48 protein-coding genes and 1 pseudogene (1 of these 49 only partly in view) are annotated in these 57671 nt (G+C 61.9%); 20 read left to right on the plus strand and 29 right to left on the minus strand.

From position 1 onward, the window contains the following. A protein-coding gene (locus NKH91_RS01450) for a PQQ-dependent sugar dehydrogenase (protein ID WP_023720304.1) crosses the window boundary here: on the minus strand, positions 1–401 show its 5' portion. 931 nt of this gene lie to the left of the window's left edge; 401 of the gene's 1332 nt are visible here — the first part of the coding sequence; its start codon is at positions 399–401; its stop codon lies off the left edge, out of view. 404 nt (positions 402–805) lie between these two features. On the opposite strand from NKH91_RS01450, the gene NKH91_RS01455 reads away from it, so the two are divergent. Continuing rightward, complete coding sequence (locus tag NKH91_RS01455) at positions 806–1765, plus strand: DMT family transporter (RefSeq protein ID WP_352515704.1); 960 nt, start codon at positions 806–808, stop codon at positions 1763–1765. Positions 1766–1882: 117 nt separating this feature from the next. On the opposite strand, the gene NKH91_RS01460 is transcribed toward NKH91_RS01455, so the two are convergent. The 8 genes from NKH91_RS01460 to NKH91_RS01495 form a co-directional block, all read right to left on the minus strand. Next, positions 1883–2608 carry an ABC transporter ATP-binding protein gene (locus NKH91_RS01460; RefSeq protein WP_352642742.1) on the minus strand — a complete coding sequence of 242 codons (726 nt, stop codon included), beginning with the start codon at positions 2606–2608 and terminating at the stop codon, positions 1883–1885. Continuing rightward, positions 2608–3756, minus strand: a complete 1149-nt coding sequence (locus NKH91_RS01465) for an ABC transporter permease (RefSeq protein ID WP_352845638.1) — start codon at positions 3754–3756, stop codon at positions 2608–2610. Before NKH91_RS01465 ends, NKH91_RS01460 begins: the two co-directional genes overlap by 1 nt. Further along, entirely contained in the window at positions 3753–4889 is a 1137-nt protein-coding gene (locus NKH91_RS01470) for an efflux RND transporter periplasmic adaptor subunit (RefSeq protein WP_352845637.1), read from the minus strand. Before NKH91_RS01470 ends, NKH91_RS01465 begins: the two co-directional genes overlap by 4 nt. 56 nt (positions 4890–4945) lie before the next feature. Further along, entirely contained in the window at positions 4946–14164 is a 9219-nt protein-coding gene (locus NKH91_RS01475; protein ID WP_352950944.1) for an SDR family NAD(P)-dependent oxidoreductase, read from the minus strand. 221 nt (positions 14165–14385) lie between these two features. Further along, a complete protein-coding gene (locus NKH91_RS01480) occupies positions 14386–15123 on the minus strand; it encodes a 4'-phosphopantetheinyl transferase family protein (protein WP_352642734.1) in 738 nt (245 codons plus the stop codon). A 257-nt stretch (positions 15124–15380) separates the two neighbouring features. Then, positions 15381–15614: a hypothetical protein gene (locus NKH91_RS01485; RefSeq protein WP_352845635.1), complete on the minus strand. Its 234-nt coding sequence runs from the start codon at positions 15612–15614 to the stop codon at positions 15381–15383. Then, complete coding sequence (locus NKH91_RS01490) at positions 15517–15888, minus strand: ROK family protein (protein WP_352845734.1); 372 nt, start codon at positions 15886–15888, stop codon at positions 15517–15519. Before NKH91_RS01490 ends, NKH91_RS01485 begins: the two co-directional genes overlap by 98 nt. Positions 15889–16072: 184 nt before the next feature. After that, positions 16073–16426, minus strand: coding sequence for a winged helix-turn-helix transcriptional regulator (locus tag NKH91_RS01495; protein WP_023720297.1), 354 nt, complete (start codon positions 16424–16426; stop codon positions 16073–16075). Positions 16427–16546: 120 nt separating this feature from the next. Here NKH91_RS01495 and NKH91_RS01500 point away from each other — a divergent pair, with 120 nt between their 5' ends. Beyond that, complete coding sequence (locus NKH91_RS01500) at positions 16547–17983, plus strand: MFS transporter (RefSeq protein WP_352845634.1); 1437 nt, start codon at positions 16547–16549, stop codon at positions 17981–17983. Between the two features lie 352 nt (positions 17984–18335). Then, a complete protein-coding gene (locus NKH91_RS01505) occupies positions 18336–18668 on the plus strand; it encodes an antibiotic biosynthesis monooxygenase family protein (RefSeq protein ID WP_352515694.1) in 333 nt (110 codons plus the stop codon). A gap of 214 nt (positions 18669–18882) precedes the next feature. On the opposite strand, the gene NKH91_RS01510 is transcribed toward NKH91_RS01505, so the two are convergent. Further along, positions 18883–19761 (minus strand): NAD(P)-dependent oxidoreductase, encoded by an 879-nt coding sequence (locus tag NKH91_RS01510; protein ID WP_352494762.1) that lies wholly within the window; start codon positions 19759–19761, stop codon positions 18883–18885. Positions 19762–19900: 139 nt separating this feature from the next. On the opposite strand from NKH91_RS01510, the gene NKH91_RS01515 reads away from it, so the two are divergent. Then, positions 19901–20821: a LysR substrate-binding domain-containing protein gene (locus NKH91_RS01515; protein WP_352884575.1), complete on the plus strand. Its 921-nt coding sequence runs from the start codon at positions 19901–19903 to the stop codon at positions 20819–20821. Between the two features lie 294 nt (positions 20822–21115). On the opposite strand, the gene NKH91_RS01520 is transcribed toward NKH91_RS01515, so the two are convergent. After that, the gene (locus NKH91_RS01520; RefSeq protein WP_352762983.1) at positions 21116–22354 is read right to left on the minus strand and encodes an ROK family transcriptional regulator; all 1239 of its coding nucleotides are present in this window, start codon (positions 22352–22354) and stop codon (positions 21116–21118) included. Positions 22355–22455: 101 nt separating this feature from the next. Here NKH91_RS01520 and NKH91_RS01525 point away from each other — a divergent pair, with 101 nt between their 5' ends. The 11 genes and pseudogenes from NKH91_RS01525 to NKH91_RS01565 all read left to right on the plus strand — a co-directional run. Continuing rightward, on the plus strand, positions 22456–23721 hold the full coding sequence (locus NKH91_RS01525; protein ID WP_352845632.1) for an ABC transporter substrate-binding protein: 1266 nt from the start codon (positions 22456–22458) through the stop codon (positions 23719–23721). Positions 23722–23778: 57 nt separating this feature from the next. After that, positions 23779–24717 (plus strand): carbohydrate ABC transporter permease, encoded by a 939-nt coding sequence (locus NKH91_RS01530; RefSeq protein WP_352515695.1) that lies wholly within the window; start codon positions 23779–23781, stop codon positions 24715–24717. Continuing rightward, on the plus strand, positions 24710–25642 hold the full coding sequence (locus tag NKH91_RS01535; protein ID WP_352515696.1) for a carbohydrate ABC transporter permease: 933 nt from the start codon (positions 24710–24712) through the stop codon (positions 25640–25642). Before NKH91_RS01530 ends, NKH91_RS01535 begins: the two co-directional genes overlap by 8 nt. A 10-nt stretch (positions 25643–25652) precedes the next feature. Further along, entirely contained in the window at positions 25653–26750 is a 1098-nt protein-coding gene (locus NKH91_RS01540) for an ABC transporter ATP-binding protein (protein ID WP_023720288.1), read from the plus strand. A gap of 4 nt (positions 26751–26754) precedes the next feature. Next, positions 26755–27528 carry an SDR family NAD(P)-dependent oxidoreductase gene (locus NKH91_RS01545; RefSeq protein ID WP_352494758.1) on the plus strand — a complete coding sequence of 258 codons (774 nt, stop codon included), beginning with the start codon at positions 26755–26757 and terminating at the stop codon, positions 27526–27528. Positions 27529–27565: 37 nt separating this feature from the next. Beyond that, entirely contained in the window at positions 27566–28567 is a 1002-nt protein-coding gene (locus NKH91_RS01550; RefSeq protein ID WP_352845631.1) for a sugar phosphate isomerase/epimerase family protein, read from the plus strand. Further along, positions 28564–29376 (plus strand): SDR family NAD(P)-dependent oxidoreductase, encoded by an 813-nt coding sequence (locus NKH91_RS01555; RefSeq protein WP_023720285.1) that lies wholly within the window; start codon positions 28564–28566, stop codon positions 29374–29376. The genes NKH91_RS01550 and NKH91_RS01555 overlap by 4 nt, the downstream gene beginning before the upstream one ends. Positions 29377–29599: 223 nt before the next feature. Then, a complete protein-coding gene (locus NKH91_RS32320) occupies positions 29600–29851 on the plus strand; it encodes an FAD-dependent oxidoreductase (protein ID WP_502898962.1) in 252 nt (83 codons plus the stop codon). Continuing rightward, entirely contained in the window at positions 29805–29942 is a 138-nt protein-coding gene (locus NKH91_RS32325) for a hypothetical protein (protein ID WP_502898963.1), read from the plus strand. Before NKH91_RS32320 ends, NKH91_RS32325 begins: the two co-directional genes overlap by 47 nt. Beyond that, the gene (locus NKH91_RS01560; protein ID WP_502898964.1) at positions 29926–30831 is read left to right on the plus strand and encodes a SidA/IucD/PvdA family monooxygenase; all 906 of its coding nucleotides are present in this window, start codon (positions 29926–29928) and stop codon (positions 30829–30831) included. The genes NKH91_RS32325 and NKH91_RS01560 overlap by 17 nt, the downstream gene beginning before the upstream one ends. 40 nt (positions 30832–30871) lie before the next feature. Continuing rightward, a pseudogene (locus tag NKH91_RS01565) lies at positions 30872–31228 on the plus strand (substrate-binding domain-containing protein); the annotation flags it as partial. A gap of 78 nt (positions 31229–31306) precedes the next feature. On the opposite strand, the gene NKH91_RS01570 reads toward NKH91_RS01565, so the two are convergent. Further along, complete coding sequence (locus NKH91_RS01570; protein WP_023720283.1) at positions 31307–31747, minus strand: DUF2267 domain-containing protein; 441 nt, start codon at positions 31745–31747, stop codon at positions 31307–31309. Positions 31748–32206: 459 nt separating this feature from the next. Here NKH91_RS01570 and NKH91_RS01575 point away from each other — a divergent pair, with 459 nt between their 5' ends. After that, positions 32207–32632 carry a VOC family protein gene (locus NKH91_RS01575; RefSeq protein WP_352845630.1) on the plus strand — a complete coding sequence of 142 codons (426 nt, stop codon included), beginning with the start codon at positions 32207–32209 and terminating at the stop codon, positions 32630–32632. A gap of 75 nt (positions 32633–32707) precedes the next feature. On the opposite strand, the gene NKH91_RS01580 is transcribed toward NKH91_RS01575, so the two are convergent. The 5 genes from NKH91_RS01580 to NKH91_RS01600 all read right to left on the minus strand — a co-directional run bounded on the left by NKH91_RS01580 (position 32708) and on the right by NKH91_RS01600 (position 38129). Then, positions 32708–33904 (minus strand): glycoside hydrolase family 172 protein, encoded by a 1197-nt coding sequence (locus NKH91_RS01580; protein ID WP_352482013.1) that lies wholly within the window; start codon positions 33902–33904, stop codon positions 32708–32710. 24 nt (positions 33905–33928) lie between these two features. Next, positions 33929–34771, minus strand: coding sequence for a carbohydrate ABC transporter permease (locus tag NKH91_RS01585; protein WP_352845629.1), 843 nt, complete (start codon positions 34769–34771; stop codon positions 33929–33931). Continuing rightward, positions 34764–35690: a carbohydrate ABC transporter permease gene (locus NKH91_RS01590; RefSeq protein WP_352845628.1), complete on the minus strand. Its 927-nt coding sequence runs from the start codon at positions 35688–35690 to the stop codon at positions 34764–34766. The genes NKH91_RS01585 and NKH91_RS01590 overlap by 8 nt, the downstream gene beginning before the upstream one ends. A gap of 28 nt (positions 35691–35718) precedes the next feature. Beyond that, positions 35719–37053 carry an ABC transporter substrate-binding protein gene (locus tag NKH91_RS01595; protein WP_352494754.1) on the minus strand — a complete coding sequence of 445 codons (1335 nt, stop codon included), beginning with the start codon at positions 37051–37053 and terminating at the stop codon, positions 35719–35721. A 71-nt stretch (positions 37054–37124) separates the two neighbouring features. After that, the gene (locus NKH91_RS01600) at positions 37125–38129 is read right to left on the minus strand and encodes a LacI family DNA-binding transcriptional regulator (RefSeq protein ID WP_352845627.1); all 1005 of its coding nucleotides are present in this window, start codon (positions 38127–38129) and stop codon (positions 37125–37127) included. Between the two features lie 908 nt (positions 38130–39037). On the opposite strand from NKH91_RS01600, the gene NKH91_RS01605 reads away from it, so the two are divergent. After that, positions 39038–39490 carry a hypothetical protein gene (locus NKH91_RS01605; RefSeq protein WP_051409701.1) on the plus strand — a complete coding sequence of 151 codons (453 nt, stop codon included), beginning with the start codon at positions 39038–39040 and terminating at the stop codon, positions 39488–39490. A 39-nt stretch (positions 39491–39529) separates the two neighbouring features. On the opposite strand, the gene NKH91_RS01610 is transcribed toward NKH91_RS01605, so the two are convergent. From NKH91_RS01610 to NKH91_RS01620, 3 genes are all read right to left on the minus strand, one after another. After that, the gene (locus tag NKH91_RS01610) at positions 39530–40204 is read right to left on the minus strand and encodes a LuxR C-terminal-related transcriptional regulator (RefSeq protein ID WP_352845626.1); all 675 of its coding nucleotides are present in this window, start codon (positions 40202–40204) and stop codon (positions 39530–39532) included. Beyond that, complete coding sequence (locus NKH91_RS01615) at positions 40201–41643, minus strand: sensor histidine kinase (protein WP_352640248.1); 1443 nt, start codon at positions 41641–41643, stop codon at positions 40201–40203. Before NKH91_RS01615 ends, NKH91_RS01610 begins: the two co-directional genes overlap by 4 nt. 147 nt (positions 41644–41790) lie before the next feature. Further along, positions 41791–43308 (minus strand): S10 family peptidase, encoded by a 1518-nt coding sequence (locus tag NKH91_RS01620; protein ID WP_352845624.1) that lies wholly within the window; start codon positions 43306–43308, stop codon positions 41791–41793. Positions 43309–43571: 263 nt separating this feature from the next. Between NKH91_RS01620 and NKH91_RS01625 the strand changes: the two genes are divergently transcribed. Next, positions 43572–44075 carry a hypothetical protein gene (locus NKH91_RS01625; RefSeq protein WP_023720270.1) on the plus strand — a complete coding sequence of 168 codons (504 nt, stop codon included), beginning with the start codon at positions 43572–43574 and terminating at the stop codon, positions 44073–44075. Between the two features lie 92 nt (positions 44076–44167). Here the strand turns inward: NKH91_RS01625 and NKH91_RS01630 are convergent, their stop codons facing one another. Then, entirely contained in the window at positions 44168–45502 is a 1335-nt protein-coding gene (locus tag NKH91_RS01630; RefSeq protein WP_352845622.1) for a four-carbon acid sugar kinase family protein, read from the minus strand. Between the two features lie 4 nt (positions 45503–45506). Beyond that, the gene (gene oiaX, locus NKH91_RS01635; protein ID WP_352845620.1) at positions 45507–46769 is read right to left on the minus strand and encodes a 3-oxo-isoapionate-4-phosphate decarboxylase OiaX; all 1263 of its coding nucleotides are present in this window, start codon (positions 46767–46769) and stop codon (positions 45507–45509) included. Between the two features lie 182 nt (positions 46770–46951). Here oiaX and NKH91_RS01640 point away from each other — a divergent pair, with 182 nt between their 5' ends. Together NKH91_RS01640 and NKH91_RS01645 are read left to right on the plus strand one after the other, a co-directional pair. Continuing rightward, positions 46952–47665, plus strand: coding sequence for a transcriptional regulator NanR (locus NKH91_RS01640; RefSeq protein WP_352845618.1), 714 nt, complete (start codon positions 46952–46954; stop codon positions 47663–47665). Positions 47666–47977: 312 nt separating this feature from the next. Then, positions 47978–48946 (plus strand): GlxA family transcriptional regulator, encoded by a 969-nt coding sequence (locus NKH91_RS01645; RefSeq protein WP_352494749.1) that lies wholly within the window; start codon positions 47978–47980, stop codon positions 48944–48946. A 78-nt stretch (positions 48947–49024) separates the two neighbouring features. On the opposite strand, the gene apnL is transcribed toward NKH91_RS01645, so the two are convergent. From apnL to NKH91_RS01680, 7 genes are all read right to left on the minus strand, one after another. Continuing rightward, positions 49025–50932 (minus strand): D-apionate lactonase, encoded by a 1908-nt coding sequence (apnL, locus tag NKH91_RS01650; RefSeq protein ID WP_352845617.1) that lies wholly within the window; start codon positions 50930–50932, stop codon positions 49025–49027. Then, positions 50929–51963: a Gfo/Idh/MocA family protein gene (locus NKH91_RS01655; protein WP_352481997.1), complete on the minus strand. Its 1035-nt coding sequence runs from the start codon at positions 51961–51963 to the stop codon at positions 50929–50931. The genes apnL and NKH91_RS01655 overlap by 4 nt, the downstream gene beginning before the upstream one ends. Before the next feature lies 1 nt (position 51964). Further along, entirely contained in the window at positions 51965–53029 is a 1065-nt protein-coding gene (locus tag NKH91_RS01660; RefSeq protein WP_023720264.1) for an ABC transporter permease, read from the minus strand. After that, positions 53026–54570, minus strand: coding sequence for a sugar ABC transporter ATP-binding protein (locus tag NKH91_RS01665; RefSeq protein WP_352481995.1), 1545 nt, complete (start codon positions 54568–54570; stop codon positions 53026–53028). Before NKH91_RS01665 ends, NKH91_RS01660 begins: the two co-directional genes overlap by 4 nt. Beyond that, a complete protein-coding gene (locus NKH91_RS01670; RefSeq protein WP_352845616.1) occupies positions 54567–55220 on the minus strand; it encodes a DUF2291 family protein in 654 nt (217 codons plus the stop codon). Before NKH91_RS01670 ends, NKH91_RS01665 begins: the two co-directional genes overlap by 4 nt. 113 nt (positions 55221–55333) lie before the next feature. Next, a complete protein-coding gene (locus NKH91_RS01675; protein ID WP_023675475.1) occupies positions 55334–56275 on the minus strand; it encodes a D-ribose ABC transporter substrate-binding protein in 942 nt (313 codons plus the stop codon). 266 nt (positions 56276–56541) lie between these two features. Next, the gene (locus NKH91_RS01680) at positions 56542–57369 is read right to left on the minus strand and encodes a phosphogluconate dehydrogenase C-terminal domain-containing protein (RefSeq protein ID WP_352845615.1); all 828 of its coding nucleotides are present in this window, start codon (positions 57367–57369) and stop codon (positions 56542–56544) included. Between the last annotated feature and the right edge of the window lie 302 nt (positions 57370–57671).

Consider the following 57671-nt stretch of genomic DNA (forward strand, 5'->3'; position numbering starts at 1 on the left):
ATGCGATTGGCGCTTTTGGTCGCGGCGCCAGCCCGCTTCATAGCCAGGTCCATGAAGACCTTTCTAAGACTGAAGCCTTCGTCATGCTTGGCAGGGGCATTGGTTTCAGCAACCAGAACGTCGCCGTTCGGAAGCACATGCAGCCAGCGCGGATGGTCGAGGCCGGTGGCGAAGGCGTTCACTGTCAGCCCCTTCGCCGGGGTCGGCATACCTCCTTTCTGCCAGCCTTTCGCCTCGGCGATGTTAACAGTCGGGATCAGCGTCGGTCTTGGTTTCGGTAAAGTGGGGTTGGGGCCATAGCCGGTTATTGCCCCGGTTTTTTGCGCCGGGATGCCGGCGCAGCTTGCCATGACGGCGCCCAACACCGCTACGAGTACGCTCCCTCGGAAGCCGGCATGCATCGGACGTCCTCCGCATGGATATGTGTCGCGCTCTTTGTGCAAACGGAAGTCAGTGGCTTATTCTTCCAATTGCTTCGAAAAAAACAGCGGCGCTCGTGATCCGAGGGCCAGGAATTCGCGACAGATCTGCTCTCGGCAGAAATATGGCGCGAGAAGATTGTGGCAACCGCGCGAATATCTGTCGCGCAATATATGAATCTCAGATTCGTATCGCGCGAAATCGATACGGCTTGCGCTTTTCGGTATCGAGTTGCTCATGGGCCAACATGCGTTCGAATGGAACGAGACCGTGAACGGCGGGACCCACAATGACCCACCGATTGCACCAGCCGGTGAACCAGCTGTTGTTGCTGCTTAGCAAGACGCTGCAAATCTGCTAAAGTCTGCGATGGGAGGAGACGGATATCCAATCACTGCCGATAGCACAGCCAAATGTAGCTAAGGCGACACCCGGCGCATCACTTCCGCTCGCCTATTCCCTCGCGACGCTCTGCTGGCTCCTGTCCGCCGGCGTCTATATTGCCGCCAAGTGGGTTGCCCCCGAGATGCCGCCTTGGGCGCTCTGCTTCTGGCGGCTGACGCTCGCCTGCGCGATCCTGCTGCCTATCGTCCATCGTCATCACGGGGCGATGCTCGTGCTGATCCAATCCCGGGTGATCGAGGTGCTGGCCATCGGCGCCATCGGGCTGACCTTGTGTCAGGGCATGATCTACACGGGCCTCAACTACACCAACGCGACAACCGCCGGCATCATCATGGCGCTGTCGCCGATCATGACCATGGTGCTTGCCCGCTTCGTGCTTGGCGAGCCCCTCGGTGTCTGGAAAGCGCTTGGAGCGCTGGTCGCTCTGGCCGGGATGGTGGTGATCGTGGCGCGCGGCGACCTTGCCGCGCTGATGCAGCTACGGTTCAATCCCGGCGAGTTGTGGATCGTCGGCAGCGCGCTTTGCTGGGGCCTCTACACCGTGCTGCTGCGTCGCGCGAAATTCGGCATTGAGCTTCTGCCGATGGTGGTCCTGCTGCTGGGAGCCGGCGCGCTGGCCGCACTGCCTCTCTATCTCTGGGAACTGTTTTCCGGGGATCGTTCGGCGCTGCATGCGAACGGCCTTCTGGCCCTCGCCTATGTTGCCGGCCCGGGCGGCGCTCTGATGTACTATCTCTACAACCGCAGCGTCGAGACGCTTGGCGCCGGGCGCGCCAGCATGCTGCTCTATCTGCAGACCGCCTTCGTCGCCGTGCTCGCTTATCTGTTCCTTGGCGAAAGCTTGCACGACTACGATCTCGCCGGCGCCGCCTTCATCGTCGCCGGCCTGCTGCTCGCCACCGCGATCAAGCCGAGGCAGCGCACGGTGCGTGTCGCTTAGGCAAACATCAGTTCCGCCGCTTCGGCGAGCAGTTCGTAGAATCAAAGCACCACCCGAAGCGAAGCCGGATCATTGAAGCCGGCTCTGTACCGCGCCTTGGCCCACGCCGCCCGTTGATTAATGCCGTTCAGCCATCAAGCCAAAGGGAGACGGCGCTCGTTCCCGCCCATCCTCGAGCTCGAGCATCGAATCGAAATAAGTTTTCCAGCGCGTATCGTGAGTCACAACGCAGATCGCGACATTGCGGCTGTCCGCCAGATGCCTGAAAACCTTCATCACCATCTCCGCCCGTGTACCATCCAGTGCGGCGGTAGGTTCGTCGGCCAGAATAACGGTGGGATCGTTTGCCAAGGCCCTGGCGATTGAAACGCGCTGCTGCTCGCCGCCGGAAAGTTGGGAAGGATAATTGGAGCCGCGATGTTCAATGCCCAATGCGGCGAGAAGCCGGCTGGCTCGCGCCTGCGCCTGCTGGCGACCGACATCGTTGACCTGCATGGCGATGGCAATGTTTTCGGCGGCCGTGAGAAAGGGGATCAAGTTCGCTTTCTGGAACACAAACCCAAGATGGCTCCGCCTGAAGGCTCGTAGCTCGTTGAGCTTCGCACCGGGACGGGAAATCACCTTGCCGTCGAACAGGACCTCTCCCGTGGTCGGTGTCTCCAGCAGACCGGCGATCATCAGCAGCGTCGTCTTGCCGGAGCCGCTGGGCCCGACGATGCCGGTAACGCTGCCGGGGCTCAAGGTCAGCGAACCTGCCGCCAGCGCGGTGACCGGCGAGCCCCCGCTCTGGTAGACCTTGCTGGCGTTCCGAACCTCCAGCGTGGCGAGGCGGCGCTTCGACATCAGGCCAACACTTCCTGGGCACGGACCGCGAGCGCGCGACGAATCGCAAACCAGCTGGCCGCAAGGCTGAGTGCCATCAGCACGAACGACAACACGCCAAGATCGGATTCGGTGATCAGCACAGTTCTTGGAAACCTCGGATAGATCGTAAACGAGATGGCTATGGCCAGAACGAGGCTGCAAAAGCCGATCAACCCCGCCTGCTGCGCAATCATGCCGATGATCACCCGGTCACGCGCGCCGATCAGCTTCAGAAGTGCTATCTGCGCGACCTTCTCGATCGTCATCGTATAGATGGTCAGTGCTATGACGGCGCAGCAGATCAGCAGCGTCATCGTCGTGAAAGCCAGGATCTGGACGCGGAGCTTGCCGAGGCGGCCGTCCAGTAGAAGCGTTTCCTGGTCCTGCTGCGTGAGGACCTCGACGTCGCCCCAGCGTTTGATCGAGTCACGCACGACCTCCTTGTCCGCGCCCGGGAGAGTTTCGATGATGACGGCAGCGACACTTCCGGTCTCGTCGCCGAGACCCATGCGCGTCTTGCCCTTGGCCGCACGGTTGAGGAGGATCGCCTCGCTGGGCAGCAGTTGGTTGATGACCTGCGCGTCCGGGATGGTGACGAACAACAATCCGTCGCCACCCATGTCGACCTGCCCGGTCGACACGCCGACAATCGTATAGCTATCTCGTCCAAGCCGGATCTCGTCACCCACAACCAGGCCGAGAGTCTTGTCGGCGATGGCCTCATAGCGATTTGATTGGAAGTACCGGCCGGCGATCAACGGTATCCAGCTGCCACTGTCGCTTGGATAGTCCACACCAGTGACCGACATGCGCAGCGGAAGCCCGTCAATTTCGAACTGCTGGTTGTATTGGATGAACCGCCGCGTTGCCGCCACACCGGCCACACCGGCCACGCGGCGATCGAGATTGGCCGGAACGGCGGAAGATTCGGCGAACGGTCCGGACTTTCCCCCTTCGACGACCCAGAGGTCGGCACCAATGCCGTCGATCACGATCAAGGCTTCGTAGACGATGCCGCGATACATGCCCAGCATGCCGATCGTCGCCGCCATCAGCAGGCCGACGCCGAAAACGGTCAGGATGAACCTCAGCAGGTTATGCCTGATATCTTTGACCGCGAGATTCACCTGCCCAATGCCTGGAGGTTAACCGCCTGGTACTGGAAGCGGCCTGTCGGACCGAGCACGACATCACCTACCTTTAGGCCGCGCGTGATCTCGATATCGGTGCCGCTGGAGTAGCCCAGTGAAACAGGAGCCCAATAGGCCCGCCCGTCATGTGCAATCCATAGACCCACCCGTCCCTGGTTTCTCGCCAGGAACCGCTGTGGCACCGCAATGCCTGGTGACGGCGATTCCGCTTGGATGGTGACGCTTGCACGCTGACCCACAGCCCAGTTCGCCGGCACCTCACGCAATTTAAGATCGACCGTAAACTCGCGGGTCTCTTGATCGACCTGCCGGCCGATCCGCGCAATGGAAGCAGCGTAGGGTCGTTGCGGATCCGATGAGAAGGTGACTTTGGCTACTTGCCCCGGCCGAAGCGATCCCATTGCGGATTCGTCGAAGCGTGCCATGACCAGCAATGACGTCGGGTCGACAATCTGCATCAGTTCGACGCCCGGAGAAAGCAGGTCCCCCACCGTGCGGCTGCGGGAAACCACCACCCCGTTGACAGGCGAGCGTATGGAGGTTTCGCCGAAACGGCTTCGTATCTGCTCGACCTCGGCGGAGGCGGCCGCGACCTGGGCCTTTGCGCGCTCGATGCTAGCGGTCGCTCGCGCCAATGCGGCCTCGGCTTGCTTCTGGGTACCTTCGAAGAGGTCGAACTCGGCCTGAGAAATCGATTTGCTGGCGAGCAGGCTCTTCCTGCGATCCAGATCTGCCTTTGCAGTACGGGCGGCGATAGCCAGCCGGTCACGCTCCAATTCGGCCTCGCGCACGCTCTCCGCCGCAGCCCGGTCGTTGGCGACCGCGGCGGCAAGCTGATACTCGATTTCAGTCGCGTTTAGCGTGGCGAGGATATCGCCGGTCTTCACCTCGTCATTCCGGTCGACGCGAACGTCGGCCAGGAATGCCTGGATCCGTGCCGTCACGATGACCTGGTTGGTTGCACCAAGGAGGCCGGGTCCGGCGATTTCACGCGCGATCAGCCTTCGCTGGGCGACATAGGACTCCACCTGAGCAGGCCAGATATACCAACCAGAAAAGAGCCCGACTGCCGCCAGAACGGCAAACAAAATTAAGATGAAGCGAATCACGTATCTTTACCTGCACCGGCTTCCACCGGCCCCGCTGATCCTGGATCGACGCATCGCTATATCGCCGCCTGCTCGGCGGCGTCGACCGCCGGTTGCCCGGCCAACAGCCGTTCGATGACTTCCCTTAGGATATCTTCTGCTTCCGCATGGTCATAGCCTAATTGGTCGAATATCAAGGTCAGACCGAGACCGTTCGCGGTCGGAAAGGTACGCAGATCCATCTCGCTGGTACGTGGTTTTTCTCGTCGCATGTCAGGCAGGGGCGTCACTTTGAACATGCCGAGATCAAGCTCGCCACTGGCATGGGCCCTTTGAAGCGGGGCCGACTGCGTGGCGCGTGTCCATCTGTCGACTGTTTGGGTGCCGGCGACGAAGAGGGAGGTATAGGACCCCTTGGCCACGACATCGTCATGCACGTCTCCGAAGTAGTTCGAATCCATGAAGGGCGCGAAATGGATAGCCTCTTCGATCCCTTCTCCGAGCGAACCGGCTAACGCTTCGATCGTCTCGAACCGCGACAGCCGCACGCGCACGGGCACGTCCGAGGCGACGAAATTGACATAGTTCTCCAGCCGCCGGTCGTGGCGCAAGGCTGCTGGAACCTGCATCACCATGTCGTCCACGCCGCCGCGCGCCCCGATGGTCTGCGCAAAGGCCGCGATGATCATGGCCGTTTCCGTCGTGCCGGCTGCCCTGGCACGCTTGCGCAGCGCATCCTGCTGGTCGCTGGCTATCGAGAGCGTCACGTCCTCGCTGAGGCTGCAATCGATCAGATTGACATTCGTCCGCCAGCCTTTCGCCTTGCGCCCGAGATTGGGAACCTGCGGCAAGGGCTCGACGAATACCTTGCGCAGGAATGCGTCGCGCCGCTCGAACGAACCGGGTTTTCCGACATGGTCGAAATCCCGGATGAACCGGTCGATACTCATTTCCACCGGATCAAGAGGCAGCCCGAGATAAGCCTTGACTGTCTCCTCGACGATGAGGCCGAGGGAATAGCCGTCAACGACGAGATGATGTGCCTTGGCGACGATCAGGTCGCTCTCGGAGCCGAACCGGATAATCGTGACACGGAACATCGGCGCCTCGATATCTATGCCTTCCTGCGCGAGTTCGGTTGCGCGCTCCATCGCTTCGGCCTCGTCGGCGACTTGCTCGACCCTGAAGAAATCGGTCGGCGTCCTTTCCAGATACGCGCCGTATCTAGCCCCCTTGCGGAAGAACCGGGTACGCATCACCTCGTGGCGCGCCATGACCGTTTCGATCGCTCGTCTGAGACGATCGGCGTCCATCTGCGGCCGGATCTTGAACTCCTTGCTTACAATGAATGCGGCACGCGCATGCGAAGTCGCGTCTGGATGTTCCTGGAAACGCAGTAACCCCAGTTGTGTGCTGGTCACAGCAATCTCTCTTTCGACGTTGGGCACGCCGTCGAGCGGCGAGCGCTCGACGTCCTGGCTTCCACTCGGCTGACCAGACCACTCGCGCAGCCTCCAGCCCGTTGCGGTGGGCAGCAGGCGGCCTGACGTTTCGAACTCGGAGGAAAGCTCGTCCAGAAACTGATCGAGTAGCAACCGCGCTGTTGCTTCTTCGACGACGTCGAGATCCACGCTCAGCCGGCAGACAACACCGGCGTCGCTTGCCGCTGCGGACAATTGAATCTCGTGCGCGGATGCGGGGATCGCATCGAGAGGATGGTCCAAGGCGGCGAGCGCCGTAACTTGGCTGCCGTCGAGAAAAGCGAAGCCGAATTGGCGCAGCGAAACATGGCGGATGCGCAGATCCTCTTCGAGCGCCAGTTCCAGGGACGACGTATCCATTGACCGATGCGCGTGGCCGTTTGCGTCGGCACGCTCGACCTTCCTCAGCAGATCGTAACCGAGTTCATTCATGGCTCGCAGGACAATCGGATAGGACCCATCCAAGGGGCCTATCAATCCGCTTGGTGCTCCCTCCCCGCGCTCGCTATACCAGCGGTCGACGACGATTGATTGGAGCGAGAGGCGGTTTGCCAAGGCCTTGGCATAGGCGGTCAGAAAGCGCGCGGACGGCAACTCCGATCTCGACGCGAATGCTGCTGCGGGAAGCGTAATTTCCAGCAACCCGACACGGCCCCTGTTCGTTCCCATACCGGCGGGAGACGAGGCACGACTGCGGCCGGGGATCGGTGTGATCGCAGGCGCGTGGTGAAGGATCTCCTTCCAGTAGGCGAAATCGCGACGATACTCGCTCGATCCGGGCACTGGATGAACTGCGCGCGCATAGTCGGCAAAACTAGGCGCTGCTTCGACCGCTTCCGCTTCGTCTTGCACAAGCTGCGCGAGCAAAAGGTGAACCGACAACATGTCGGCAGCCGCGCGATGAGCCCGGATTTGCAGGTCGTGACCGCCATCCTGCCGCTGCCACGCGCCGATCCGCCATAGCGGACCAGGCAGTGCCACATCGCCCAAACGACCGCCCGGCGAAAGCACTTCAACAACAGGTTGAGCCTCGAAGCCGATCTCTACGGCGCCGGACGCCGATATCGCACCCGTCATCCGGAGCGCATCGTGTCTCTCGACCAGTCGCGCCAATCTTGTCGCAAGCGCAGCCAGCGACACGCCGGGCTCAATACTCGTCTCGACCAGGATCTGATTGTCGGCCTTTGCGACGGCCGACGACATAGGCCGTCCATCCAGCATCATCGCATCGACCTGGCGGCCCAGAGGCCGGAAGGCTTCCTGCGCTGTAACGCCATCGGAACTCGATTGTGCGGCCAGGACCTGCAAGGCGGACGCCTTCAGCTTCGCCTCGAAAGCGGAAGCGACGAGGCGCGACAGTCCCGCGATCGTCGGCGCTTGCAGGAACTTGGCGACAGGGATGTCGACTTCGACCTGAGCCTCGACGCGGTTTTTCAGCTCGAATGATGAGAGGGAGTCGAGACCTAGCTCACTGAGCTTGCGGTCATCCGCCAAGGCGCTTGCCTCGACCTTGAGGACTTTCGCCACTTCGCGCCGGATCATGTCGGCGAGCAGGTCGTCCCACGCCTCGCGTGGCGCGGCTGCAAGCTCGGCCTGAATGCGAGAGCGCCCTCCGGTTCTGTCTCCAAGCAGCGGCGAAATCCTCGGATTCGTCGCTGCGCCGGGGTTCGTGCGCGCGATCGCAGCCCAGTCGATATTGGCAAAGCCGAGATTCTCCGATCTGGCGCGCACGAGATAGGACAGGGCCGCCGCCGCTTCAGAATCCTGAACCGGCTTGATGCCGACACTATCGAGATAGTTGGTCATTGCTTCCGACCTGGCAACGAATCCACTGCCGGCGATCATGCCCCAAGCGGTCGACGAGCCGGCCAGGTTGCGACCCCTGCGGTACGTAGCGATTGCGTTCAAAACAGAGTTGGCCGCTGTGTAGTTGGCCTGCCCAGACGAACCGATAACCTGCGCGATCGAAGAGAAATTCACGAAGAAATCCAGTGGGATATCGTGTTCGACGACGGCGACATGCAAGTTCCACCCGCCGGCTATCTTCGGCCTCAGCACGCGGTCGATCTTGCCTGCATCGAGCTGCGAGACGAAAGCGTCCTCGATCACCGCGGCGCCATGCACGATGCCGCGCAGAGGAGCGTCACCCCCAGCATATTCGCCGATCAGCCTGGCAACGGCGGTAGCATCGGTCACGTCCAGCGCCGCGCGAACGATGCGCGTGCCGCGTTGCTCCATGATCTCGATAGCCACAGCCGCTTCGGCATCTGGAACACCGCTTCGATTGGCAAGGATGATAGTCCCCGCGCCTTTCTGACTGAGCCAATCGGCGATCGCAACGCCAAAGCCTTTGAGCCCACCCGTGACGAGGTAGGAGGCCCGAGCGGAGACGGCGAACTGTGCGCCGAGGTCAAGTTCGATGTCCACGGAAGGTTCGTCGAAAGTGACGATCACCTTGCCGATGTGCAGCGCTCGCGAAAGCATGCGCATGGCTTCCGCCGTGCGCGATGCCGGGAAGCGAGTCGCCTCCAGCGGCTTGTAGACGCCGGCGGCAACCTTTGCCTCGACCTCCGCCAGCAATTGCCTGAAGAGGCTCTCCCTCTCCACGGGGAGCGTCGAGAGGTCGATGACCGAATAGGCGTTGTTGCGATAAAGCGAGCGAAGCCCGATCGGCTTGTCGTCGGCGAGATCGCGCTTGCCGATTTCGACCATCCGGCCGAAGGGCGCCAGGCACTCCAGGCTCTTGTCGATGCCGTTGCCAGACAGCGCGTTCAGCACCACGTCCACGCCGCGGCCACGCGTCAGGGACCGCACCTCGTCGGCGAAATCGAGAGCGCGCGAATTCATGACCTCGTCCACGCCCCATTTCTTCAGGAAGGCGCGTTTTGTGTCGCTACCTGCAGTGCCGAAGACTCGAGCCCCCACATCATGCGCGACCTGGATGGCGGCGAGGCCGACACCACCCGAAGCCAGATGGATCAGCGCGATTTCGTCCTGTGCCAATCGGCCGATATGTTTGAGTGCGTAGTGAGCGGTAAGGAACGCTGTCGGGAGGGTCGCGGCCTCGATCAGATCGATGCCGTCGGGTACGCGCATGGCGAGATCCGCCCGGAGCTTGGCGAAGCGCCTGAGGTAGCCCTTGCCCATACCCATGATGCGATCGCCGGGCTTGAGGTTGGTCACCCGTTCGCCGACCCTGCGGACGGTGCCGGCGAACTCCAGCCCGAGATTGCGCCAATATGCCTCGTCACTCTCCAACTCGTCCGGCAAGATGCTGGTGGCCGCCATAATGTCGCGGAAGTTCAGTCCGACCGCGGCGACCTCGACCATGACCTCGTCCGAAGCCAATTCGGGATCAGCGATTTCGCGCAGTACGATGTTGTCGATGGTACCAGGCCCCGTCATGGTGGCGGCGAAGTTGGAAGAATCCCGCGCCGTCTCCAGCGTCCGCCGCAACGGCGCCACTTCGTGCAAAGCCAGCTGCTCCAACCGCGGGACGTAGCGTTCGGCGCCGCGCAGGACGAATTCCGTCTCTGCGGTTTCCTCCAGCACGGCACCTGAAATGCTCACCCCCGAGTGCAGCGATGTGGGATCCGCATCGATAAGACGGATGCCCAAACCTTTGAACTCGTTTGCCATTGTGCGAGCAATGCCGATTAAGGCGCTCTCACTCAGGCCTGAAAGGCTCATCGGCTGGTCACCTTGCACAAGCCGGCTGCCGGACGTGACGACAACCAGTTCGGGCCGCGGTTCGGACGAACTGTGCAGCCGGTCGATGACTTTTCCAAGCGTGATTAATTGGTGGACGATAGGCGTGATCCTGGCGAGAAGCTCGTCCCCGCCTGCTTTGTCGTCGAGTTTTTCGGGGGCGGCGGCGCTGAACAGGATGCCGCCTTTCCCACCCGATTTGGTCATGAATGCCCGGATCGTGGCGAGCGCTTCATCCGCATCGAGGTTCAGGAACGGCGCCGGGTTGGCGACCTCGACCGTCGCTCCACGGCTAACCAACTCAGCCAATGTCGTTTCGAGGCGCTGCGTTCCATCACCCACCACCAACCAGTGGGCGCAACGCAATGAGGGCGCTGCGGGTTTGGCTTCCTGCTTCTCGAAATGCTCCTCAAAAACACTGGAGCCCGAGCCGGCACCCTGCTTGGCCCTGCTGCCCCTGACCTTGCCCAGCGCCTTTGTCTGAAGGTTGTCGAGAACGATGAGCGGCTGCCCTTCCGGCGAGAATACGCTGAACCGCATTGAGTACGGGTCGAGACCCGGCTGGATGTCGACGATCACCTCGGGCGTCATCGGAGCGCCCAGCAGGATCTTGCGCGCGCCGGTTGGCAGGCGCAACTGATACTGGGCCTTGTCTTCATTAGCCGGCGGCAGCGATTCACCTGGAACCCACACGCCGTCTCGATGCGAAGCCAGGCCGATGCCGGCCTGGAGCACCGCGTCGAGCAATCCGGGGAAGGCGAAATACTGCTTCGACAAGTTGGGGTCCTTGCTCGACAGCCTGGCAACTAGGCGGTCGCCGACAATGTCGAGTGCGTTCACCGACTGGAAATAGGGACCGTATTCAAGCCCGTGCCGTTCGGCGAGACGGTAGAATTCCGTCTTTTCGACAAGGTTCGGGCGATCCAGCAGGAGATCGGCGGGAGCTGGTGCAAGTTCATATTTGTGGCTGAAGCCATAAGCTTCGGCACGAGTCCTCCAGCCGTCGTCCGAACCCCGATGGAGCGTGGAGATGCGCAGCCTGCTACCGACCGGATCGAACGTCGTCGTAAACAATATGACGTCGTCCTCTGCGATGGAAAGCGCTTCGTACAGTTTGAAATCACGCAGCTCCACGGAGTCAGATCCGAAATGGTCGCGCAGCGCGGCCCCCATGATTTCGATGTAACCGACGGCCGGGAACAGGCAATCGCCGCTGACGCGATGGTCAGCCAGGAATTTGAAGCCTCTAAGCGTGATTTCGTTCGTCCAGGACGGCCCCGCGGTGAAGTCGCGCCATCCAAGCAGTGCGTGCCGGGGTGCCTCGAACAGGAAGCTCTTGGTTTCCTCGGATGTATTCAGCAGGCGCTGGTTGTTCCAGGGTAACTTGGGAACGGCCACGTGGCCACTCGACGATTTCGGCCGGTCGAATTCGACGCCGGCAACATGCAGGCTGCCCTCGGCCCGCGCCAGCGTCCAGAAATCGTCAGTTTTGCGATCGAGCGAGTTCACCGCGGCGGCGTCTGCGCCGCGCTCCTGCGAGATGCCTCGGATGAGCGGCGTTAGCGTGCGGTGCGGACCGATTTCCAGGAAAGTATTGATGCCGAAATCGAGGGTGAAATCCAATGCCTTGGTAAAGCTGACGGGTTGGCGCAAATTGGCCCACCAGTAGTCGGCGTCGAATTTCGTCTCGAATATGCCGGTGACGGTCGAGATGATCGGCAGACGGCCTTCTTTCCAGCCGACCGGACCCAGTTCGCCGAGGAACCATTCCTTGCAGTCTTCCAGATGCGCGCTGTGCCATCCGAAATCCATGGTCATCCGGCGGGCCGTCGCATCGGGATAGGCTTCCGCGACCTTGGCCAGTACGCCAAGCACCGCGTCCTCCATGCCGGAAATCGTTTGCGCGATCGGGCCGTTGTAGGCGGCAATGACGACGCTTTCGTCACCGGGGAGCAAAGGTTCGAGTTGCTGAACCGTCAGCCCTATCGTGGCCATTGCACCGCGCCGCTCGCTCTTCAGCGGTATGAGGCCGCGTTTGGCGATGATGCGAGCCGCCGTCTCGATATCGATGATACCTGAAACGTAAGTGGCCGCGACCTCGCCGAAGCTGTGGCCGATCAGAAGCTCAGGCCGTACGCCGGCCTTTATCCAGCGTTCGTAGAGGGATATCTGCGTAGTGAAGATGGATGCCTGGGTGACGTCGGCATCGTTGATGCGGGTCTTTTTCTCGTCCCGCAGCATCTCCTCGACGGTCGACCAGCCGACCATCGGACGCAGCACTTCGTCGAACATCTCGGCGGTTCGGCGAAACGCACGGTCTTCCTTCAACAGGCGGCGCGCCATGGCCCACCACTGGCCGCCCTGGCCCGAGAAGGCGATGGCGAGCCGACGGTTGGATGCCCTGCCGGTGATGATGGTTGGCCCTTCCGCGCTTTGCTCGATGGCTCCCTTAGCCAATGCGCGCAGTTGGGTCTGGAGCGCGGCGCGCTCCGGCTCGACGATGAGCGCAGCCCGTTGGGCGAAGTTATCGCGCGCGCTGCTCAAATGGGCGGTGATGTCTTCGACCGGCGTCTCCGCAAGGGAGCCTCCCTGCTCCAGCGCATCGGCTAGACGGCCGGCCCACAGTTCCAGTCCCGCCGTGCTGCCGGCCGAGATCGGGACGGCTATCGGATGGCCGGCTATCACCGGCCTTGGCGCACGGTTGGCGTTGGCGGACAACCCCCGCCATCCTTCCACGGCGATGGAGGCATTGGTACCGCCAAAGCCGAAGGAGTTGACGACGGCCAGGATCGGCCGGCCGTGGTGGTCGATCGGCGTCGGCTTCGTTGCCACAGCGATGTTGAGCGCGTCGAACGGAATGCTCGGATTCGGGCGCTCGAAATTCCGGTTCGGCAGCACGATGCCCTTTCCCGCCGTCAGCACCGTCTTGATGAAACCCGCAATGCCGGACGCCGATTCGAGGTGGCCGAGATTGGGCTTGAACGATCCGACATAGGCCGGTTTTGGGCGTGAATTCACACCGAATACGCGGCCGATAGCAGCCGCCTCGATTGGATCGCCGACCGGCGTGCCGGTTCCATGGGCCTCGACATAGTCGACATCGGCCGGATCGATGGAGGCGCCTTCCACCAGCGCCTCCAGCATCGCTTGCTGTGCTTCCCCGCTCGGAGACGTCAGGGTCGGCGTATACCCGTCCTGATTGACCATCGAATGACGGATCACGCCATAGATCCGGTCGCCGTCGGCAATTGCCCGGTCGAGAAGCTTCAGCAACACGAACCCGCAGCCTTCGCCGCGCACGAACCCGTCCGCCCTTTCGTCGAAGGTGTAGATACCGCCGGTCGGCGAGAGCATGTTGGCGCTGGAGAATGCGATGAACGGCCCTGGATCGAGCATGCAGTTGACGCCGCCGGCGAGCGCCGTTTCACAGGTGCCGGTGCTCAGGTGGCGCACTGCCTGGTCGATGGCAACGAGCGCCGACGAGCACGCCGTGTCGACGGCGATACTCGGCCCCTTCAGATCGAAACGGTGGGATATTCGGTTGGCCGCGATCGAGAACGCCGAACCTGTGCCGGCAAAGATGTCGCCGCCGCCAACACGTCCGCGGCGCAGGTTCTGCGCGAAATCGTTGGTCGAGATGCCGATGAACACGCCGGTGCGTCCACGGCGCAGATCGGCCAATGTGAGATCGGAATCCTGCACGGCCTCGAAGGCCACTTGCAACGCCAGGCGCTGCTGCGGGTCCATCGTTGTCACCTCGCGGGGCGACATGTCGAAGAAACTCGGGTCGAAGCCGAAAACGTCGCTGGCAAGAAAACCACCCCAGCGCGTCCGCATCTTTCCCCGGGCATCGGGCTCCGGATCATAGAAAGCATCGACATTCCAGCGATCTGCCGGGATATCGACGATGCCGCAGTTCTTCTCCAGGAGAAAGTTCCAATACGAGTCCGCGTCCTGGATCCCTCCGGGGAACCGACAGCCAATCCCGATAACTGCGATTGGCTGTGTTGACTCAATGACCTGCTGAGGGGCATCGCCCCCACGATGAATGTTCATGCCCAGACCCCCGCCTAGTATACACCGTGGATTGCCCAACCCCCGGCGCATTTAAGTCACGGCGTATTTAAGTGCATGTCCCAACGGAAGGTCCAAGAGCAAAATTTACCAGCCTAGCATTTTTGTCGCAAAATGTGTCATTTAAGCCGATCTGACTACTTTTTAGGCTAATTTGACTAGTTATTAAGCCGATCTGATTGCTTTTGAAGAGGACCCGTCCGCTCGATCCTCGTCGCCAACAACAGGGGTCACCGAGATCCGGTTCCGGAGCGTCAAGGCAATCCCAAGTCGAAATCGAAGCGGCGTGCGACGGCCTGAGGACCGCGTGCACTCCAGGCGACAGCGGCCACGTGGTGCCCGCTTGGGCGGAACTCAATGAGCCTGAGGGGTTCAACCAATTCCAGCGGCGGCGAGAGGATATAGGCTTCGCCGCTCCCGTCCATCCCTATCTCGAGTCCCTCTCCGGAGAGGCCGACGCCGACAGCCTTGAGCGCGGCTTCGCGACAAGTCCAAAGCCGGCAGAACATGAGGCGGCGGGCCTCTGGCGCCAGCGACTCAAGTTGTGCGATCTCGCCAGGCGCGAACAGAGAACGGGCAATGGACATCTCCCCGCTCCTCGAGGCGACGCGTTCGACATCCACGCCGACTTGCCCGGCGGCAGCCACGGCCACAAGGGCAAGCTCCCCCGAATGCGAAAGATTGAAGGAGAGGCGCCCGTCAGCAAGGAACGGCTTTCCCTGCGGGGTCTGCCGCAGATCGAGCTCTCCCGGCGCCCGACCGGTGTAAATGGACAGCACCCCGCGTAAGCCGGCATGAGCTGCCAGATGGCGCCGCTGATCCTGCTCAAAAACAAACCGGCCGCCCCTGGTCAATTCAGCTGGATTGAGCACGGCCAGGTCCGACTGCGAAAGGGGAGCATCGAGGGCGACCCGCCACACATGGACGTCGATCCCGAGAGCCGGCACCACCCGCCCACCACCGTGCGGCAAGACAACTCCGCTCTGCTTCATCTTGCAGTTTTCTCGGCCGGGCGAGGGGTGGGGCTTGGCCTGCTGCAGCAATATGGCATTGACAACCGCTCCCAAGCTTGCCCGTTAACACCATAAACGCACGCGACCCTTATAACACCTCTCGGCACGCTCATCATCAGCCACGCTCTAACGCGCCAGAGTGAACCAGTCCAACGGCCGGAGGGACTTGGCCGTGTTGCGGGTGCGCACCGATGTGAAACAACGAGTCTCAAAGCACCGATCGATGCGAAGCCGGATCATCGCAGTCGGCTGTTGTGGCGCAGCACGAGGCCGACCGCGCCGAGCAATGCATCGTTCTCCGTGCGCTTGCCAACGATTATCCGCGTGCGCAGCGCGGGCGCCACATCGCGGGACTTGATGAGCGTGTGGCGTTCATATGACGCGATCAGTGGCGCCAGGAGAATGTCGCCCGCCAAGGCCATGCGGCCGCCGATGATAATGAGCGGCGGATTGAGCACCGAACCGATCAAGCCGAGCCCACGGCCGGCGAACTCGGCGGTGTCCCTCGATCATCCGCAGCGCCCTTACGTCGCCCTGCTCGGCCATCATGATCACGTCGTCCATCGTGACCGGCCGCCGCACGATGCGCGAAATCTGCTCGAGCGGCCGGGCAAAGCTGGCATAGAGCTCCAGGCATCCGCGATTGCCGCACCGGCAAAGGTCACCGCCGGGATCGATGCTGATGTGCCCGAATTCGCCGGCGCCGCCGGCGATGCCGCTCACCAGCCGGCCGTGCTGGACAATGGCCCGCCGACGCCCAGATCGACCTTGAGGAGCACGAAGTCGTCTTGGCCGACGGCCGCACCCACATCAACTCCGCAATGGCCGAGCAGTTGCTCTCATTTTCGGCGAAGATCGGCTGTTCGAGGGTCGGCCCAAACAAGGTCGGAACGATACTCGCGCACAGCACACCGCCGCACCTAAGGCGCTACGCCTTGACCAGCGACATTGGTCGATCCCGTGTCAGTCGATCCGAATGCTTGAGACCCCAGTGCGCAAGCGGAGCAAGAGCGTCGTCCAGCTCCAGACCCAGGTCAGTCAACGAGTATGCGACGCGAGGCGGAACCTCCCCAAAATCGTGTCGGTCAAGGAGTCCGTCCGCCACCATCTCTCGCAAATGCTGGATGAGCATCTTCTCGCTCATGTCGGGAATAAGGCGACGCAACTCGCCAAACCGCCGCGGCTGCTTCCGGCAAAGCCAGAGGATAGTGCCTTTCCACTTGCCGCTGATCACAAGGAATGCCGGCCCCAGGCCGCAGGCTTCAGGTAAGTTCGTTGCCATCACATCGCTCCGATAGGGTACCTACAAAATAGTAGGTACTTGCCAAACCGGCGGTAAGTCAATCACCTTGCGCCTCCCTCGTGGCGTTATCGCGCCGCAGGCAAGCAAAAGGACTTTCCCATGGATATCCCATCCAAGAATTTTTCCGCCGCACCCGATCCACGACGCTGGATTGCATTGGCGGTATTTTGCGTAGCCTTCTTTATGGTTTGCCTTGACGGACAGATCGTCCTCCTCGCCTTACCCTCGATCGAGGCACAACTCGGTTTCACCCCATCCGCGGTGCAGTGGGTGATGAGCGCCTACATGCTGGCTCTGGGCGGGCTTCTTCTTCTCGGGGGTCGAGTATCGGATCTGTTGGGTCGGCGGCGCCTGTTCATGGCGAGCACAGCTGCTTTCCTTGTCGCCTCGCTGGCGTGCGGGCTTTCCGGCAATCCAGGATTTCTCATCGGTGCCCGGGTTGTTCAAGGAATTGCCGCTGCCGTATTGACCCCCAGCGCCCTATCGATCCTCATGACCACCTTCGAGGGAAATGAACGGAATCGAGCCCTGGGGCTATGGTCCGCGATGGGAGCCGGCGGGGCCACCGCCGCGCTGCTGGTGGGTGGACCGCTTGCCGATTGGCTCGGTTGGCGCTGGGTGTTCTTCATTAATGTCCCCATCTGCGCCATGATCCTGGGGCTCAGCCCGTTCACGCTGCGCGAGAGCCGTGCTATCGGCAGCCGCGGTGGCTTCGATCTCGGCGGCGCCGTGACGATTACCGCGGCGCTCGTGGCATTCGTACTGGCGATCACCGAGGTTCCCAGCGTTGGCTGGGCCCATCCGCAAACCCTGGGCCTGTTGGGTGCAACGCTCGGACTGCTCGGCGCATTCGTGCTGATCGAAAGGCGGGTGAATAACCCGCTTGTTCCCCTTGCCATCTTTCGGTCTCGCTCATTTGTCGGCGGGAACCTGACCATGCTCTTCGCCGGGGCGCTCGTATTCGGCATGGCACTTTTGGTGTCGCTTTATGCCCAGAAGGTCCTGGGTTACTCGCCGCTTGTCGTTGGCCTTGGCACGATGATCTATGCAATCCTCTCGATCGTCTCCTCAACACTGACGGGTAAATGGATCGGTCGGGCCGGGGCGCGTGCGATTGCCGTGATCGCCATGCTCTTGATGGGCGCTGGGTGCGCACTCTTCACCTTCATCGTTCCCGAAGGCACCTACCTCGCGCATCTGCTTCCGGGCTTGATCGCCTTCGGGCCTGGTATCGGAATGGCTGCCGTTGCCGGTTCCGTTGCAGCTCTCTCGAAGGTCAAGGAAGCCGACGCAGGCCTCGCGTCCGGGATAAACAGCGCGATGTTCCAGATTGGCGCTGCTCTGGGGGTAGCTATCACCGCCACCGTCGCTGTCTCGATGACGGGGACGTCGGATACCCCCGCAGCACTGACCGCAGGGTATGCGGCGGGCTTTTGGGCCTGTGTGATCATCGCCGCCACCGGTGCAACGCTTGCGCTGCTCCTTCTTTCGCGGGACAGAACGCCGGCCCCTGCGCCGGTGCACGTCGGGGTATGAGGAATTGGGGAGCCGCCCTCGCGGCTCCCCAACCAGGTGCGCAAACGCGAGGCGGCACAGCCTGCGACGGGCCATATGGGTTGCATCATACAAGTCAATATGTAGGCTGTGCCGATGCTTAGACGCGTCTACGAAACCAGAACTGCTCAGCAGCGCGCGCCCCGGCCCGATCGAGTTCCGCGACGCCTTGGGCCGACAGCGAATCGAGTTGTAGTTGCGCCGCGTCGACGACGATACGCTGGCTGACGTCGCCGACGTGGTTGCCAGCCTGGCTCAGCGCGGCCAGAGTTGTGCATTAGATATTTGAGGTCCACATGCCGCTGCTTGGCGGCAACGCATCGAGGAGAGCAAGATGGTTATTCGTCAATGGCGCGCTCGCGCCGCGGCGTCCAATCCGCACGGTTATCCCAACCACTTCAGAACCAGTGTCCTTCCGGCATTGCTCCAGACGGCCGGATTTCTCGGAGCGCAGTTGAGCGTGCGCAAAGTTGATGCCGAAATCGAATTTCAGGTGCAGACCCGGTGGCAATCGATGGAGGCCATCGGCAGATTTGCCGGGTCAGATGTCGAAAAGGCGGTCGTCGAGCCGGGTGCTGTCGCCGAGCTGCTCTCCTTCGATCCGCGTGTATGCCACTACGACGTCATTGAGGACGCAGGGAAGTCGTCCGGGTCAAGCGGAACCTGACCGAGTGTTCCAGCCATCATCCCGTGCAAAACTCGGATTCCAGCCGACCGCCGGGAGTGTATCCTGCATCGCCGCGCGAGGAGAGGATGACGAGCCGCTTGCCGGCGGGCAGCGAACTCCGAAGCTGGATTCATTTTGGACGCTGGTGCACCGCCTCCCCGGGAGGCCGAGAATGTCGGCAGCGGCGAGGGATATGGCGCCATCCACGACGGCTTCACCCGCCTTTCCCGCTCTTTCGCCGGATCAGCTCGAAAACACCTGAAATATCTTCATCTCCGAATCCGTCTCCGACCCGTTTGCGGAACAGGTCCAGCATGGGGTCGAGCAGATCGGCGGCGACCCCCTGCTCCCGGGTAGCTGTGAGGATGTTGTCCAGTGAGGCGGCCTGCATCCCGAGGTTCGACACCACATTCACGCCATGCCTGCCGCTGTCGATCTTCTCCGCATATCCCGGCAGCTCGCCCATCATCGCGGTCATCCATGGGCCAAGGAGCTTGAGGAAAGCGCCCGCGCCGATGCCTTCGGAATCTACGAGCGCGGTAGCGTGGAAGAAGCCGGCGAAAAGGCCATACATGCCGCTAAGAAGGGCCAAGTCGTGCAGCGATGCCAGCCCGGCATCCCCGCCGAGATAGTTCGCGGCGCCAAGCGCCTCGAGCGTTCGGGCGTGCGCATCGAAGGCCGCTTTGGAGCCGCTGTAGAGGATAAGCGCATGTTCGCCGCCGATCATCGGAGGCGTCGCCATGATGCCGCCGTCGAGATAGGCGGCGCCCAGCTTGGCAATCCGCTCGGCCGTGGCGCGCGCCTGTGCCGGCGTGCCGTTGGTCAGATTGACCAGCGAACGCCCGGAGAGCGCCGATGCCGCATCATCGATCACCGAATCCGACGCGGCATAGTCCAGCACGCACATCACGGTGACGTCGCTTGCGGCGGTCGCGTCGGCGGCGGACTTCACCTCGCGCGCGCCTTTGGCAAGCAGTGATGCGGCCTTGCCGGGCGTGCGGTTCCAGACCGTGACCGTGTGGCCCTGCGAAAGAAATCGGGCGGTCAGCGCCTGCCCCATAGCCCCGAGGCCGAGGATCGAGATATTGGCCATGTACGTGCGTCCTTCTACGTTCCGAATTGCAGCCCCGCCCCACGGCGGCGGCTACAAAGAGATGCAATATTGGACGCAGAAGCAGTAGTGGGTTATCTGTAGACCTATCGTCCACATTTAGGAACGATGAGAGCTCCGGATGCTGAATCTCAACGACCTCCTCGTTTTCGTTCAAGTAGTTGATCATGGCGGCTTCGCTGCGGCGGGGCGTGCCCTGGGCATCCCCAAGTCCACTCTCAGCAAGCGGCTCTCCGAGCTGGAAAAGGCGATCGGCGTGCGTCTGGTCCAGCGGACCTCGCGCAGCTTCACCGTGACCGAGATCGGCCGAGATTTTCATCGTCATGCCGCCGCCATGCTGATCGAAGCGGAGGCGGCCGAGCATGTGATCAAGGGTCGCCTTGCGGAACCGAGCGGAACGGTGCGGATCACGGCATCGCTGCCGATCGCCCAGTTCCGTCTAGCGCCGATCCTTCCGCGTCTCGCGGCGAGCTATCCGAAGGTCCGCATCATGCTCGACGTCTCCGACAGGTTCGTGGACATCGTGCAGGAAGGTTTCGACATCGCCATCCGCAACCACTTCGCCCCGTTGCCGGATACCGAACTCGTGCAACGTCGCATCGATTACGACCCCGCCTGGCTCGTCGCCTCGCCCGACTATATTCGGAAGAACGGCATGCCTTCTCGACCCGAGGAAGCGAACGGGCTCGATGGGGTTATGGCATCGTCGTCGGAGAGGGTCTGGACGCTTCACGATGGGCAAGGCGTCGTTGCGGAGGTCACGCCATCTCCGCGCTATATCGCCAACGAAACCGTCTCCTTGCGGGAAGCCGCAAGGGCCGGGCTCGGCGTGGCTTGCCTGGCAGGTAGCTTCTGTGCGCCGCTGATCGAGTCCGGCGCGCTTGTCCGCATCTTACCGGACTGGACAGCGCGTGGCGTGGCGACGACTCTGCTGATGCCGCATCGTCGCGGGCAGCTTCCCTCCGTTAGGGTCGTTGCCGACCATCTGATCGCTGAACTCTCGCAACGGCCACAAGGTGCAGACCTAATCCATGCAGGCTGATAGTCGTTGGGCGGGCACGTTGGAATCCTAGGCCGATCGCTGGGGTGTCGTGGGCGCCGAAGTGTGATGTCCGCTTACGTGCGACCAGACCCCAAATGTCGCAAAATGAGGGCTGAGCCGTCATCGCCTCAACGGATTCGAACTCAATCAGTCGCCGCCGCTGCTAGGCTGGCGTGCTCTGGCCGGCGCGTGCGCCGTAGGCGGCGGCAAATGGCGGTGTTTGGTGCACCCAAAGGGATTCGAACTCATGACCTATGCCTTCGGACGGCAAGGTTTACCTGGAACGTAGCTATATCATCGCAGTCGGCTATTGTGGCGCAGCACGAGGCCGACCGCGCCGAGCAATGCATCGTTCTCCGTGTGCTTGCCAACGATTATCCGCGTGCGCAGCGCGGGCGCCACATCGCGGGACTTGATGAGCGTGTGGCGTTCATATGACGCGATCAGTGGCGCCAGGAGAATGTCGCCCGCCAAGGCCATGCGGCCGCCGATGATAATGAGCGGCGGATTGAGCACCGAACCGATCAAGCCGAGCCCACGGCCGGCGAACTCGGCGGTGTCCTCGATCATCCGCAGCGCCCTTACGTCGCCCTGCTCGGCCATCATGATCACGTCGTCCATCGTGACCGGCCGCCGCACGATGCGCGAAATCTGCTCGAGCGGCCGGGCAAAGCTGGCATAGAGCTCCAGGCATCCGCGATTGCCGCACCGGCAAAGGTCACCGCCGGGATCGATGCTGATATGCCCGAATTCGCCGGCGCCGCCGGCGATGCCGCTCACCAGCCGGCCGTGCTGGACAATGGCCCCGCCGACGCCCAGATCGACCTTGAACAGCACGAAGTCGTCTTGGCCTACGGCAGCCCCCCACATCAGCTCCGCAATGGCCGAGCAGTTGCTCTCATTGTCGGCGAAGATCGGCTGTTCGAGGACCGGCCCGAACACATCGCGGATGTTGACCCCGGCCCAGGTCGGAACGATACTCGCGCGCAGCACCACTCCTTCGCGGCTGACTGGGCCCGAGACGGAGACCCCAACCCCCAGGAGCCCCGCCATCGGCAGACCGTTCTCTTCGTAGCATCGGGCAATTACTGACTTGGCGAGCTGGGCCGCCTGTTGCGGCTGGTAGTCCAGACCCATGGGGATAGTTTGTTCGGCAACGAAAGAATGCGAGACGTCGGCGACGACGCAGCGCATCTCGTCGAGGCCCAGATGGATGCCGACGCAGGTGCCCGCAGCGGGATTGAGCGTCAATGTCGTGGCAGGCCTGCCGATACCCCTGGCCGCGTCATGATGGACCGAGGATTCGATCACCATCCCCGACTTTCTCAAGCCATTGAGCGCGGTTGAAACCGTCGACCGCGCCAAACCGGTAATGCGGGTAATTTGCGACGCAGAAAGCACGCCGCGCTCGCGCAGGCATCGGACGATCAGGCTCTCCGGCGACGCGGACGGCCTGTCGATCAGCCAATTTCTAAGCGAAGGTTTGTTCATGATGAGCACAAAGCACGTTGACTGATAGCCCAAATATGTCATCTTGGAAAGAACGGAGATTACTGCATCTCACCGGCCACGACCTCAAATCGCGGGCCACAAGCGGTCGATACGAACCGTGCATCACATATGGGAGTGAAACGATGAAATATCTGAGGACGGCCTTTGCGGCCGCTACCGCCTTCACCTTGGTTACCGGAACAGCGCTCGCGGAGCCCAAGACCAACCTCTTGCACCAATGGGCGACCGGATCGGACGCCCAGGCTATCGCCAAGCTCGGCGAGATGTTTACCGCCAAGGGTGGCACCTGGCAGCAGACCTCCATCGCCGGCCATACAGCCAACACATTGGCCAAACTGCGTGCCGATGTGATCGCCGGCAACGCACCTCCCGCTGTACAGCTCAAAGGCCCCGAGATCGCCGAATGGAACGAGACGGGCATGACAGCTAATCTCGACGACCTGGCGAAGGCGGAAAATTGGGAGAAGGTCGTCGCTCCCGAATTGCTGCCGGTGATGAAGCCGACGGGGAATTGGGTGGCGGCGCCGATGAACATCCACCGCATCAACTGGCTGTGGGCATCGCCAAAGGTCATGAAGGATGCGGGCGTCACCGAGATGCCGAAGACATGGGCGGAATTCAACGCCGCCTGCGACAAGATCGTGGCCAGCGGCAAGATCTGCATTTCGCACTCGACCGCCGACTGGACCGACTCGACCGTTTTCGAAGTTGTCGTGTACGGTCAGGACCTCGATCTGTACAAGAAGGCTTTCGTCGAGGGCGACGTCGAGGCGATGCGCAGCGACGGCATGGTCAAGGCCTTCGAGCAGTTCCGCACCATGACCTCGAAGTACATGGATCCCGGCATGAACGGACGCGACTGGGATACCATGTCGCATCTGGTCGGCCGCGGCGAGGCCGCCTTCCACATCATGGGCGACTGGACGATCGGCCTGCTGACGGCTGGCGGCTTCAAGGAGGGCGCCGACTATGTCTGTGCCCAGGCGCCGACCGATTGGGGCAAGCCCGGCTTCATCCTGAATTCAGACTCGGTCGTGTTCTTCAAGCAGAAGGACCCGGACTACATCGAGGGACAGAAGCTGCTTGCCAGCATCATCCTGTCGCCCGAGTTCCAGACCATTTTCAATCAGACCAAAGGCTCCATCCCGGCCCGCCTCGACGTCGATCTTTCGAACGGCTTCAATCCCTGCCAGCAACTCTCGCAAAAGGATCTGCAAGCCTCGATCGCCGCCGGCACGCTCGTCCGTTCGATGGCGCACAACATGACGGTTCCGCAAAAAGTCCGCGGCGCAATGATGGATACCATCACCGAGTTTGTGGCGACGCCGGATATGAGTGCGCAGGACGCGGCCAATGCCATGGCGGATGCGGCAGAAGCGCAGAAGTGAAGCTGCCGATGATGGCCGGGGGCGAAGCGCCCGGCCAGACCTCGCCGGAGCAGCCCGATGTCCACCCATGACCTGATTGTGCCAGGAGCAGCCGCCACGACCCGGCCGTGGCGCGAGCGCCTCGGCACGATGGTGCCCATTCTGGTGCTGGCGCCGTCGATAGCGGCGAGCTTCGTCTATGTTTTCGTCTTCACGCTCTGGACGCTCTACATCTCGCTGTCCAATTCGTCGCTGTTGCCGACCTATGGGTTCGTCGGCCTCGACAATTACGCTTCGCTCTGGGCAAACCGGCGCTGGAACATCGCCTATACGAATCTCTTCCTGTTCAGCGGCTTCTATATCGTTGGCTCGATGGCGGTTGGCTTGCTGCTCGCGATCGCGATCGACCAGCGCGTCCGCGGCGAGGCGGTTTGGCGCACTATCTTCCTCTATCCGTTGGCGGTGTCCTTCATCGTCACCGGTACGGTGTGGAGCTGGCTCTATAACCCTGTCGACGGTATCCAGGCCTTCGTTCGCGGGCTTGGCTGGACCGACTTCAGCTTCGCCCTGACGGCCAACCGCAACACGGCGATCTATGCGGTGATCATAACCGGTATCTGGCAGTCGTCCGGCTTCGCGATGGCACTTTTCCTGGCCGGTCTGCGGTCGGTCGATCCGGATCTCGTCAAAGCCGCGCAAATCGACGGCGCGTCGGTTTTCCGGACCTATCGCAGGGTCATCCTGCCCACCATCGCCCCGATATTCCTGGCGGTGGCGGTCATTCAGATACAATTCGCCATCAAGACCTTCGACCTGGTGGCGGCGTTGACGCGGGGTGGGCCAGGCGTGTCCACCACCTTCCCCGCCATCTATGTCTACGACCTGATGTTCCAGCGCGGGCAAATCGGCGAGGGTGCCGCCGCGGCGATGATGATGCTCGCGGCAGTCGCGGTGGTGCTGGTGCCGTACTCGTTGTGGATCGTCTGGCGCCGGCGGGCGGAGGGCCGCAATGGCTGAAATTGCCCCCAATGCCAGCTTTGACCCGGCCCGCCCCAATCCGACCGGCTTTGATCCGGAAGCTGCCGCAGCCACGCGCCGGCATTTCTGGAGCCGCTTCCTTGTTTATGCCGTGCTGGCGCTTTTCGCGATGGTCTATCTCGTGCCGTTGCTGGTGGTGATCTTCAACTCATTGCGCGAGCAGTCGGAGATTGCCCGCAACGGCCTCATCTCCGTACCTCGCAGCTTCCGGTTCGATGCGTGGGCGCAGGCCTGGGGATCCTACTGTGTCAGCGGTACCTGCGAGGGCATGAAGCGCAATTTCTTCAACTCGCTGGCGATGACGATCCCCGCCACAATCATCTCGACCATTCTCGGCGCCATGAACGGCTACATCCTCTCCAAATGGCGCTTCAGGGGTTCCGAACTGACCTTCAATCTGATGCTGCTCGGCGTATTCATGCCCGGCCAGATTTCGCTGATGCCGTGGGCGTTCCTGCTCGGCAAGCTCGGCCTGACCAATTCCACATATGGGCTGGTGTTGATCCACGTCGTCCAGGGCATCTCGTTCACCACCCTGTTCTGCCGCAATTTCTACGTCAGCATACCGGACGACCTTATCAAGGCGGCGCGCATTGACGGCGCCGGCTTCTGGCGAATCTTCCGCAAGATCATCCTGCCCCTGTCGCCGCCCATTCTGATTGTCACCGTCATCTGGCAGTTCACCGGCATCTGGAACGAGTATCTGTTCGGCGTCGTCTTCACGTCGGGCCAGCAGCAGCCGATTACGGCGGCGTTGGTCGCGCTCACGGCCGGCGGCACGACTGCACGTGCTTACGATGTGATGAGCGCAGCCGTGCTGATCGGCGCGTTGCCACCGCTGCTGATCTATCTGTTCGGTGGCAAATACTTCGTGCGCGGCCTCACGCAGGGCGCCATCAAATGAGGCGTCGCCCATGTCCGCGTTGATGATCCGCAACCTTCACAAGAGCTACGGCTCGCTCGAGATTCTTTCCGGCATCAATCTCGAGGCTAAGACCGGAGAATTCGTCGCGCTTGTCGGTCCATCGGGTTGCGGCAAGTCAACCTTGCTCGCCATGATTGCCGGCCTGGAAACCGTCACGTCGGGAGAGATTTGGATCGGCGACCGGCTGGTGAACTCGGTGCAACCCAAGGACCGCGACATTGCGATGGTGTTCCAGTCATACGCCCTCTATCCCACGATGACGGTGCGCCAGAACATCACCTTCGGCATGGAAAGCCGCGGCGTGCCCAAAGCGGTGCAAGCGGAAGCTGTCCAGCGCGTTGCCGCACTCCTGCAGATCGAACAGCTGCTTAAACGCAAGCCTGGCCAGCTCTCGGGCGGCCAGCGGCAGCGCGTTGCGATGGGGCGTGCCCTCGTCCGCGACCCGAAGCTGTTTTTGTTCGACGAGCCCCTGTCCAATCTCGACGCCAAGCTGCGCGTCGACATGCGTACCGAAATCAAGAAGCTCCACCATCGCGTCGGCAAGACCACGGTGTATGTCACCCACGATCAGGTCGAGGCGATGACGCTTGCATCCCGCATTGCGGTGATGAACCAGGGCTCGGTACAGCAGTTCGACACGCCGAAGCGGATCTACGACCGGCCGACAAACATGTTCGTTGCCGGTTTCATGGGATCGCCGGCGATGAATTTCATCCCGGCGCGGCTTACCGGCTCGACCAGCATCTCGGTACGCGCCGCTGACGGCAGCGACGCCAGCCTTGCCCTTGCTGCGCCGATGCCCGCCGGTGCGCCAAAGGACGTCGTGCTCGGTATCCGGCCGGAACACATCTACCGTTTCACGACCGACCTGAAGTCGCGCAAACCTGCTGTGGCGTCCATGCAGGCGCCGGTCGAGCTGGTCGAGCCGACCGGGGCCGAGACGCTTGCCGTGCTCAGGCTGGGTGACCTGGAGATCACCGGCCGCTTCGAGCCGGACGACGCTCCCGTCATGGGCGAGACGATAACGCTCGGCATCGATATGTCGCGCGCCTGCCTGTTCGATCCAACAACCAAGGCGCTTCTGTAATTTGATGTCCGTACAATTCGCAACCTATCCGAGCTTGGCCGATCGGGTCGTGCTGATCTCCGGCGGCGCCTCCGGCATCGGCGCCGATATGGTCTGCGCCTTCGCCTCGAATGGCGCCCGGGTAGCCTTTCTCGATGTGCAGGACGAACCAGCGGAGGCGTTGCTGCGCGAGCTCGGCGGTACCGCCGGGCGGGCTCCCTTATATCTCCATTGCGACGTGACCGACGTCGATGCGTTAAAGGCGTCGGTAGAAGGCGTGCGCGCGCGGCTTGGTCCGGTCGCCGTCCTGGTGAATAACGCTGCCAATGATCAGCGCCATCCCATCGACGCAGTGACGGCCGAATATTGGGACCGCAGCTTCGACATCAATCTCCGGCATCACTTCTTCGCCGCTCAAGCTGTGCATCCGCATATGCAGGAACTCGGCTTCGGCTCGATCATAAACTTCTCCTCCATTGCCTGGCGTTTCGGAGCGGACCAGATGGTGGCCTACGCCACCGCCAAAGGGGCTGTGGTGGCGCTGACGCGTGCGTTGGCGCGGTCGTTCGGACCCGACAACATCCGCGTCAATGCAGTCGAACCCGGCGCCGTCATGACCGAGCGGCAGCGCGAGCTGTGGTTCAAGACGCAGGAGGCAGTCGACCAGACGGTGCAGCGGCAATTGATCCGTCGCGTCCTCCTGGGCGAGGAGATTGCACGGACCGTGCTCTTCCTGGCAGCGGATGACAGCCGCATGATCACGAAGCAGTCCATCACCGTCGATGCCGGCCTGCGCTAGTGACCCCTCTCCGCCCTCCATTGGAACCGCCAAGCTGATGCTTCGTCTCGGCCTCAACCCCTACGGACTGACCTACCATCTCGGACTGCAGGGCCGTGGCACGCCGCGGCACAATCCGGACGGCGTGGGACTGGAAGGCTTCATCGCGCTGGCGCAGGAACTGGGCGCACGCACGCTCGAGATCTACGAACCCTGGTTGACCGACTTGCCGGATGCCGAAATCGTCGCGCTGCGCAAGCGTATGAGTGCGCTCGATATTGTCCCCGTGGTGAGCGGCGGGCTGCTGGTGGCAGGTCCGCTGGACAACGCATTTCGGGCTGCGCGCCTGCTCGAGGCGACGACGATCCGTATCGCACTGACGCCTGTCCTGTGCGGCGACCGCAACGCCTGGGGCCGGAAATGGAGTGAGTTCAATACGACGATCCGCGCTGCGTTGACAGATTGGGGACCGCGTGCGGCGGCCGAGGGCCGGGTACTCGGCATCGAGAACCATCAGGACTTCGGCAGCGACGAACTGGTCGCGTTCTGCGAGCTCGGCGGACCGGGCGTCGGCATCACCTACGACACCGGCAACACTTTTCCTGTCGGCGAGGCGCCGCTTGCCTTCACGCAGCGGATCGCACCCTATGTCCGCCACGTTCACCTCAAGGACTATCGCGTGCAGTTCACGGATGAGGGCTACCGTCTGGTCCGCTGCGCGATCGGCGACGGCGCCGTGCCTTTTGGCGAACTGGCAGCCATCCTTGGCGAGCACCACGACACGCTGACGGCGGTGCTCGAACCGGGCGCGCTGGAGGCCCGTCACGTTCGCTGTCTCACGGACGACTGGTGGAACGGATATGCGCCGAAGACCGCACGCGAGTTCGCGGCCTGCCTGAGTGCTGCGCGCGCGAACCGTCTTGCGGACGACGCCGACTACCGCACGCCATGGGAGCGCGACGATGACGGCGCGCTCGTTTCGTATGAGCTCGACATGATCCGCCGCAGCGCCGCCAATATGAAGAAGTTCGGTTTCATTGCAATGGAGAGATCAGCATGACCACCCGAGACCTCAGCGGCCTGACCGCCTTCGTCACCGGCTCGGGACGCGGCCTCGGCCGCGTGATGGCCGACCGCTTGGCCGAACTTGGCGCAAACGTCGCGGTCCACGACCTCGATTGGGCCCGGCCATCTCAATATGGTGAATTCGCGGACCTCGGCGACTCTGCCCGGGGCTTGGAGAAGCATGGGACACGGGTGACCGCGGTCACCGGCAATATAGGCGACAAGCAAGCTGTCGCCGAAATGAAGAGGAAGATCGAGGCGGACCTCGGCGACGTGCACATTCTGGTCAACTGCGCCGGCGGCGACATCGGCGCCAAGGGCGTAAAGCCCAGTCCCAACAACGCACTCGACATCGACTACGACGACATCAAGGTTCTAACCGAGAACAATCTCATCGGCACGATGTTGGTTTGCCAGGCGTTCGTTCCGCCGATGGTCAAGCGAGGCTCGGGCTCGGTGATCAACATCGCCTCGGCGGCAGCGCATATCGGCTGCTCACCCGAGGTGGTCTACTCAACGCTTAAGGCGGCCGTCGTCCATTATACGCGCTGCCTCGCCAAGGAATTGATCGACGATGGCGTACGCGTCAATGCGGTAAGCCCTGGCGCCACCAAGACGGCACGGTTCCAGGCGAGTCGCGTGGTCGATCCGCAGCGCATGGATTCGAGCAAGAAATCGCTGAACCGGTATGCGGAGCCTGAAGAGATCGCCGAAGCGGTGGCCTTCCTCGCCGGTCCGCGCGCGCGCTTCATCAACGGGCAGGTAATCCGTGTCGATGGCGGTTTCACAATCTTTCCAGGTTAAGCCGCAACCATTGCCGGTTTCGGATGAGTATTTGATCGTGCCGTGACCCGATAAAACTGTTATCGTGCCCTCGCGTCGGGGGCGAAACCATGCAGATCGAGGGGATGGGTTCGGGCAGCATCGGCCGCTGTTTGGCGGTTGTCCGTTGGCAGAGGCGTTACGCTGATGGCGCCAGTGCCGCCTCACAGCGCTGCAACGGCGCTAGCCTCCGGATCCGCGGCAAATGACGGATAATGCCAACGTCCTTGATGCAGTAGTAGTCGGGGCCGGCTGGGCCGGTCTGGGCGTCAGCTATTCGCTGGCACGGCAAGGCTTGCGCCATGCCGTATTGGAGCGCGGCCGCATCGGAGAGACCTGGCGCACCCAGCGGTGGGATTCCTTCCGGATGAATACGCCCAACGTGCAGACCGTCATGCCCGGCGACTGCTATGACGGTTCGGATCCTGACGCGCAACCAGTTCGTCGCCCTGCTTGAGGATTTCGCCAGGCGAAACGAATTGCCGGTCGAACCGGACACTGTGGTGACCGAGCTCGCCGGCGGGCACGAGAATGGCGCTATCGGCTGATCACCTCGCGCGGAACACTTTGGCACGCAACGTGGTGATCGCCAGCGGCAACTTGAATTGTCCGGTGCGCCCAGTTTGGGCCGCTGCGTTGCCGCCGGGCCTGCGCCAGATCGATGCTTCTGATTATCGCAGCGCCGCTGATCTCCCGGCTGGAGCGGTGCTGGTGGTCGGAAGCGGCCAGTCCGGTGCCCAGATCGCGGAAGAACTGGCGGAAGCAGGCCGAACAGTCTTCCTTGCCACCAGCCGGGTCGGGCGGCTCTCGCGGCACTACCGAGGTCGCGACATCATGCTCTGGCTCGTCGAAAGCGGATTTCTCGACGTGCGTCGAGACGAGATCATTCGACTTGCGGGGCGCATTCCACCTCGTGGTCTGCTTGGGGTAGAACACACGATAAGCCTGCAAGGGCTCGGCGCCCAAGGTGTCGTGCTGCTGGGGCGGTTCGCAGGCGTCGAAGATGACGGCCGTCTGTCATTCGCCGACGATCTCGAAGAGCATGTTCGTTTTGCGGATGAGGCCTCCGCCAACGTCAAACGCTATATCGACGAATACATCAGCCGCTCCGGAATCGATGCCCCCGTTTCGGAACCCGACCCAGCGGAGACTGTCGCAGCGCAGCTGCCGAATCCGGCTGTCCGTTCTCTTGATGCTGCCGAGTCCGGCATCACGACCGTGGTGTGGTGCACCGGATTCAAGGGCGATTTCAGTTGGGTGAGGCTTTCCGGTCTGCTCGACCCGGAAGGACAGCCTGTTCACGAGGATGGCGTGGCCGCCCTGCCAGGCATCTACTTCGCCGGGTTGGATTTCGCCTCCACGCGCAAATCAGGCATAATATTGGCGATTGCCGAGGAGGCCCATCGCCTTGCGGAACACATCGTGCGGCGTTCGTGACGACCTGGACACCGTCGGCAGGTTTCTAAACCCCCAAGCGGTGGACGGAAGCCGTCACGCCGCCTATCACAGCTTCCTGCAAGCACGCGGCCTTCCGCTGCGAGATGACCTTGTGATCGGCGGTGCAGAGGCGCGCAAGGCTGCGTTTGCCAATGTCACGGCGCTGGCCGCCCGCATGGACCGGCCGACCGCGCTTTTCGTCGAATCCGATCTTGCCGCCGTGACCGCCCTGCACGCATTCGAGGAGGCCGGGCTCTCCGTGCCGGGCGACATAGCGGTCATCGGGTGTGGCAATATCGACGAGGGCGAATTCAGTCATACGGCATTGACGACGATCGGTCCTGAAACGGCCCACTACGACCATTTTGCCGATCATCTGATCTCATTGATTTCGGCAACACCGGGCGCAATACCTACCCTTTTCAGCGTTTCGTGGCAGTTGGTCCGTCGCACGTCCGCATGGGCAGGATCGCCGCTATTTGACGCCCACGCTTTCAGGCCAGAGCGCCTGGATTTCCTTTGGCAGCGCATCTCGCACCTTTGCCGACTGGCCAAGGTCGATATGCCGTGCAAGCACGCGAAATACCGAGCGTACTGCATCCTCGGGATCGACAGGACGGGTCGATTTCAATTCATCGGCGATGTGTTGCAGGAACTCCTCGAGCGAGCGTGTCTTGTCGGGCATGTCGGCGGGCCGGTAGCGATCATAGTAGGCGCCGCGCACGAGCAGCGGCAGTTCCGCTCCCAATTTGGCCGCCAGTCCGATCTGTAGCCTGTCCCGCAGGGTTCGCAGAACGGCGCCCAATGTGTGCCAGGCGACGTGGCGATCCGGACCAAGATCCGCCATGATCTCGTCGAGCCAGATGTTTGTTAGTTGCAGCGTTTTGTCAAAAACGTCCAAGCCGGTTGTGCTCATCGTCGCCTCCTCGAAAGGTTCTGCGGGCGAAACGGCGACCGGAGACAATTGTTTCGTGGTCCTGTGAAAATAGCCTGGCAAAGCGATGGAAGCCGGTTTAGATCGGAGAGCCTCTTTGCGTCAGGTCTGCTCTTGGCGCTTCGGCTTCGCTGCCGACGAGCTTCGCCAGCTTCGGTGAGTGCCGTCTCGAGGCGCGCAGCTCTTCGAACGTCAACGGCGCGCGCAACCTTCCCATGGTCGTATCCGGCCATCTGCGTTCCGATCATGAAGCCGTCTCTGCTGATCCGAAATGCGTCTTTGTCCCCCTGACTGGGCTTGCGCTCATCGGTTCCGAACGCCTCGCCGTCTAAGCCGGCAATGAGACCAGTCCTCACGTTGCCCGAACCGGATATCTCTTGCCGGACATCTCTTGACTGAATGAGCGGCCCGCGCCGACAATGGCATTGGGAAGATGGCGGGATGTCGCCCACGGTGTTCGGCACCACTTGGCGATCAAGCTGCGAAAGGGCTGTGATGGATTGGAAGCTGGAACTGGTCCCGGTCCCCGTATCGGACGTCGATAGAGCAATCGGCTTTTATGTTGGCAAGGTCGGCTTTCATCTCGATCACGACCACACCGTAAGCGACGAGATACGTTTCGTGCAATTGACGCCGCCCGGTTCGGCCTGTTCGATTGCCATGGGCAAGGGCCTCGTCGACAGCCCCCCGGGATCCATAAGAGGCCTGCAACTGGTCGTGCCCGATATTGATGAGGCACACCGGCACCTGGCCGCTCAAGGTATCGTGGTCAGCGATATCAAGGATTTTCCCTGGGGCAGATTTGTCTTCTTTGAGGATCCCGACGGCAATACCTGGTCTGTCCAGCAACTTCCACCTCGCAGCTGAGGCGGCGAGCTACCGCAGGTCATCCCCCGACGCAGATAGCGCGGGACGCACGGTTCAATTCGAACGCATCCCGGCCTAACGCCTCTTCTCGTCGAAGGCGGCATTCCAATTGTGATAAGGCGCGCGATAGGTGGGGATGCGGTCCTCGACATCGGCAAGCGCTTCGAACGGCTTGTGCGGTTCCGCCTGATACCAGAAGGCGACTGACGAGATGTCGTCAGAGCGGCGATTGGCGTGACCGTGCTCGATGGTCACCCGGATGCGTTTGTGAAAGATGACCGGGTCCTCTATGTGCCAGCGATAGAGCGTGACCGGCTCCGTCCAGTTCGGCCCGCCGGCAGCGATTATGCCGTGATAGGGCGCGCTGTAGTCCTGTGTCGGGCACCATGCCGTATTGAAATAATCTTCCGTGCCGGTGCCGTGCAGTGTCGGCGGCCATGCATCGTTGGCGCCGGGGCTGGTCTCGCCACGATCGCCGACCAGTTCGGCCTTCAGCCCGATACGCGGATCGGGCTTGCGCACCGTATCCGGCACGGAAATGCCCGGCTCGCCGTCGACGAAGATCATGTCGTCGCCCTCACCATACCAGTCCCATAGAGGGGAGCGGCGGCGCGAATAGACGGAATAGAGCAGGCCGACATAGTGGCCGTGACCTTCCGCCTCCAGGATGGTGTAGTTACCGTTCCCGTCGGTATTTTCACCGCCAAACAGGAACTGCTCGTTGGCCAGCCCCGCCTCGTCGATGCCATCAGGTCGCTGCTGCCTGTACTGGGCGTGGAAGCGGCCCAGGCCTTCCTCCAGTTTTTCGTGAAGTTCGAGATCGACATAATAATAGAAAAGCAGGTCGTCCTCGGCCTCATTGGTAACGGTGAACCGCATATGGCTGGCAAACGGCATCGGAAAATAGCAGTTGAAGGCCTTGCCATCCTCGGGGCTTGCCTGGACCGGCAGGCTGGCAAAATTGCGGGTGCGGGCATGGCTCATTCCGAAGAAATCGCCGATCGGCGTTTCGATGCTCGGATGTTCTTCACTATCCCAATACGCGCGAAATACGATCTTGCGCAGGAAGTCCTCGCTTTTGCAGGCGAGCGTCGCCCAGATATGCGTGATGATGCCGGCACCATCATGCTCGGCAATCACCGCCGTTTGGCCAGGTTCAATATGCAGCCGGTCGTCATTGCCGCCGGTGCGGTCGTAGCTTGAGAACCGGCGGGTTTTGGCGTCGCGCAATTTGGCGAGCCCGCGAAGCGGCGACAGGCCGGCATTATCCATGTGTTTCTCCTCTTGCTTCAGCGGTTATTTCAGGCCGCTTGTCTTGATGGATTCCATGATCTGGCGCTGGAAGATCACGAAGAGGACCAGCATCGGCACGGCGACGATGGTCGAGGCGGCCATGACATAATTCCAGGCGGCGGCGTACTGGCTCTTGAAGTTTGCGATGGCAACCTGCACCACCCAGAGATTGAGGTCCGACGTGATCGTCAACGGCCACAGGAAAGCGTTCCAGTTGGCGAGAAAGAACAGGATCGCCAACGCCGACAGGATCGGCCGGCTGAGCGGCAGGATGATGCTCCAATAGATGCGCCAATAGCTGGCGCCATCCATGATCGCCGCTTCTTCCAGCTCCCTCGGCAGCGACAGGTAGTATTGCCTGAGCAGGAAGATGCCGAATGCGTTGAAAATCGCCGGAATGATCAGCCCGGCATAGCTGTCCAGCATGTGCAGCGTCCGCGTCAAAATGAACAGCGGCACGATGATCACCGGCAGCGACACCAGGAAGGTCGAGAACATGGCGAGGAACAGGACGTCGCGGCCCGGAAAACGCAGCCGTGCGAGCGAATAGCCGGCCATCGAATGGAAGAACAGCGCAGCGACGGTCACCGTCGCCGACACGAAGAACGAGTTGAAAAGGTAGCGCAGGAACGGCACCTCGGTCAGCACATAGAGGAAATTGCCAAGCGTCGGCCGTTCCGGAATGAGGCTCGGCGTGAAGACGTCGCTCGCCGGCTTGAGCGAGATGACCAGCATCCAGACAAGCGGGAACACGGTCATCAGGCCAAGCGCCGCGGTCGCCAGCATCCAGGCAAGCCTCGCCGCTTGTATCTGCGAACGCGCGGAAGGAGTTCGGCTGTCAGTCATGCTCGAAACGTCCGCCGCGCGTCAGCAGGAAGAAGAAGACCGTGACCAGCATCAGCGCCAGCACCAGCAGCGATGCCATTGCCGATGCATAGCCGAACGCGCCGAACTGGAACGCCTGCTTGTAGATGTAGATGATCAGCACCGAGGTCGAATTGACCGGCCCGCCCTTGGTCATCACATAGATCAGGTCGAAGACCTGGCCGCCGGCGACAGCCGCGACCAGCGAGACCAGGAGGACGAAGAAGCTGGTCGGTTTGAGCAAGGGCAAGGTAATGTACCAGAAGCTTGTCACCGGCCCGGCGCCGTCGATTTTTGCGGCCTCGTAATACTCTGCCGGGATGTCCTGGAGCCCGCCGAGGAAGATCAGCATGTAGAAGCCCATCAGGAACCAGACGCTGACCAGCACCAGCGTAAACAGCGCAAGATTTGGATCGCCGAGCAGCGAAATTCCGCCGAGGCCGACGAGCGGCGCCAGCCGGCTGACGATGCCGACCTTCTCGACCAGCATGAGTTGCCAGACGAGCGCCACCACGACGAGGCTGACCATCTGCGGCGCAAAGAACATCGAGCGCATGACCGCGTTGAAGCGGTTTGTCTTCTGCACCAGAAGCGCCAGCCCCAGACCGGCGGCGTAGAGCGCCGGCACCAGCATGACGGCATAGGCTACGGTCACCTTCACGGACGACCAGAACAGCGGATCGCTCCACATGCGCCGGTAATTGCCAAGCCCGACGAACCTATAGCCGCCGAAGCCGTTGACCTCGAAAAACCCGACGGCGAGCGACAGCAGCATCGGCACGCCGACGAACACCAGCAGGCCGAGTGCATCGGGCAGGACGAACAACCATGCGGCGTAGCGTTCCCTTTGCTTGGCGGTAAGGCCGCGAGCGGATTTGGTGCCCGCGGCCGGCGATTTCATCTCGTCTGCGTGCATGCTGGAAGGGGACCTAAAGGATCGGCGCGCCGGAATAGGAAGCGAGGAATGCGTCGAGTTGCTGACTGGCCGCCGTCGCGGCCTGCTGGGCATCGACCCCCCCAAGCTGTGCCGACTGGATGGCATCCGAGATGATCTTGTAAGCTTCAGGCGGAACCCGCGGTTCAGCACGCGTTCCCGGGTGGATCTCCTTGGCGAAGGTGCCGAACTTACCCGTGCTGAAGACATCGGCGCCTGCCTTCAGTGCGCTGTTGCGCGGCGGCATGTCGCTTTTGGCGACCGTGCACCAGTTGACGACCCGGTCGATCGATCCCTGATCCATCGAGGCCAGCGCCCAGGCGCAGAACTGGGCGGAAGCATCCGGGTTCTTGCCCCCGGCATTGGCGACGAAGGCCCAGCCACCGCCGACGGTGACATATTTGCCATTGGCAGGTGTCGGCAATTTGAAGATGCCGTAGGGCACGTCCTTGGCGTTGTTGTCCATCGCCGAAATGCCCCAGATGCCGCAGTTCTGCATGGCGCACAGCCCTGCCCCGAGATTGGCGACGATGTCGAAGCCGCCGCCGACCACCTGACGCGGCGCCACACCGGTATTGATAGCATCCTGCCAGAGTTTAAGCGCCTGGACCGTGGCCGCCGAATCGAAGGCGCTCTTGCCGTCCTTACCCTGGAATTCGCCGCCGCCCTGCCACAGAAACGGATACCAGGTGAAGTTCTGGTAATAGCCAGGCGTCGTTTCGAACAGCACGCCATAACGGTTGGGCGTCGTCAGCTTCTTGGCAACCGCCAACAACTCGTCCCAGGTCTTCGGCACGTCGTTTTCGTTGAGCTTTGCTTCCTCGAACGCTTTGACCGAATAATAGAAGGCCATCGGCTCGACCTCCATCGGCACGCCGTAGATCTTGCCGTCGACCATGCGGTTGGCGATGACGCTTTCCGGGAAATCGGCTTTGGCGGCATCCTCGATATGCGGCGTCAGGTCGGCCAGTACGCCGCCATTGTAATAACGCAGGAAATCGCCGGGGCTGATGAGGAAGATGTCGGGGCCCTCGCCCGACGCGAAGGCCGTCGCCAGCTTGGAGCCGGAGATGTATTCGCTGTTGACGACATATTCGAGCTCGACCTTCTGGTCGTGGCCGTCGTTCCAGTCGGCCACCAGCTTTTCGAACCACTGGACCTGTGGCTTCACGTCTCCGCCCGGCGCATAGAACTGCCAGAATTTCAGCGGCGCTTCCTGAGCGCGCAAGGCCATCCTATTGATGAACGGGAAGCCTGTAAGGCCGGCGGCGGCGAAAGTGGCGCCGCCCTGGATCAGCCGACGGCGGTTGAGGGTCGTTTTGTCAGTCATCATTTCCTCCCTGGGTGTTGTTCGGTCGAACGTTGGCGAAGGACCTCCGTTCCCTCTGCCGGCATTTGGCGTCATGCGCTGTCGGATGGGCTCAACGCGCATGGGATCACTTCGGTGCGCGGCGCGCCCTCGACTTTGCCGCCCAGGCGCTCGAGCAGCATTTCCGTGGCGCGCTTGGCGAGCATTGTCGGGCTGTTGCCGACACGGGTCAGCTTCGGCCTGACATATTCCAGCTGAGGCAGGTCATCGAAGACCGCGATGGCGATATCCTGAGGGATATTAATCGCATGGTCGTAGAATTCAGTCAGCGCACCGGAGGCCATCAGATAATTGGCGAAGAACATCGCCGACGGCAGGTTTCCGCCGTGCTTGTCCAGGAGCCAAGCGACCGCCTCCCGTCCTGACGAGGCAAGATAGCTTCCCTCGAACCGAAGATCGGCGGCGATTGGCACGCCATTGTCGGCAAGCCCTTTCTCGAAGCCCGCGGCACGCGCCATCGCCTCCTTGAAAAAGGATGGCCCGGTGACATGGGCGACGCGGCGATGGCCCCTCTTCGCCAGATACTCGCCCATCAGATAGCCGCCGCCGAAATCGTCCAGCTGGACGCTGTCGACGGCTTGATTGGGGAGATTGCCGATGAAGACGGCGGGCAGATCGAGGTTGAGCAGCTCGCTGTGCATGCCGTGCAGCGCGAAGTCGGCAACGATGACGCCGTCGACCCGCTTGCGCCCGATCTGGCGCAAATACTCGCGGCCGTGATCCTGTGAATGTCCGCCCGGTACGTCGGTGTTGAAGATCAGCATGTCGAGGCCGACCACTTCGAGCGTCGACTGCGCGGTCTTCACCAGCTCCGGGTAGAACGGGTTGCGGATGTCGGGGATCAGCATCGCGATGATGTTGGTGCGGCCGGTGCGCAGGCTCTGCGCCTGCGGGTTAGGCGTATAACCGAGTTCGTCGATCGCCGCTTGTACGCGCTCACGCAGCGGTTTCGATACCCGGTCCGCATGGTTGATGACATGCGACACTGTCGTGCGCGACACGCCCGCTCGCGTGGCAACTTTGGAAATCGTGCTCATAGTGACAGGTTATGAGCACATGAATGCATTTGCAAATCGATTTTACTGACGCCTCGCAGATTGGAGTCGTCCGGCGGATTGCTGCACAAATGACCAAAGAAAAAGGCCGGACTGTTAAGCCCGGCCAAGCGTGAAGGTCTGTAACCTCCAGAGGGGAACGCGCCGGACGCAATGGGAGGAGACGTCCGACGCAACTTTCATGTGGGTCTGTATTGGTGACGTTTCAACGACATGGCAGTGGACCAACGTCGCTGTTGCCATAGTGCCAGGAACGCAAAGCATTCGAAGGGAGCGGTGGATCGCAGCTGCCAGTCGGATACAAAGGTTGCCGAATGCAAGGCGGGGTCCATTGCTCCTGGCATAGGGACTTCAGTCTGTAAGACTGTCGACCAAGGACCTGCACGGCCAAACTTTGGTCCGAGGCTGCTATCGCAAAAGCCCGAAATGCGAGAGTTTCAGGAACTGAGTTCCAAAGAACCCCGTTGCGATGCCGACTGGTACAGGAGGCCGCTATGGACCCGAGCATTCATCAGGCACGTTGGCTGCTTTTTCCGTTGTTTGGCCTGTGTTTCGGGATCGCGGCCATTGGATTTATTGTTGGCTGACGGTGGGAAGTCGGCGCTATCACCGAGAGACGCAGCCAACGGAAGGCAAAAGACTTGCGCAGTAAATAGTCCCTTCCTGCGCCAGCGAGACCCACCAGTTACCATCGTGGGACTGGTGGGTCTTGACGTCCCGGATACAAACCATTGTTTTAAGCATGACACGAAGTCGAACAGGAGGCAGCACGACAGGTCCGTATGATTAAGGGGATTTACGACATGCGACTGGCAAGTTCATTGATGACGACCCGGAGACGAAGGACCAGATCTTCACGAGGACGTCGTGTCGGTATTTCCGTAATCGTGTTGACCTTCATTCTCGTCGTAGGCCCGTATCGCGTCATGTTCGACGGACCGTCGCCGACGCTCGGCCCGCAGGCCGCCTGTGCCAAAGACGGCGGGAACGGCAACGGCAATGGCGGAAACGGGAACGGGAATTCAGGCAATTCGGGTGGAAACTCCGGCAATTCAAACTCGAACGCTGGAGCCGGCAAGGGCAAAGCAAAGTCGCAGGACGACAATCCCCCTGATCCCGCCCCTGCGGTAAACCCCGACAGCAAGCCAAAACTCTTTGTCAACGCGACCACAGGAGACCGGGTCGAGGTGCGTGGGCCGAGCATTGGCGTGGTGCATTCGAACGGCCTCAGCGAACGCATCGACAGCGGCCAATATGAAATGCGGGATGCCAAGGGCCGCACCATCATTCGGCGCCTGGCGACGCGTTCCGATCGGGACAGATTGCTTGAAATGATCAACTGAGGGCCAGTTCACATAGCTGCGCTGTGCGGCAATTTTGGCTCAAGCATGATCGCGAACAGGCCGATGCCGGCGCTCAGTCGCGTCGCGCAACGTCATTGCGGCTTCGGTCCTGTTGCTGACGTTGAGCTTGGCCAGGATTCGCGTCATGTGGTGCTTTATCGTTTTCTCATGCAGGTTCAGCCGAAGCCCGATCCGCTTGTTGCTCAGTCCCGCGGCAACCAGCGTCAGGATCTCCCTTTCGCGGCTGGTGAGTTCGGCAAGTCCGTCAGCTTTCGCCGGTTCTTTTGATTTAGCCGACAGATCGGCCAACAGGCGCGCCGATAATTGTGGACAGACATATCGTTCGCCCGACGCTACCGTGCGCAGGATCGCAGCCAACGTCCTCGACCCGACCCCCTTCAAAACATAGCCCCTTGCCCCGCTCTGCAACGCGGTCATCACGTGCTGGTTTTCTTCCGAAACGGTCAGCATCACGATTTTCAATGCCGGCTGCCGCTCCAGGGCCGGTCCGATCACACCAAGGCCACCTCCGGGAACCGAGATGTCCATCAGCAGAATGTCGGGCCGCTGGTCTTCGATTATCCGCAGGGCGTCATCTCTGCTGCTTCCTTCGCCGACTATCTCGAATCCGCCGATCTGATCGAGCGTGCGCACAACGCCTTCCCTGAACAGAGGGTGGTCGTCGACGATGGCAAGCTTGATGGCTGCGGTCATGTCTGCCCCATTTCAACGATGTTGAGAGCCATTTTCACGATCGTGCCACTTTGTGAGGAAGTCACGGTAAACTGGCCCCCGAGGCTTTCCACCCGCTCGCGCAGCCCAACGAGCCCCAGCCTCTCGGGACGCACGATTTGTGGGTCAAAGCCAGGGCCGGCGTCGGACACTTCGATACAAACGCGCTCGCCGTCGAAATGTTTCTCGACCGACTGACCTTCACCTCCGGCATGGCGAAATCCATTGTTCAGCGCCTCCTGGACGAAGCGGAAGATGCAGATCTTGGCCGCCGGCGACAACGTCGCATGGCCGCCGGTCATCGATAGCGCCACTTTGGCTCCGGTTCGTTCTTCGTGCGCTTGCACGGCAAGCTCGAGAATTTCGGCCAACTCGGCATGCTCGATATGCGGCAGGACAAGGCCCTTGCTGATACTCCTGATCTCGCGCATGGCTTCGTCCAGATGTGCTTTGACGGCTAGCAATTCCTGTGCACGTTCGGCTGACGGCGTAGCGGGATCGGCAATGACAGGGCTGTCGATCCCCAGCGCTGCGAGAGCAACCAGTTGCGCGGGCCCATCGTGCAAGTCCGCACCGATGCGCCTGAGATAGCGTTCGTTGAGTGCGGTGGCGCGCTGCGAGGCACGCTGCACCTTCAGCCTCAACAGTCTGTTTTGAGCAAGCAGGTCGGAGAGTTCAGCAATGCGCTGCTTCAACGAGCGGCTCTGCGAACTGATCGTGCGGCTGCCACGGAACACGATTGCCGACAGCCCGAGAAAGAAGGCCGCTGTGACGGCGGCAACGTCCAGCCAAGTTCGAATAAGTGCCTGATGCAGGTTTCTTTCGAAATCAGTGGCGACCTCGTAGAATTCCGAAACGGCCACCACTTCCCCCGACCATGGCTGCAGCACCGGGTTGTAGATCTCGAGGAGATGCAAGCCGCTGGCTCTTTCGGCCTCGCTGTCCGGATCGTCGAGCTTGTCGAACTCCGAAACCATTTGGCCTGCAAACGCCGCGCGGAGATTGCCGCTGGGTTCAAAGCGCTTGCCGATCAATGTCTTGTCGGTCGAATACAGGATGGTTCCGTCGCGACGCCAGAGCTTGAAGGATTCGAGCCTTGTGCCGAGTGCCCCTTGTCCCAGCGTTTCATCGAGCGCGTGGGCGACGCTCTCGTCGAGGACTTCGCTCTTGCGCATATCCGGAAGCAGCGGCGCGATAACGCTGTCCACGTAAAGAGCCGTAGCGGATGCCGAATTCTGCGTGACCACGGCTTCTATGTGGCTCGTGACTGAAATCCCCACCACCACCATGGCCGACAGGGAGAATAGACCACCCGCGAGCAGGAACTGCGTGGCCAGCGACAACGCGTTCCAGCGGCCGACAAGGCTTGTCACCCAGTGTGGCCTAGTGTTCCGAGTGGCCCGCTCGGCAACACGCCGCATCAGTGGCGCGATTCTGGAGAACCGGCTAATTTGCTGTCGAACGTCGCTAAAAGACGCCATCCTTGGTGTGTAACCGATCAATTGCGATGGAACTAGGGCCTGATGAGAGGGCGAACAGCGCATCCGGCGCTTTTTTGCGCAACTGTCTCATTGCGTCGTTCGGTAAAGCTCGGACGCGGCCTGCTTCAGTGCCGCCCGTCCATCCGGCCTCAGATACATCATGTGCCCGCCTTCCAGCACCTCGGCGCGAATGGGCTTTGCGCCGGCAAGCGAAGGAATTTGACCAAGCAGGTAGCGCGAGCCCATGTACGGCGTCACCAGGTCGCTGTAGCCGTTGACGATCAGCACGCCGAGATTGGGGTTCAGCGTGCGTGCCTGCTGAAGGTCGTCCATGACACCCGCATAGCCCTGACGCGTCGGGCTCGTTCCATAGTCCCAATTGCCGCTAACTTCGCGGTTGAGAAGCCGATAGCTGATATCCGTACGGAAGTTCAATTCATCACGCACGTAGCCGACGAAAGCAGAGGTGAGCGCCGGCACGCTTCGGTCGAGCACCGGATCGGGACCCTCGACTCCCAGGCTCTCTGGCGCCACGTCCGCCGTCGCGATGTTGCCGTCATAGGCGCTGAGAACATTGCCCTTTGCCCGTGCAAACTCCTTGGCAAAGAGCCCTATGGGAATGCGTGCAAAGTGCCGCTGGACAAGGTTGAGCGGCAGACCGGTGATTTCGGCGACACGCTGGCTCGCCAGCCGTCCACCTTGCTCCAGTCCACCGGCTAGCGCGGCCAGATAATCGCCGAGCGCATAGCGTTCGACTTCTGCCAGCCGCTCCTGCAGAGCCGGGCCGGAAACGCCTTCGCTGTGCAGGCGCACTGCCGCCAGCGACGGCAGTTCCAGCGCCCAGTGGAGCGGCTGGAATTCGTCGGGGCGCACCAGCGTGAATTCAAGCGCCGGCGAGATAAGGACGACGCCGCTCGGGCTGATGCCGATGTCTTCCTGCAGCTTCCTGGCGAGCAATGCCGCCCGAAACCCGCCATAGCTTTCGCCGGCAAGAAACACCGGCGATGCCGTGCGGTTGGTCTGCGCCAGATAGAGCCGGATGAACGCGCCTATCGACGCGGCGTCCTGACTGACGCCCCAGAAGCTGTGTGCCTCCGTGCCGGGCGCTTCACGGCTGTAACCGGTTCCGACAGGGTCCACAAAGACCAAGTCGGTCATGTCGAGCCAAGTGTCGGGGTTATCGAACAGCCTCTGTGGCGGCGGCAGGAAACTTCCATCGGCCGCCGTCGCCAGGACCCGCGGACCGAGCGCGCCGAGGTGCAGATAGGCGGAAGCTGCTCCCGGACCGCCATTAAACACGAAGGTGATCGGACGCCGCGGATCCGGTCCCGTTTCTTTTCCGGGATGCAGTGCATAGGCGACATAGAAAATCTCGGCGGTGATATCGCCTTTGCCGGACGGCAATGACAGCGTGCCGGCCTTGGCCTCGTAATCGAGCGTGCGTCCGGCGATGACGATCGAATGATCGGAAGTCTGCGGCGGCGGCAGGAGCGACAGAACCCCGCCTGTGGGCGGCGGCCGCTGGGCCGCCTCCGCATGACTGGCCCCAGCGCCGGCGACCAACAGCAGAAGAGCGAGGGCGATTTCTTGCAGCTTGATAAGCATGACGTCTCCGGAGCAATTGGCTGGAAACTAGCACACCGTCGGCCGAACCAAAGTCACAGCACCGTGCGCCAGTACTCGGCGTCCAGGCGGAAGACAGGGTGCGAGGGTAATGGCAGCAGCGTCAACCCCTTGCAGCAGATGCGCGGCGGTGGCGCACCAAACGACTTCGTGAATTTCTGCCGGTTGACTCGACTGGCTCACTTCCTAGGTTGGCATTCGGGGCTCCCATGCAATCCGAAGCTCCCATGCAATCCGAAGTTGGTATGACATCTTTCCACACACGAAAGCTTGCCCTTCTCGTTCTATCCGTAAGCGCCGCCATCCTGTCCTCCTGCGTCATGCCCGACGACACGTCGAGCACTGCGAAGGAGGACGCCACGGCGGCGGCAGCCCGCAAGGAGATGGTCGGCCTTAGCGAAGCGGATGTTCGAATGTGTGCCGGCTTTCCGACAGCCACCGCCGATGTTGGCAGATCCGGCCAGATCTGGACCTATCAGCGCGTCGTTCAACGCGGCAATCTCAACATTGTGGTTCCGACCGTGGCCATTGGCCCCGTCCCGGCGCTCGGAGGTTCCGTCAACGTCGCCCCCGGCGGCTATTGCAATACGCAAATTCGAATGGTTGACGGCCATGTTGCCGAGGTCGCCTACGCCGGCGACAACAACCTGCCGAACAACCGCGACGGACTCTGTGTCAGCACGGTGGACGCCTGTGTCGCCTATGCCCGTCAGCGCCATCCAGTCAAGGCGATGGGTCGCACGCGGTAACCGGGATCAGACACGCCTCTGATTGATTTGCCGGCTAATGGGTGCTGCCGGATCTCGATTTGAGCACCAACGACGTACCTAAATTTCTGCTCTCAAGCGCCGATCCCATCACGAATGGCGCAGAAATAGCGGTCGGTTCCGACCTGTCCGCCCTTGAGGGCAATTTCCAGCCCGTCAATCGCCTCGATGCGCGAATGCGCGAGACAAAGCGGCGAGCCCGGCGATGCCGGCAGCGGCATTCGCACCGTCAGCGCATCGACGCCTATCTGGCCAAGTGCGTGGCTCGACGTATCGCCGCCGGCGATGACCACGCGCAGTAGCTTCTCTTGAAGCGTCAATTCGCGGAGAAGCTCGCCAAGGCCGCGGCCAAGCTTATGGCGGGCGCCTTCCCGGAGATCGATTTCAGCACCGCGGTCGGCCGCCGGTCCGAGCGCGGTGTAGAGGATGACGCTGCGCCCGGCCTTCAAGCTGGAGCGGCCGGTTGCAACCGCGCGCGCAATAGCGTCGTTCGAAGCCTCAGAAACCAGTTCGACCGGGTCGATCTCGATCCCGTCGAAGCCATCGGCTAGAGCATGCCGGATCTGCCGTTCCGTCGTCGGCGAGCAGCTCCCCGAGACCACGGCGATCCTGTCGGCAGCGCCCGGCGGCGAAAACGCGAGTTTGGCATCCACGATCCGGTTCGATGCCCATTCGGCCAGCAAGGCATATTCGATGCCTGAAGAGCCGACGACGAAATAACCGCCCGGCCTGCGAGCGCGCCATATCTCCTTGCCGGCAAGCGCCTGGGTTTCCAGGCTGTCGGCATCGAAGAGCACGATGTCTGTGCCATTCTCCACAAGCCGGTCGAATGCTTCCGACCGCGACGCCGATTGCAGCGTCGCCAGGTCGACCAGCCCCGAGCTGAGGTCTGTCTGGCGCGACAGATGGATCAGCAGGTCGGATTCGTCCATCGGCGTGGTCGGATGGCGGCTCATCACGGGATGGCGATCGATACGGAAATATTTGTCGCGGTAGGCCGCGAAGAGATGACCGAAGGCGGTGTAGCGCTTCAGCTGCGGCGCGCCGACCACCAGCGGCACGCCGCCTTGCCGGAAAACCGAGCGGCCGATCTCGATCGCCCGGCCGATGCTGCCGATTGCCGGGCTGGAATCGAAGGTCGAGCAGACCTTGTAGTGGCAGATCTCGGCGTTGAGGGTCTTCAGCCAGGCGAAGGCATCTCGCAGATGCGTGTCCATCCACTGCGGCGTCTCGCTTCTGCTGGTGCCGGCCAGCCCGATGGCGCGGCAATGCGCAAATTGCGAAAGCAGCGCCTCGTCCGGCTGCCGCATGAACAGCACGGTCGGCACGCCGCCGAGCTCGAGCGCCTCCATCACATCGGTCGAGCCGGTCAGGTCGTCGCCATAATAACTCAGAAGCAGGTTTTGCATGGCGTCAGGCCGCCTTGCCGTCGCCGAACTTCTCGATCGACCGCGCCAGCTCGACATGGCTCAAGGCATAATCCGCCAACGGGATGTCTTGGACCGCCGCCTTCCAGGCCTGCTGCACGGCGCGCACGCCGGCGCCCGGCCCGTCCGGGTGGCTGACGATGCCGCCGCCGCAGAGATAGAGAAGATCGACCGTCCGGCCGGTTCGCTGGAAGGTTTCAGGCGCCTGCCCGCCCCACTGGCCGGAGCCGGCGACCGGCAATGCGCAATCGGCCGGCGAAAAGATCGGCGTGGTCACCGCCTTGAAGGATTCGACGAAGGACCAGTCGGGTTCCCAGTATTTCGAGGCGATGCCATTGATCTGGAATTGGTCGACGCCGAGCAGCCGCCAGAACTGCTGCCAGACCTTGAAGTCCATGCCGAGGCCAGGATGACGGGTGAGAATGTCCCAGCCATTGCGGTGGGCATGGAGCACCAGGCTGGAGCGCTTTCGGAGGTAAGCCATGCCGCCAAAACCGATCGAATTGATGTTGACCACAGCACAATTGCCGCCGGCCTTTGCCACCAGGTCGTGGTTTCGCATCATCTCGTCGGGATCGGCATGTGAGATGCCAAAGGCATACATGACCTTCTTGCCGGTCTTCTGCTCGTGGTCGAGGATCAGCGGCATGATTGCCCTCACCCGCTCTGACAGCGGTGAATAGGCCGGGCTCATCAGCTTCTCGTCGTCCTTGATGAAATCGACGCCGGCGGCAATCAGCTCTTGCACCATCGCGGCCGTCTCGTGCGGGCGGAGTCCCAGCGCCGGCTTGACGATGGTCCCGATGATCGGACGGTCCGCGACAGCGGTGAGCCTGCGGCTGCCCGTGACGCCGAATTGCGGGCCAGGATGCGCGCCCCGGTACTCCTCGGGTAGCTTCATGTCGATCACACGAATGCCGGACAGGCCCTTGATCGAAAACGTGCCGCCGATGGCAATGGTCATCAGCGCTGACAGGTCGGTGCCGATGGCCTCCAGCGGAAAGGCGATGTCGACGTCGGCGCGCTTGACCGGGCCAATGCCGGCTTCGGGACCGGTTTCGGGAAGAGACGGCCGATCCGCATCCGGCAGATGCCGTATCGCCAGGACGCGCGCCGCGACCCTAGCCTTGAGCTCTTCGGTCTCGCCGGCTAGCGCGACGAAGGTTCCGGTCGACTGGTCGCTTGCGATCTTGGCCGCCAGCGCCTCGATATTGCCGCGTGTTTCGATGCGATAGGTGAGAACAATCATATTCGCGCGGCCTGCCGGGGTGGTTCGAAAAAGGTTCCTTGGCCCTGAAATCTGGTATAATGAGTACATAAGCATTGCAAGCCTTATCCGGCTTGGCAGGTAAAGGCGGGCGGGCTACAGGCGTTCCGGAATTCGTGGCGGAAATGCTAGATAGAGGCCGGTCATAGGAGTGATTCGCGACGATGAACCGTTCGGAGCCGATCGTCCGGCGCAAGCTTTCCGACGAAGTATTCTTGAGACTGAAGCGCCTGATCACCAGCGGCGAATTGCAGCCGGGCGACGACATGCCGTCGGAGCGCGAACTGATGGAGCGCTTCGAGGTCGGCAGGCCGGCGATCCGCGAGGCGATGCAGGCGCTGAGCAATATGGGGCTGGTAGCGATCTCGCATGGTGAGCGGGCCAAGGTGCTGCAGCTGACCGCCAAGTCGATCATCAAGCAGGTCGATGGCGCGGCGAAGATCATCCTGTCATCGTCGAAGGATACGCTCGAGCACCTCAAGAACGCGCGCATCTTCTTCGAGCGCGGCATGGTAAAGGAAGCTGCTGAAAAGGCCACCGCCGAGGACGTGCAGCGGCTGCGCGCAACGGTCATCGAGCAGCGCAGCCATCGTGGCGACTCGGAAGCCTTCATATCCGCCGACATGAAATTCCACACCCAGATCTCGGCAATATCCGGCAATCCGATCTATGTCGCCGTCAGCGAGGCAATGCTTGGCTGGCTAAAGGAATACCACACCGAAATGCTGATCTGGACCGGCAAGGAAAAGTTCACGCTGACCGAGCACGAAGAGATCATCGGACGCATCGAAGCCAAGGATGCGGATGGCGCCGAGAAGGCGATGATCAAGCACCTCGAACGCTCGCGTGCGCTCTACGTGATGAATTCCGGCAACTGAAAATCAAGCGCAGGTCTCTACCGGCGTCGCGGTCGGGACTGTGTTCTCGGCCTACTGACTGACTACAGGTCAGCCTGAGTCCAGACCGGCGCAGTTTGCTGTAGCCGTTTGAATCCGATGTATGTGCCGCGTTGTTTTCATTCAGCTATTTCCGCATTTGCATCTCTCCAGCCATGGATTTCCGCGGCCGCTGTCGTCAGCAAGCCCGTATACGGCCATCCTGGAGGCGCCGGCCTTTTTCTGGAATTGGCAATTTTGACAAAGACTGTGCTAGACGTGCCACTCGGCGGGAATGACGTCGGGAGAACCGCAATGGCTGACAGGAGCCTCCACGTTGTGATCTGGCTGCCGTCGAATTTCTATTCGGCCGTTGTCTCGACGCTGGTCGAAATGTTTCAGCTTGTGAATGACGTCTGCCGTTCACAGGTTCTTTCATGTGAGTTCGTTTCAAGGGGCGCGCCGTCGACATCAAGCACCGGAATTTCCTTCCCGACAAAGGCTCAGCCGTCCCGAAAAATGGATGTCCTGATTCTCATTGCGATGCCGGGTGTCGAGATTCCGGAGCTTCTGCGCTCGCTCGACGAGGAGAGTGAGCATTCAAACCCGCTGATCGCGCTCGCTCAGCAGCAGGAGGCAATCATCGCAGCACATTGCGGCGCATGTTATCTGCTCGCCAATTCAGGATTGCTGGACGGCAAGCGCGCAACGATATCCTGGTGGCTGAAGAACGAGGCAAGCCGCCGGTTTCCGCAAGTGCGATGGGACGCTTCCCGCCTGCTCATTCGCCAGGACCGCCTTTACACATGTGGCGGCGGATTTTCCGGACTCGAACTCGCCAGGGCTTTGCTGATCGATCTGGGCTTCTCGAAGGAAGAGCGGATCATTCGAAAACTTCTGGTTCTTCCTCCGCCGCGCAAATTCCAGAGTCCCTACGAATTTCCTCTCGACGAAATTTCGAACGAGGCCAGCCCATTCGAGAACAAGCTGCGCGAGCTCTCGAAAGACAAGATGTCGGAAATCGATTTGAAATTTCTCGCAACCGAATTGGCGATGTCTTCGCGAACCCTGTCTCGCAGGTTTTTCGACGAGTTCCAGACAACGCCGGGAAAATGGATTCAGGAAAGGCGGCTGGAGTTGGCAAAATCCATGCTTGAGGAAACGAAACTGAGCGTTTCAGAAATTTGCTATCGGGTGGGATATCAGGACGTCGCCTCGTTCAGCCGTCTTTTTTCCAAGACAACTGGAATGGCGCCAGGCGAGTTTCGAAAGCAAATCCGGTGACAAGCCGGCAGCGGAAATGCTGCGGCTAGGGGCAACCGTTGCGGAATTGCGGCGATTCATGAACCCCGGCATATGACTTCAGCCGATCCGGACGATTGCGTAAGGCGTCATCACAAGACGGTCTCGGCCCGACGCGTCGCGCTGAATCTGGCGTGACGTTCGTCCATCCCAGATCTTCAGAAAACCCTGATCGGAGCCGAGCCCGGAAACATCGACTAAAACGTCGTCAGGGGTAAGGTTCGTCAGCCAGACGATGATCTTGCCTGTCTGGGTGCGGCTGGCCAGTCCGAGCACCCGCGTCTCATCGGTCGTTGCTGCCGCCATGTGCGCATGGCCGGCCAGTTCGCAAAGTCCTTTCACCGCGTGGAAAATCGGCCGGCGTGTACCTTCTTCGACCGGTTCGTCCGACGAGGCCAGCACGCCGAATGGCCCGGTGAAGCTGCAGAGCGTGAGCATTTCGAGCCCGGCAGGGGCGAGGCGTGCGGCATAGCCGATCGTCCACGCAGCCCCGAACAGTCCGGCATGGCGAGGGTCGCGGTCGGCCATGGCAATGCGCTGACTGTCGGGATTGGCCTTGGTCGCGCCGCCATAAGGGTTCTGGCGCATGGCAATGGTCGACGGCCCGATCCGATAAGGTTTTGTTCCGAAGATCGCCCGTACAGACGCCGCGATGAAAGGCAGCGCCTCCAGCGATTGCATGACGCTGAGATCGTCGGCGGCATGCACGATGGGGCAAGTGCAATGCGTGACGAAATCGAGCGGGTCGGCCGGCACACGCTTGCGGTTGAGTTCGGTGAAATAGCTGAACATGCCGCCGCCGAGGCGGATGTCGGGAAAGGCACGCCGCGCCGCGGCATAGACGTCTTCGAGCGGCAGGCATTGCGGCCACGCGCTGCCCGGTGGCGTCGACTGCCGGTCGACCGAGGGCGAGACGGCAATGGCCGAAAGCTTGAGCCCGGCCTGGCGCACCCTGTCGGCGACGCCTGAAAGCTCGGCGTCGAGATCGCCGTCGCCGGCAATGACACATTCGAGCGTTGTCCGGACCGGATAGGCGGCGGCGAGCCGGGCGTAGGATCGCAAGGCATCGAGCTCGTGGCCGCGCGTCGGGTCAAAGTGGAACATCAATTGCTGCGGGCCAAGCTCGGACAGCACCGACAGCTTGCTCAGCGCGGCCTCGACCTCATCCGGGTAGATGATAACGCCGATATCCGGCAGCACCGGCCCGGCTTGGCCGAGCGTGACACGAATCGGTTCGGCGGTTGCCGCGGTGGCCGGCACTTTCCCGCCACCCTCCACCCGCAAGCTGATGGTCTGGCGGAAGGGCTTGCCGGCAGGCAGCACGTAGGGCCATGGCAGCGCGAGCGGCCGGACATAGGTCTTGTAGGAGGCATCCGACCAGTTGCGCTGGTCTTCCATCTCGAAGGCATCGCCTTCCATACGGCATTCGGCGGTGACGCCCGCCCGGACCTCATGGGTGATCGCCCGCAGATCCTTGAACGGCTGCCAGGGATCGATTAGTTCTGGGAGCCGCGTTGCGACCACGCTGCCGTCGGTATGCTCAACCGTGACCGGGCTGCCGGCCAGGCCGGCAATCGGATGCAGGATGCAGAAGCCACAGCGATTGGTTTCGAAATCGCTGTCGGGACGAGCGCTCACGTCGAAGACCAACTGACCATCGGCGGAGCTCTTGATGGTCGCGCGGAAGCCGAGTCGACTGCCGTCCGGTGCCTGGCAACTTGCCGAATAGCTGACGGAAAATGCCTCGGTATCTTGCTCGATGGCAAGGTTGGTGAGCGCCGGCTCGTAGGTGCCCCAGTCGCGATCTCTGACGATATAGGCGATGGCGCGCAGAACTTCGGTGCCGCCCTGCCGAATGTTGCGCAGATTGCCGTTGACGAAGTCCGCCGTCAGCGCACCGGCGCGCAGCCTGACCGGTTCGACTTCAACCGCATGCGTGCCGTAAAGGAGGAAGGCGTCGGCTGTCATTTCAGCAAGGCGTCGAGTTGCACCGGTTCGCGGCTTGCGGCGCCGGCATAGGCCGCCTCGACCAGCGCCAATGTCTTGAGGTTGTCCGCGCCCGAGGTCGCGGGCTCGGTTCCGTTGGTCAAGCAATCGACCCAATGCTTTTGAATGGCGACGACGCTTTCCTGGATGTTGTGCCACGGCCGCGATGCCCAAGGCAGCAGCGGCGGCGAGACGTCGCTGACAGCCGTTCCGCTCCTGCCGGTGACGGTGAGCCGGTAGCCCTGCGCCAGCCGGATCGTGCCGTCGCTGCCGTCGATTTCGATCAGCGTCTGCGGAAACGGCTCAGTCGCGAGCTTGCTCGCGTAGCTGCAGTCGACCACCGAAGTGGCGCCGCTCGTGTGGTCCATGAGCATCGTCGCAACATCCTCGCCGGCAATGGCAGGGTTGACGCGCGCCGTTCGCGCAGTGACCGTCGAGACGTCGCCCAGCAGAAAGCGGGCGATGTCGAGGATGTGGATGCCGAGGTCTTCGATAATGAAGCGCTTTCCCGTCGCCAAATAGGGCTGGCCGGAAAACACGTCGTAAGCCGATCGAAACGAGATCCGTCCGAAGAAGGGTGTGCCGATGTCGCCGCTGTCGAGCACGGCACGCACCGCCTGGATCGGCGACTGCCAACGAAAATTTTCGTGCACCATCAGCGGCACACCGGCGACGGCGCATGCCTTCACTATCGCCTTGGCGTCGGCAAGCGTCGGCGCGAACGGTTTTTGGCAGATTACCGGCACGCCGTGCTGCGCCGCCATCTCGACGAGGGGACGGTGGCTCGGCGCGGTGGTGGCGATGTCGACGAAATCCAACCTTTCGCCGGCAAACAGTGCTGCCGCGTCGGTATAGCGCCGCGCGACCCCGAACTGGTCGCCGACGATCCTCAACCGGTCCGGATCGCGGTCGCAGATGGCAGCGATCGAGGCACCCTCTATGTCGCGCCAGGCATGCATCTGGTTGACGGCGAAGAAGCCGCAGCCGATCAGCGCTCCCCGCAGTTCCGTCATGTCAGCCAGCCTTTGCCATCTGCATCAGCGTCACCCGGCTCTGCAGCCGGCGCTGTGCCTGGTCGACGACGACGGCGACGATGATGACGAGGCCCTTGATCACCATCTGCCAGAACGAGCTCACCCCCATCATCACCAGCCCGTCCGAAAGAATGCCGATGACGAAGGCGCCGACAATGGTGCCGCCAATGGTGCCGCGTCCGCCCGACATCGAGGTGCCGCCGAGCACTGCCGCGGCAATGGCGTTGAGTTCGAAGCTCTCTCCGGTCGCCGGATGCGAGGCCATCAGTTCGGACGAGATGATCAGCCCGACGATCGCCGCGCAGAAGCCGGAGAACATGTAGACGAACATCTTCACCATGTTGACGCGGACGCCCGAAATCCGCGCCGCCCGCTCGTTGCCGCCAACGGCGAAAATGTGGCGGCCGAGCGGGGTGTACTTGGCGAGATAGGCGGCCCCTAATGCAACAACGAGCAAAATCCACAGCGCGACGGGCAGCCCGAGCAACCGGCCGGCGCCGAGAAAGCCGAATCCGGTGGTGCCAAGCTCCGGCTTGCCGACGAGATTGGGGAAGGTGCGCCCGTCGGACGACAGCAGCGCCAGGCCGCGCGCGACATAGAGCACGCCGAGCGTGGCGATGAACGGCGCAACGTTAAGCCTGGTGATCAGCAAGCCGTTGACGGCGCCGATCAATATGCCGACGGCAAGCGTGATCAGCGCGATCTCGAAGACGTTGAAATAGATGGTATAGCCGACCTGCAGGTCGATGCCGTTGAGCACGAGATAGCCGGCCACCATGCCGCACAGGCCGACGATCGAGCCGACCGACAGGTCGATGCCGCCGGTGATGATGACAAAGGTCATGCCCATTGCGAGGAATGCGTTCAGCGCCACGTGCTTCGACATCAGGATAAGATTGGCGGCCGAGAGGAAATTGGGGGCAGCTATCGAGAAGAACAACAGCACGGCGATCAGCGCGATGAACGTCCTCGCCTTCATCAGCGTCAGCAGGACCGAGCCGCTCGAAAGGGAGGTGACCGCCGCCTTGGCTGGAATGTCAGTCATGCGCCTTGCTCTCCGTGCGGGACCGGTCCGTGGCCGAGCGCCGAGGCAGCGACGATCGCGGCCTCTGTCGCCTCGGCGCGGTCGAACATACCAGTCAATTTTCCATTGCTCATCACCGCGATGCGGTCTGACAACGCCATCACCTCATCGAGATCCGAGGTGGCAAACAGGATCCCCAAGCCGTCGCGCGACAGCTTGCGCATGGTGCGGAACACGTCGGCTTTGGCGCCGACGTCGATGCCGCGGCTGGGCTCGTCCATCAGCAGCACCTTCGGTCCGGTGAGCAGCGCCTTGCCGATCACCACCTTCTGCTGGTTGCCGCCCGACAGCGACGAGACTTCCTGCGCCGGATCGGCGACCTTGATCGCCAATTCGCGCACGGTCTGGGCCACCGCCTGTCGTTCGGCGGCACCACGAATGTGGAACAGGCGCACGAAACGCGACAGGCTGGCCAGCGTCAGATTGCTGGCGACGGAGAGGGTCGACACCAGCCCTTCGCGCTGGCGGTCTTCGGGGATCAGCGCCAGGCCGCGGCGGATGCGTCGTGTCGTGTCCCGCTCGTGCACTTTTTTGCCGGCAATGAATATCGTTCCGGTCGAATGGCCGTGACGGCCCATGATGCAGTCGAACAGCTCGCTGCGTCCGGCTCCCATCAGGCCGTAGATGCCGAGGATTTCACCGGCGCGCAGCGACAGCGAGACGTGGTCGACCGCGAGCCCGCCGGTGACACGCGGCAGGCAAATGTCCTCGGCACGGAATATCTCTTCGCCCGGCACATGGCCGTCGGCCTTGGCGAAGTCCTTGGCCTCCGAGCCGATCATCTGCCGCACGATCCACTGGGTATCGACGTCTTTCATCTCCGCCTGGCCGGTGATGCGCCCATCGCGCAGCACGGTGATGGTGTCGCCGATGCGGATCAGTTCCTCGAGCCGATGCGAGATGTAGACGATTGCCACGCCGCGCGCCTTGAGGTCGGCAATCACCTTGAACAGGATCTCGACTTCCGCCGCGCTGAGCGCCGAGGTTGGTTCGTCCATAATCAGGATGCGCGCATCGAGCGAAACCGCCTTGGCGATCTCGACCAGTTGTTGCTGGCCGATGCGCAGATCCTCGACCAGCATGTCGGGCCGGATGCCGGCTTCCAGGCGTTCAAGGAACTCCGCCGCGCGGCGCTCCTGCTCTTTGCGGTCGATCTTGCGGAAGCGGTTGGTGATCTCGCGGGTGGCGAAAATATTTTCGGCGACAGTCAGATTGCCGAACAGGTTCAGCTCCTGGAACACCATGCCGATGCCGCGATTCACCGCATCCCCGGATGACGAGAAGGAAACCTCCTCGCCGTCCAGCAGAATGCGCCCGAGTGTCGGCTGCTCGACGCCCGCGATGATCTTCATCAGCGTCGATTTGCCGGCTCCGTTTTCGCCGACCAGCACGTTGACCGCGCCCTTGCGCACCTCGAAATTCGCGCGCTTGACCGCGACGGTGCCGGAATAGACCTTCGAGACATCCTCCAGCTTCAGGATGACATCTTGATCGCCGCTCATGGCTTCGGCCCGATCTCTGCCTCCGCCGGCGTCACCAGCGGCAGGTCCTGGCCACTGCCCGGCGTATAGGCGCCGAGGATCTTGACGCTGCGGCCCTCGAGTGCCTCGCGCGGCAGCTTGGAAAGTACGGTCTTGTCGGCATAGGCGTTGAACGACTTGCCGAACTGGGCGAAGTCGATCTGATTGGTGAAATCGTTGAACTGGATGAAGTCGAGGCTGTCGCGCAGGGCGGTCCCACGCATGGCGGGGCCGATCTGCACCCGCGCATCGGCCTTGCCGTCGCCGTCGGCATCGACATCCATCGTCGCCGCACGTGACTGTGTGTTGGCTGCAACGACCTTGCCCTCGAGCCGAACGGCGAAGGTCCACGGCGAATTCGCCTGCTTTTTCGGGTTGCCGTATTTGGCGCCGGCAGCGGCGGGATCGGCCTTGGCCAAGGCAGGCACCTCGGGAAACGGCCCGGCCTTCTGCTGCAGATAGGGTATCACTTTCGCCGCCCAGATGTCCTCGACCATCTTGTCGGGATTGAACGCGGAGCCAGTGCCGCCGTTTTCCGCCGACGGCGTCGGCAAGATCTTGCAGGCGGTCAGGCTGACTATTGCTGCGAGGAACAACGCGACAAAGATCGGCCGGGTCAGCGTGTTAAACATGTCGGCTCGTTCGGCATGGCGGTGAGGAGCACCCAGAGAAATGGAAGCAAGGGCGAAATGGAAGCAAGGGACGAACCGGAGGCTCGTCCCTTGCTGCCTGATGTTACGCCGGCTCAGTTGGTGAGCGCGAACGTCTCGAGCTTGGCGGCATTGTCGCCATTGACCAGGACGCAGTCCATCAGCTGCTTTTCTTCGGCGGGAGACTTCTTGTTCTTGATGAAGTCGTTGGCCTGCTCGACCGCCATCTGCGCCTGCGCGAAGGCCGGCTGCAGGACCGTCGCCTTGATGCCGCCGGAGGTGATCGAGTCGCGCACGTCGTTCGACCCGTCGAAGCCGACGACGATGACGTCCTTGCGGCCGGCAGCCGCGAGTGCCGCATAGGCGCCCATCGCCATCGTGTCGTTGCCGGAGATCACGCCCTTGATATCGGGATTGGCCTGGAGGATCGATTCCATCTTTGAATAGGCCTCGGTCTGGCTCCAATTGGCCGACTGCTGCGCCACCATCTTCAGGTCCGGATAGTCGTCGATGACGTCGTGGTAACCCTTGGAGCGGATGCCGGCATTGGTGTCGGATTCCTTGCCGACGAGCTCGACGAAATTACCCTTCTCGCCCATCAGCTTGACGAATTCCTGCGCGCCGAGCTGGGCGCCCTGATAGTTGTTGGAGACGATCTGCGCGACGGCAACGCCGGTGGCATTGATCTCGCGATCGATCAGGAATGAAGGAACACCTGCGTCCTTGGCCTTCTGCACGGCGGCAACGGTGGCGTCGGCGCCGGCATTATCGAGGATGATTGCCTTGGCGCCGCGGCCGATCGCCGTGTCGATAAGTTCGGACTGCTTGTTGGCATCGTCGTCATGGACGAGCACCAGCGCCTCGTAGCCGAGTTCCTTGGCCTTGGCCTCTGCGCCGACAGCTTCCGCCTTGAAGAACGGATTGTCATGCGAGGGCGTGATGATGGCGATCAGATCCGCCGCATAGGCGGGTGCGGCCGTGCCAAGCGCCAGCATGCCGGCGAAAGCCGCAAGCGTCATTCTGCGTGTCAGTTTCATGTATTCCTCCCGTTGAAAACCCGTGCCTTGATCCCAAGGCTATATGCATTCAATTCGTTAGCCAGCGCGGATCGCGGCTCGCGTCAGGTTCACAAGCCCTTTGCCGGCTTCACCTCGATCGATCGTCTCCCCGCCATCCTCCACTCGTCCAGGCCCTGAGCTTGCTGCGAAGCTTGACGGTCCGAGCCATCGAACAGCTAAGCTAACTGGTATGATGAGTCAATGACAATTTCAGGTGATATGTTCCCGGACGACGCGTTGCGCCCTCAGGTAATGCGCTGAATGCTCGCGGCAATCTCCTCCGGCTCGAACACCCGCTTCCAGTCATCGCGCATCAGCACCGGCTTGCCGAACTCTATCGCCCTGTTGCAGGCGTCGGAGAACACGCCTTTGGTCTCGCCGAAGATGACGGCGCCAAGCACGTTCATATGGCCAAGCAGGAAGTCGAGCGCCGCCTGTTTGTCGACCCCGCGCGCCACCACCTCGTCAACGGCCTCCTTCATGACGACGAGCAGCGAAGCGCATACCGTTTCCGAAAGGCCGGGCTCGAGCAGCGCCATCTGATCGACGGTGACTCGATGCGAGCGCATAACCGGGGCCCAGATGATCTTGGCGATCGCCTCACCCTTGGCGAAATCTTCCTCCGGCCCCTGCATCAAGGCGCTGACCATGTGCTGCTTGGCCTTGACGCCGCCGAAATAGTCCTTCTTGGCCGCCATGTCGGTCTCGTCGTTGAAGATCGGCGGATGGCACGGGTGGGTGACGAAATAGGTCAGGTCCGGTCGCTGCGGCAGATGCCCGGCGAAAGGTGCCGCGGCGTCGAGCACGACGACCATCGTGCCTGATGCAAGCTTGCTCTCGATGCTCGCCGCGACCTTGCCGATATGCGTATCCGGCACCGCCAGGATCACCACATCGGCGCCATCAAGCGCCTCATCGGCGTTGACGGCATCGATGCCGAGGCCCGATTTAAGCCGCTCGCGGCCGGCGTCGCTAACCTCGACATGGCGTACCGTATAGGGAGATCCGCGAAAATTGGTCGACAGGCGGTAACCCATTTTGCCGCCAGCACCAAACAGCGCAATCGTTGTCATTGTCCGTTACTCCTGATTTCCAACGACCGCCCTGCCGATCGTCATCCCATTGACTTGTATGCACATTGCCGCCGGCTGGCGGATTAGAAAAGGCGGGGAGCCGCCGCTCAAATGACGATGCCTGGACGATGTCCCGGGCGCTCGGATGTCCAGCACAGCGCAGCTATGCGGGGCAATGCTACCTCAGGTACATATTATACCAGCATGCCAAATTGGCAAGCGGCCGTGGCACGGCTCTGCGCCACCGGCGAGCCGCAGCAATCGCTTGGGTTTGGCCGTCGTTTACCTCCTGTTCAATGGCA

It is taken from the genome of Mesorhizobium sp. M0894 (genome assembly GCF_040319725.1).
GTDB lineage: Bacteria > Pseudomonadota > Alphaproteobacteria > Rhizobiales > Rhizobiaceae > Mesorhizobium.

Coding starts and splice junctions, on each gene's coding strand:
- NKH91_RS01460 (WP_352642742.1), bottom strand. CDS start 2,608: ATGTCGAAGCGCCGCCTCGCCACGCTGGAGGTTCGGAACGCCAGCAAG.
- NKH91_RS01475 (WP_352950944.1), bottom strand. CDS start 14,164: ATGCGCCGGGGGTTGGGCAATCCACGGTGTATACTAGGCGGGGGTCTG.
- NKH91_RS01480 (WP_352642734.1), bottom strand. CDS start 15,123: ATGAAGCAGAGCGGAGTTGTCTTGCCGCACGGTGGTGGGCGGGTGGTG.
- NKH91_RS01495 (WP_023720297.1), bottom strand. CDS start 16,426: ATGGCAACGAACTTACCTGAAGCCTGCGGCCTGGGGCCGGCATTCCTT.
- NKH91_RS01500 (WP_352845634.1), top strand. CDS start 16,547: ATGGATATCCCATCCAAGAATTTTTCCGCCGCACCCGATCCACGACGC.
- NKH91_RS01505 (WP_352515694.1), top strand. CDS start 18,336: ATGGTTATTCGTCAATGGCGCGCTCGCGCCGCGGCGTCCAATCCGCAC.
- NKH91_RS01510 (WP_352494762.1), bottom strand. CDS start 19,761: ATGGCCAATATCTCGATCCTCGGCCTCGGGGCTATGGGGCAGGCGCTG.
- NKH91_RS01515 (WP_352884575.1), top strand. CDS start 19,901: ATGCTGAATCTCAACGACCTCCTCGTTTTCGTTCAAGTAGTTGATCAT.
- NKH91_RS01520 (WP_352762983.1), bottom strand. CDS start 22,354: ATGACATATTTGGGCTATCAGTCAACGTGCTTTGTGCTCATCATGAAC.
- NKH91_RS01525 (WP_352845632.1), top strand. CDS start 22,456: ATGAAATATCTGAGGACGGCCTTTGCGGCCGCTACCGCCTTCACCTTG.
- NKH91_RS01530 (WP_352515695.1), top strand. CDS start 23,779: ATGTCCACCCATGACCTGATTGTGCCAGGAGCAGCCGCCACGACCCGG.
- NKH91_RS01535 (WP_352515696.1), top strand. CDS start 24,710: ATGGCTGAAATTGCCCCCAATGCCAGCTTTGACCCGGCCCGCCCCAAT.
- NKH91_RS01540 (WP_023720288.1), top strand. CDS start 25,653: ATGTCCGCGTTGATGATCCGCAACCTTCACAAGAGCTACGGCTCGCTC.
- NKH91_RS01545 (WP_352494758.1), top strand. CDS start 26,755: ATGTCCGTACAATTCGCAACCTATCCGAGCTTGGCCGATCGGGTCGTG.
- NKH91_RS01550 (WP_352845631.1), top strand. CDS start 27,566: ATGCTTCGTCTCGGCCTCAACCCCTACGGACTGACCTACCATCTCGGA.
- NKH91_RS01555 (WP_023720285.1), top strand. CDS start 28,564: ATGACCACCCGAGACCTCAGCGGCCTGACCGCCTTCGTCACCGGCTCG.
- NKH91_RS32320 (WP_502898962.1), top strand. CDS start 29,600: ATGACGGATAATGCCAACGTCCTTGATGCAGTAGTAGTCGGGGCCGGC.
- NKH91_RS32325 (WP_502898963.1), top strand. CDS start 29,805: ATGACGGTTCGGATCCTGACGCGCAACCAGTTCGTCGCCCTGCTTGAG.
- NKH91_RS01560 (WP_502898964.1), top strand. CDS start 29,926: ATGGCGCTATCGGCTGATCACCTCGCGCGGAACACTTTGGCACGCAAC.
- NKH91_RS01570 (WP_023720283.1), bottom strand. CDS start 31,747: ATGAGCACAACCGGCTTGGACGTTTTTGACAAAACGCTGCAACTAACA.
- NKH91_RS01575 (WP_352845630.1), top strand. CDS start 32,207: ATGTCGCCCACGGTGTTCGGCACCACTTGGCGATCAAGCTGCGAAAGG.
- NKH91_RS01580 (WP_352482013.1), bottom strand. CDS start 33,904: ATGGATAATGCCGGCCTGTCGCCGCTTCGCGGGCTCGCCAAATTGCGC.
- NKH91_RS01585 (WP_352845629.1), bottom strand. CDS start 34,771: ATGACTGACAGCCGAACTCCTTCCGCGCGTTCGCAGATACAAGCGGCG.
- NKH91_RS01590 (WP_352845628.1), bottom strand. CDS start 35,690: ATGAAATCGCCGGCCGCGGGCACCAAATCCGCTCGCGGCCTTACCGCC.
- NKH91_RS01595 (WP_352494754.1), bottom strand. CDS start 37,053: ATGACTGACAAAACGACCCTCAACCGCCGTCGGCTGATCCAGGGCGGC.
- NKH91_RS01600 (WP_352845627.1), bottom strand. CDS start 38,129: ATGAGCACGATTTCCAAAGTTGCCACGCGAGCGGGCGTGTCGCGCACG.
- NKH91_RS01610 (WP_352845626.1), bottom strand. CDS start 40,204: ATGACCGCAGCCATCAAGCTTGCCATCGTCGACGACCACCCTCTGTTC.
- NKH91_RS01615 (WP_352640248.1), bottom strand. CDS start 41,643: ATGCGGCGTGTTGCCGAGCGGGCCACTCGGAACACTAGGCCACACTGG.
- NKH91_RS01620 (WP_352845624.1), bottom strand. CDS start 43,308: ATGCTTATCAAGCTGCAAGAAATCGCCCTCGCTCTTCTGCTGTTGGTC.
- NKH91_RS01625 (WP_023720270.1), top strand. CDS start 43,572: ATGACATCTTTCCACACACGAAAGCTTGCCCTTCTCGTTCTATCCGTA.
- NKH91_RS01630 (WP_352845622.1), bottom strand. CDS start 45,502: ATGCAAAACCTGCTTCTGAGTTATTATGGCGACGACCTGACCGGCTCG.
- oiaX (WP_352845620.1), bottom strand. CDS start 46,769: ATGATTGTTCTCACCTATCGCATCGAAACACGCGGCAATATCGAGGCG.
- NKH91_RS01640 (WP_352845618.1), top strand. CDS start 46,952: ATGAACCGTTCGGAGCCGATCGTCCGGCGCAAGCTTTCCGACGAAGTA.
- NKH91_RS01645 (WP_352494749.1), top strand. CDS start 47,978: ATGGCTGACAGGAGCCTCCACGTTGTGATCTGGCTGCCGTCGAATTTC.
- apnL (WP_352845617.1), bottom strand. CDS start 50,932: ATGACAGCCGACGCCTTCCTCCTTTACGGCACGCATGCGGTTGAAGTC.
- NKH91_RS01655 (WP_352481997.1), bottom strand. CDS start 51,963: ATGACGGAACTGCGGGGAGCGCTGATCGGCTGCGGCTTCTTCGCCGTC.
- NKH91_RS01660 (WP_023720264.1), bottom strand. CDS start 53,029: ATGACTGACATTCCAGCCAAGGCGGCGGTCACCTCCCTTTCGAGCGGC.
- NKH91_RS01665 (WP_352481995.1), bottom strand. CDS start 54,570: ATGAGCGGCGATCAAGATGTCATCCTGAAGCTGGAGGATGTCTCGAAG.
- NKH91_RS01670 (WP_352845616.1), bottom strand. CDS start 55,220: ATGTTTAACACGCTGACCCGGCCGATCTTTGTCGCGTTGTTCCTCGCA.
- NKH91_RS01675 (WP_023675475.1), bottom strand. CDS start 56,275: ATGAAACTGACACGCAGAATGACGCTTGCGGCTTTCGCCGGCATGCTG.
- NKH91_RS01680 (WP_352845615.1), bottom strand. CDS start 57,369: ATGACAACGATTGCGCTGTTTGGTGCTGGCGGCAAAATGGGTTACCGC.